The sequence below is a fragment of the Bacillus sp. CDB3 genome, from assembly GCF_002081505.1.
GTDB lineage: Bacteria > Bacillota > Bacilli > Bacillales > Bacillaceae_G > Bacillus_A > Bacillus_A cereus_AT.
Genome location: NZ_ALBR01000094.1, coordinates 1 through 57671 on the forward strand (window position 1 = coordinate 1; position 57671 = coordinate 57671).

Consider the following 57671-nt stretch of genomic DNA (forward strand, 5'->3'; position numbering starts at 1 on the left):
GTCTCGTTATTTTCATAAACGAGTAACACACCGACTAGATCTTCTCCTGCAATCTCTTCTTCCGCTGGATTGAATACTTTACGATTCCAGTTCCATAAATCTTCTACATTATCTAAGTTCTGTCTAATTAAATCTGTTGTATACTCATTAATTCGATAAAGAAAACCAACTTCCATGTTGAAGTTTTTCCCTAAAATTAAAACTTCCTCATGTGGCATTAAACAACCATAAAACTCTTTTTCTCCTAACTTTACTTTGTACTCTGAAGCATATACATCCTCATAAAAATAAAGAGGACGATGATGACTCATATACATCGGATAACTCCATATCGCTTCATCTAGAAATCGCTCTACTGCCCATGAAGCATAAAGTGTATGTGGCTTTATAAGTGCCGTATCATTCAAAAATGACGTATCATGTTCTACAATATAGCATGCTCGTGGCTTTTCATTTGGACGTTCTTTCATAAGCTCAACAACCATCCATTGAACAACACCAGGATTCATACCTGAGCCTATAATCGCTCTTGTATTTGTAAATGTTGCTTTCTCCTTCTCAAACCTCGTATACCTTTCCGTAAGCTGAAAACCAATTAAACTATCGTCCTGATCTACTGCCTCATTTTCCAAAGCTGAATTAATATAACTAATTCCAAGTTCATTACAACAGCTTAAGACTCTGATCGTATCTGCCCCCGAAACATCAATAACAACACCCGTGCTTTTTTCTTGCAAATGTTGTTTGAATTTCACTACATCTTGAAGGTCAATTTCATATAAAAACAATTGATTTTTCAAATTTGGAAACAACTCATCATAATAAGTCCTATCTTTTTGTTTTATATCAACCAAATGAAATTTAACATTCTTTATCGCTTCATAAATCGGGTCTTTTTCATTTACTATCGCTTGATTTAAAATTGCTAAAACTGCTTTTGCTGCTCCACCAGCACTACCAAGTAATGTAATCGATAACGAATTTGGAAACTGCTCCACAAACAAAACCCCTTTAATATATTAGTTGAACAGTTCTCCCTCCAAAAATAAATTGAATATATTAAAAGATGGCTCGTACATATTTTTTATAATTTTGCACAAGATTAGCTCTTCATAGATAAAGCTAACATATTTATATTCAATTCATTTTTCCCCTCACATCCAAATCAAATTAAATAAATAGGCTCGACCTTTTCTTTTGCATATATAAAAGAAAAAGCCAGCCTTTCAACTAGTCTACGGACAATGGACAGATTTTACATGCTGAATGTTTACATACATTTTTGCATCACGTGCTTTTAATATTTCAATATGCCCTTCATCAATCTTCGCCATCTTTCCGATTTTATTAGATTCCTCACCTAAATCGAACACCATGATTTTGCCAGCCATTTTAATAAGCTGTTCTTCAAAGGTTCTAGCTAACGTAATATTTAACGGATTCACGGGGAGCTCATTTTTATTGAGGGCATAAGGGACTTGATTTTCTTTATACGGAATTAACCATTTCAAATGCTTTAAAGATATATATACTGTTTTATAGACTGGACTATAAAAAACAATATAATCGTTCATTACACTTGTAACATAACCATGTATTGGAGCATTTCCTGCTACATAAACTTCTGTAAAAATCCCTTTAGAAGTACTTAATACTTTTCTCAAAGAAATGGAAGGGGATTCCCTCTTAATTACAGAATCAACATCTGGTCTTGATACTTCTTCATCATGTGGTCTTAAAATTTTATAATATTGTACATGGTATAAAGATATATATACGTAGTCTTGTCCATTGTAAAGAACAACGATATCATTTCCTACATCAATTAATACACCTTTAAATCTTTTTTCACCGATTAATTTAACATATATATTTTCTCCAATACTTTTATTCAACTCATTCATCTATATCCTCCTTCCTATGAATTTCAACTTTCCTATCTTCCATTTCAAAAAAATAATCAGGGCAATGTTCTGTCTTAATAGTAAGTAATTCCTTTTCATACTATCGAAATAAGAAATTGTTCTTCTCTTTCCCTCATAATGCCCCTCTTATTTATTAAACATTATTCATCTTCATTCTTTTTATATTTAACTACTTGACTCACACTCTTAATATGATAAATAATCACGTAAATAACTTCATCACCATTTACTAGTGTTATACATTCATCATGTACTTCACTTAATAAGCCTTCCACACACTCTGGTCCACCACGGTTAATTTTTACCCACTTATACTTCAAGTCACGTAATACATCGACAAAATTATCATCATCAGAGTAGAAACGTGAGATATAGCAATCGCCACATTTACTTTCTTTTACTTTCTTAACTAGACTCTTCACATGTTTCAATTGGTAATATACTAATTCTCCATGAGGTAGTTGTAGTGTAAGGTAATCTCCCCCTAACGATGCAAGTATTCCCACTCGACTTTCTGGTCCGCGAAGATTTACTTTTACATTCTCACCAACTAAACTTTTAATTTGCTCACAGTATAATACACTCTCCACATTTGTATCCTCCCTTCTTATTATCATTATCTTCTTGATTGTCTTTGTGCACGAGCTCGACTTGAATTATTGCTACTTTCATCACTTTTCTCATCGCTCTCTTCGCATACTGGTTCGTTATAACTAACACTTTTAATATGAGCTAGTGCTATTAATACAACTTCTTCTTTTATAATTAACGTTACGTAATCGCAAGAAACGTCTTGTAAAATCCCTTCAACTTTCTCTGGGCCACCACGATTAATTTTTACCCAACGGTATTTGAAGCTTAGAAGTAGTTTTTCAAATTCTTCTGCATAATCATATTCCAACCATCCACAATCATCTTCTACACAATCTTTCGTATTTTTTGTAACACTTTTCAGATGACGAAGCTGATAGCAATAGTGCTCTCCTTTTTCATTCTTTAATACGAAGTAGTCCGTATATACTGATACTATTGTCCCTTTTTGAGATTCTGGTCCACCTCTGTTTACTCTTACATACGATCCAATTAAATCTTTCAAAAAATCACAATGAAGTAAACTCACGAGAAAACCCCTTCCATTAATTTATAAGCTTTTGCACTGATAGTATATGTATCTGTACAGGTTATGTTCGCTATGTTTGTCCCCGCTATGAAAAAATATGCTTTTAACTAATAGTACGAATCCCTATAAAATCTTCTTTCCCTTAAATTCACTCTAGGGTTTTTAGGTGATTTTTTCATATCTTCATACAAAAATCCCCCGTATTAAGATACATTTCTGCATATCTTAATACGGGGGATTTTCATAAATTTAATCTTCGTCTTTAACATCCATATCTTCCGGAATTGGCTCATTTAATATTTCTTCCACTAATTGCTTATATTTCTCCATTTGTTCTAAATGTGTATTAAACTGTTCCTTGTTTAATAAATATTGCTCTCCATCAAACAGTGCACGAACTTTCTTTTGCTGAATTAAATCTTCAACATACGATTTGGGTAAATTCAAATATTCCGCAGCCTCTTCTATCGTTATATACAATGTGTTCATTCCTTTATAGTTTTTTCATATATATACTGTATCTTACTTTATTTTTGTAAACAAATAAAAAAGATTTTGTAAATACAAATTAAAAAGCAGGTAGATGCATTCCATATATTGTATAATAATATAGTAAGTATTTTTTAAAACTATAGAATGGTATTACCCATTTACACAAAGGAGAGTTAACATATGGCTACTCGTCACATCATTACAATGTTAGAAAAAACATTACGAGTTGAAACAGAAAACACAATTTCTCATCTATCTAAGTCTTTATCCGATCGTATTCTTTCACAAAGTGCAGCAGTACATGAAAGCAATTGCTATCATACAATTGGCGAATGGTACAAAAATCATTTCTTATTCCAACAAGATGATTTCCTTTGGGCTAAATACGTTTTCTATGATGCATATTGTGAAGCTATAAAAAAACAAGGTCATCTTACAAAACGCGTTCGCCAAATATTAGAATCATTAGCTCGAAAACATGGAAAACAATACATTGCTTCTATACTAAATATGCCATTTCCGAATGAACAGGCAAAAGGGACAGCATAAACCAAACCTAGATTCATTGTTTTCTAGAGAGATTACAAATAAAACGTTCATGTCACATGAACTAATGAAACCGGTGTCATGATAATGATTGCAGATATAATAAACAGGAAAACCCCCATTCACCTCTCTCGTCCATACGAATAGAGAAGTGAATGGGGGTATACTTGTTCCTTTATTATTTCATCATCTGCTTAATCAATTCTCGATTTCTCTTCTTAAATACCTCATTATGAGAAGAAACCATACCATACTCACTTGCATCTGGTTGAATAAATTGTTTCGCTTTATTCACAGCATTTCCAGCATCTTGGAATGCCCCTGCAATTAAATGTAATTTTCCGTCATGCTTTAAAATATCTCCAGCAGCATATAATCCGTCTACCGAGGATTCACTATTTGCATTCCCTGCAATAAAGTAATTATCTACAATTGCGACATCTAGCTCACTATTTTCCAATAATGTAATGTCACGTTCATATCCATGATTAATAATAACTTCATCGATAGATAACTGAGAAACCTCTCCCGTTTCATGATTTGTTAATTCTACATATTCAATCGTTTCATGGTTATCACCAGCAATTAATTTTGTAATCGATGTATTAAAGAAACATTCTGCTGAACTATTCATAAGTTGTTTGACTTGTGCCTCGTGACCAGATAATTCTTCTTTTCTATATGTTAAATAAACTTTTTTCGCGATTGGTTCTAATTCATTCGCCCAATCAATTGCAGAGTTCCCTCCACCTGAAATAATTACCGTTTTATCTTTGAAACGTTTTAACGATTTAACTGTATAATTTAAATTCGAGACTTCAAATCTCTCCGCACCTTCAATTGACAACTTTTGTGGATTCAATATACCACTCCCAGTTGCGACGATCACTGTTTTTGAAAAATGTTCTTCTCCATTGCTTGTTTTCAACGTAAAAATACCATCTTTATTACGAATAATTGATTCTATTTTTGTATTCAATACAACTTCAGGCTGAAATGTTAATCCTTGCTGTACAAGTTGCTCAATTAATTTCTCGCCAGTAACCGGTAATAATCCGCCAATATCCCAAATCATTTTCTCCGGATAAACATGTATTTTACCACCTAACTGTGGTTGAAATTCTATTATTTTCGTTTTCATCTCTCTTAGTCCACTATAAAAAGCTGAATAAAGCCCCGCAGGCCCTCCGCCTATCACGGTTACATCAAACAATTCTTCTTGATTCATTCGTGTTCACTCCTCAGCTATCAGTAATTGATTATCATTCTCAATAAAATATAACCTGTTTCTGCAAAATTTACAATCAAAATTACTATTGACAATACACCTATATAAAATTATATTATTTAAAGAATCAATAGTGATAATCATTATCAATTTGTTAATTATTAGTAACTGTGAGATTACATCTTCTTTCATTAATATGGTCAATACTATATTGTGAAATCTCATATTCAAGACTTTTGTATTACCACTACTCTTTCAAAGAGATTGCAGTTAAACAATTTATTGTATATCACATATCATCTATCCAAAGGAGAAAGACGATGAAAAAATTATTTATTTCACTAACAGTTCTGTTCGTCCTTGTTATGAGTGCTTGTAGCAATGGTTCAACAGACAAGAAGAACGACGCAAAAGGTAAGAAATCAGAAACAATTACATACCAATCTGAAAATGGTAAAGTTGAAGTTCCAGCAAATCCACAACGTGTTGTTGTCCTATCATCATTCGCTGGTAACGTAATGTCATTAGGTGTAAATCTTGTTGGGGTAGATTCATGGTCTAAACAAAACCCACGTTTCGATAGCAAGCTTAAAAATGTTGCTGAAGTATCAGATGAGAATGTTGAAAAGATTGCAGAATTAAATCCAGATTTAATCATTGGTTTATCCAATATTAAAAATGTTGATAAGTTAAAGAAAATCGCTCCTACTGTAACATACACTTACGGAAAAGTTGATTACTTAACACAACACTTAGAAATCGGTAAATTATTAAATAAAGAAAAAGAAGCAAAAACTTGGGTTGATGATTTCAAGAAACGAGCACAAACAGCTGGAAAAGACATTAAAGCGAAGATTGGTGAAGATGCAACAGTTTCTGTTGTTGAAAACTTCAACAAACAGCTTTACGTATACGGCGAAAACTGGGGCCGTGGAACAGAAATTCTTTACCAAGAAATGAAATTAAAAATGCCTGAAAAAGTAAAAGAAAAAGCATTAAAAGAAGGTTACTACGCATTATCTACTGAGGTATTACCTGAGTTTGCTGGTGATTACTTAATCGTAAGTAAAAACAAAGATACTGATAACTCATTCCAAGAGACAGAATCATATAAAAACATTCCAGCAGTAAAAAATAATCGTGTATATGAAGCAAACATGATGGAATTCTATTTCAATGATCCACTTACATTAGATTTCCAACTAGACTTCTTCAAGAAGAGCTTTCTTGGTCAATAATACAAACATGAGGAATTCTTAATTTAAGAATTCCTCTTCCTTTATTCTATGAAAAGAAAAGATGTGAAACGCATGACAAAAGATCACGATAATCCACGTTCTATAGCTTTTACATACAAACTAATTTTGAGTATAATTGCATTCTTTCTTATTTTTATGGTTGCAATGGTATTAGGTGCTGCAGATACTTCTATAAAAGACGTATGGTTAGCACTCACTTCCTCCGCTAAAGGAGACAAAATATCTATTATTCGCGAAATACGTTTGCCACGTGAAGTTGCTGCCATATTTGTCGGAACTGGACTTGCCGTTTCTGGGGCAATTATGCAAGGATTAACTCGAAATCCACTTGCTGATCCTGGATTACTAGGCTTAACTGGTGGCGCAAATGCTGCACTTGCACTAACACTTGCTTTCAACCCTTCCATAAGCTATCTGTACTTAACATTAGCTTGTTTTATCGGGGCTGCGGTAGGAGCAATTATGGTATTTGGAATTGGCATGGTGAAAAAAGGTGGACTTTCCCCTCTTCGAATTGTATTAGCAGGTGCTGCAGTTTCAGCGTTCCTGCTCGCAATTTCAGAAGGTGTTGGCATTTACTTTAAAATTTCACAAGATGTATCACTTTGGACTGCTGGGGGCGTAATTGGAACGACTTGGAGCCAATTAAAAATTATTATTCCTGTTATTTCAATAAGTATATTTATCGCTATTTTACTTGCAAGGAAATTGACAGTCCTTAGTTTCAGTGAAGAAGTTGCTGTTGGACTTGGTCAAAAAATTATCGTCATTAAAACGATTTTATTTATCATTATTATCTTGCTTGCTGGTGCTTCTGTAGCGCTTGTCGGAAATATGGCATTTATCGGCTTAATGGTGCCTCATATGGTTCGTCCTATCGTTGGACCAGACTACCGTTTCGTTATACCGATGTCAGCGATCGCTGGTGCTTCCTTTATGTTACTTGCAGATACAATCGGGCGTACTATTAACGCTCCGTACGAAACACCCATCGCGGCAATTGTCGCTATTGTAGGATTACCATTCTTCCTATTCATTGTACGTAAAGGAGGAAGAACTTTCTCATGATGCAATCTATTATAAAAAAACAACGTCTTATCATACTTGCATTACTTATGCTTACCATCACAACCATTGTAATTGGAATGGGACTTGGCTCTGCTTCCCTTTCCTATGACAGGTTAATCCCAACGCTGATGGGACAAGGTACATTTAAAGAAGAATTCGTTTTATATTCTTTACGACTACCTAGAATTGTTATTACATTATTAGCTGGTATGGCTCTCGCTTTATCAGGGGCTATCCTGCAAGGAATTACCCGAAATGATTTAGCTGAACCTGGTATTCTCGGAATCAATTCTGGAGCTGGTGTTGCAGTTGCCGTTTTCTTTTTATACTTCCCAATTGACGTAGGTTCATTTCTTTACTTACTACCAGTCGTTGGCTTTATCGGGGCTTTTCTTACAGCTGTGTTAATTTACGTATTTTCATATAGCAAATCCACAGGACTTCAGCCAATACGATTAACATTAACCGGCATCGGTTTTTCATTTGCACTATCTGGAATGATGATTGTCCTTATTTCATCCGCAGATCGTATGAAAGTCGACTTTATTTCAAAATGGATTGCCGGAAATATTTGGGGAGATGACTGGGTCTTCGTTTTAGCAATGCTCCCATGGTTAATCGTATTAATTCCGTTTGTCTTCTATAAAGCAAATCGATTAAACATCCTAGCGTTAAACGAACCAGTAGCAATCGGTGTTGGCATTGAAATTGAAAAAGAACGCAGATACTTATTAGTTGCAGCCGTTGCGCTTGCAGCTGCAGCTGTTTCCGTAACAGGAGGAATTAGCTTTATCGGACTAATGGCTCCTCACATCGCAAAATCTTTAGTCGGACCAAGACATCAAATATTCATGCCAATCGCCGTTTTAATAGGCGGATGGCTATTACTACTAGCAGACACAATTGGACGAAACATCGTCGAACCTAGCGGTATTCCAGCAGGTATTGTCGTCGCCTTAATTGGTGCACCTTACTTTATGTATTTGTTGCTTAAGAAAGCGTAAAGAAACACCCTCAAGATTTTTTCTTGAGGGTGTTTTCATTTTACTGCTGCCCATACCCTTCAAACTTCTTCGCTAAATTCTCCATCTCGTCTTCTGGCAGTAGATTCGGTTCGCCGACGCTTTTCGTTTGATAATAAATTTGAGCACAAAACTCAATTTCTTCTGCAATAGTAAACGCCATTTTTATATTATTTGCACCAGCCATTAAACCATGATTCGCAAGTAATACTGCACGACGATCAATCATTCCTTCAAAAGCTGCCTCTGCTAATTGCTTCGTACCAAATGTTTCATACGGTGCACAGCGAACATTCGGACCTGCAAAAGCAATTAAATATGACACAGCAGGAAGTTCCCATCCTAATGATGCAATTGTCTTCGCATAAGGAGAATGTGTGTGCACAAGCGCATTTATATCTTCACGATTTCTATAATAAATAAGGTGCATATCGAGCTCGCTTGATGGTTTTCTCTCTCCTTCTATCACTTCACCATCTAAATTCAATATAACTACATCTTCAGGCTTCGTTTCATAATAATCTAAACCGCTTGGGCTAATTGCAACAAGTCCTTGTTCACGATTAAAAATACTAATATTACCCCCAGTCCCCTTTGTTAAACCACTGGAGATCATTTTCTTTCCATACGCTACAATTTCTTCTCTTTCGTTTTGTAATAACATATACATCCCCCTAAGTATGAAGCTTATGATGACTGACTATATATCTACTTACTAAAATAGCTTTTTTAAGTTCTCCGTAAACGGTGCTTCCACAATCCCTTTTTCCGTAATAATCGCTGTTACATTTTCATATGGCGTAACATCAAATGCCGGATTGTATACTTTACTTTCTTTCGGAGCAGAATATTGTCCGAAACGATTGATCACTTCAGAAGCATCTCTTTCTTCAATTGGAATTTCTTTTCCTGTCGGTGTTTTCAAATCAATTGTCGGCGTTGGTGCTGCTACATAAAACGGAATGTTGTAGTATTTAGCTAAAATAGATACGCCTAATGTTCCAATTTTATTTGCTACATCCCCGTTTGCCGCTACGCGGTCACATCCAACAATTACCGCATCAATTTTCCCTTGTGACATGACCATTGCTGCCATATTATCTGTAATGACCGTTACATCGATTCCCGCTCGCTGTAGTTCTAATGCTGTTAACGTTGAACCTTGTAATCTAGGGCGTGTTTCATCCGAATAGATTTTTAAGTCCCATCCTTTTTCTTTCGCTAAGTACATTGGAGCTGTCGCAGTACCGTACTTCGTCGTTGCTAACGCCCCTGCATTACAATGCGTTAATACTCCCATGCCATCACGGAATAATGTTAATGCGTGTTCTCCAATTTGACGGTTAATTTCTTCATCTTCTCTATGAATCTCTTTTGCTTCTTCTAATAATCTATCTTTCAACTGCGCAATTGATAAGTGAGCATTCTCTTTCGCTACACTTTCCATTCTTTCAAGTGCCCAAAATAAATTTACTGCCGTCGGTCTTGATGTTGCTAAATATGCACATACCTTTTTTACTTTCTCTATGAATTCTTCCGCCGAACTTTCAGCAACTTCCTTTATCCCTAAATACACACCATAGGCTGCTGAAACTCCTATTGCCGGAGCTCCTCGTACTTTCATTACTTGAATCGCATCCCAGACACCCTCAGCCGTTTTAAAAGATTCATAGACTACTTCGTTCGGCAATACCGTTTGATCCAACAACACTAAAGCATCATCTTTCCACTGAATTGGTATTAATTGCTCTGCCATCATCTTCTCCCCTTACTTCGCACTATGCATTTGTTTTTTTAACGTTTCTACAAAGCTGCTACCTGTTTTATATCGATTCGCTTGTAAAATAAACTTCTTCGCTGCCTGAAGACAAATTCGCTCCGCTCTAGCACGCGCTGCATCATTCTCAATACAAGTAATATCCTTTACCTTCGCTAGACCAACAATACGGCGAATTAACTCAAGACCCGTCACTGCAGCTGTATCCTCTAATACAGATTGTAAATAAACTTGGTTAAAGCCTTCTTCCTTCGCCATAACCTCTGTCACATGAATATCCCAGGCATCTAAAAACTTCTTCTTAAATAAATCAATTACATCTATTATGGTAGATTCTAGCCAGTTCATATATGTATCTTTCTCCATACCAGATTGCATCACTGCATCTGCATTCACCCATGCAAACATTAAATTCGCCATTACGTTCCCAACGTCATATCCCATAGGTCCATAAAAAGCAAACTCAGGATCAATAACCTTTGTAGAATCACTTTTTACAAAAACAGAACCAGTATGTAAATCACCGTGAAGTAGCGCCTGTGCATTCGTCATAAACGAAAACTTAAGTTTTGCTACTTCCATACGAAGTTCTTTATCACTATAAATATGCTCTCTAATCCATCCTTCATTTAATTGAAACAATTCATTGCGTTTATTATGGTTTGTAAATGGCTCTGAATATACGAGGTCCTCTGTAATCTCACATAACTCAGGATTTATATAATTCTTCACGAGTTCCTTCTTCTCTTTATGATTCATTACAACATCTGATGTTAATAGCAGAGTATTTACCATAAAAGTAGTTAAATCATCAGCAAGCCTCGAAAAAATTTGATGATTTATGAGTGCTGTGCGCAATATTGTGTGATCTGATAAATCTTCCATCACGCAACAATTCATCACACTATCAAACAAATATACATTTGGCACGAGTTCAGATGCTAACTCTCCCTCTAATCGCAAAACATCCGATTCTATACGAATTCGATTCGTGGATAACTTAAACTCATCTGAAATACGCGCTGTATCCCCAGCTTGCTTTACAATGACAGAAATGTTCTTCTGTTCATCCCAAACGCGGAACACATAATTTAAATTACCATCACCTATTTCTTTACACTTTAGCCCCTTTGCATGTTCGAACTTAGGTAATTTCTCTTGCACATATGCAATCACATCTTTAGCTTCCATTAAAAAATACTTCGTGAACTTAGACATGGTTTCCCCTCCACACTAAATGTAAACGTTTTCTAAAAGCCATAAAAAAATAATAGACTGAAATTTTTTCAATCTATACTATATCTTATTTGTTGCAATACATATCTCGTTTTTATTATATCTTGTTAGAAATGAGCGTCAATGTTTCTATTTCTCATTGCAATATACTTCTTATTATATATATTTATGATGACAATAATTGTTCACAAAGATTCCGATACATTTTGTTTTATTTATCTCACAATTCTTTGTAAAATAGAAGTAAGCAGTTCCTTTTCAAATCTACAACTTCTAAGAGGTATTTCCTTCCTAAGAATTTATACTTACACCATGTCTCTAACATACACACTACTCTTTCAAACACTCATTGAAAATTTATGACTTGAAAATTACCTTTTAATTCCCTAGCAGCCTTAATTGAGAATAAATATTAATTAAATTGGTATAAAGTTGGTTTATTCTCTTGACAAAATAACCACTTCTATATGATAATTAATATCGAATTAGAATTATTATAGTTAATTAAAAAATATATTTTATGAGCAAACTAATTTCCGATGCTCAAAACCAACCTTTAGGAGGAATTTTAATATGTTATTAATCGGCACAGAAGTAAAACCGTTTAAAGCTAATGCTTACCATAATGGAGAGTTTATCCAAGTTACTGACGAAAGTTTAAAAGGAAAATGGAGCGTAGTTTGTTTCTACCCAGCAGACTTCACATTCGTTTGTCCAACTGAACTTGAAGACTTACAAAACCAATACGCAACTCTAAAAGACTTAGGCGTTGAAGTATACTCTGTATCTACAGACACTCACTTCACTCACAAAGCATGGCATGATAGCTCAGAAACTATCGGCAAAATCGAATACATTATGATTGGTGACCCAACTCGCACAATTACTACAAACTTCAACGTTTTAATGGAAGAAGAAGGTCTTGCTGCTCGTGGTACATTCATCATCGATCCAGACGGCGTTATCCAATCTATGGAAATCAATGCTGACGGTATCGGTCGTGACGCAAGCATTCTTGTTAACAAAATTAAAGCAGCTCAATACGTACGTAACAACCCAGGTGAAGTTTGCCCAGCTAAATGGCAAGAGGGTTCTGCAACACTTAAACCAAGCCTTGACCTTGTAGGCAAAATCTAAGGAGTTCGATCAAAATGATACTAGATGCAGATATAAAAACACAACTATCCCAATACCTTCAGTTAATGGAGAACGATATTTTACTTAAAGTTAGCGCAGGAGAAGATAACGTATCTAAAGATATGTTATCTCTAGTAGACGAATTAGCTACTATGTCATCTAAGATTACAGTAGAAAAAGTTGAACTAGAGAGAACACCAAGCTTTAGCGTAAATCGCCCTGGTGAAGACACTGGTGTCGTATTCGCTGGTATTCCATTAGGACACGAATTTACTTCATTAGTGTTAGCTTTACTACAAGTTAGTGGACGTGCTCCAAAAGTTGAACAAAAATTAATCGATCAAATCAAAAACATTCAAGGCGAATATCATTTTGAATCTTATATCAGCCTAAGTTGTCATAACTGTCCTGATGTTGTACAAGCTCTTAACGTAATGAGCGTTCTTAACTCTGGTATTACACATACTATGATTGATGGCGCTGCATTCAAAGAGGAAGTAGAAAGTAAAGACATCATGGCAGTACCAACTGTGTACCTAAACGGCGAATCTTTCGGAAGCGGTCGTATGACGCTTGAAGAAATTTTAGCTAAAATGGGTAACGGTCCAGATGCATCAGAGCTTTCTGATAAAGATCCATACGATGTTCTTGTTGTTGGTGGCGGCCCTGCTGGTGCAAGTGCAGCAATTTATGCAGCACGTAAAGGCATCCGCACTGGTATCGTTGCTGAGCGCTTCGGTGGTCAAGTAATGGATACTATGGGCATTGAGAACTTCATCAGCGTAAAACGCACTGAAGGTCCTAAGCTAGTAGCAAGCCTTGAAGAGCACGTAAAAGAATACGACATCGATGTAATGAATCTACAACGTGCAAAACGTTTAGAGAAAAAAGAACTTATTGAAGTGGAACTTGAAAACGGCGCTATTCTGAAAAGTAAGAGCGTAATCGTTTCAACAGGTGCTCGCTGGCGTAACGTTGGCGTACCAGGTGAAGCTGAGTTCAAAAATAAAGGTGTAGCATACTGCCCACACTGTGACGGTCCATTATTCATTGGAAAAGACGTAGCAGTTATCGGCGGAGGTAACTCTGGTATTGAAGCAGCTATCGACTTAGCAGGTATTGTTAAGCACGTAACTGTTCTTGAATTCATGCCAGAATTAAAAGCTGATGCTGTATTACAAGAGCGTCTTAACAGCTTACCAAACGTAACTGTTTTGAAAAACGTTCAAACGAAAGAAATTACTGGTACTGACAAAGTAAACGGTATTTCTTACATCGATCGTGAAACTGAAGAAGTTCATCACGTTGAATTACAAGGTGTATTCGTACAAATCGGTCTTGTGCCAAACACAGACTGGTTAGGCGAAACAGTTGAACGCGTTCGCGGTGAAATCGTAACAGACAAGCACGGCGCTACAAACGTACCAGGAGTGTTTGGTGCAGGTGACTGTACAAATAATCCGTACAAACAAATCATCATCTCTATGGGTTCAGGTGCAAACGCAGCTTTAGGTGCATTTGATTACTTAATCCGTAACTAATTATATAGACGTGAGTTTTAAAAAAGCAGGTGCCAAGGCACCTGCTTTTTTTATAATCCTAATGTATAAACTAAAAATCTCTCATTCCCATTCTTCTCATAAGCACCCGGCAATCTAACTTCTCTCTTCAATTCAAACGCAGTCTGGTTCTCTAAGAAGAAAATATAATCTTCAGAAGGATAGTATAAAATAATATCCACTTCCCTCTCTATTCCCTCTACCGAAAGCAAAATGTTATTCACTACATTCATAAACACTTGCACAGAAAATGGATTGAAGAAATAAAACCGGTTATCACGTGGATCAATCTCATATTCCTGCGCTAAACAACATTCAAACCGAATTTTATCTTTACTGTTTCTCACTTTTCGCGCATAACGATCACCATTATCCATTGCTTCTTTATAAAACTCTTCATTCATTTCAATCCCAACGGCCGAAGCACCACACTTATGGTGCATGTAAAAGTTTAATCTTCCTTTTCCGCACCCAAAGTCTACAACTCGATCGCTACTTTTTATTTCATATTGATTCAGTAACTCATCTAATCCGCTATATGGTGTCGGTTCATAACGGTGATAATGCATAGACTTATTAAACCCTTTTTGCTCACCGACTGTTTTTATATTTAAAACTGCATCGTAATATTGTTCGTTCATTCGTTTGCTCCTATTAAGAAATATTACTATTATTATACACCACGTACTGAATGCTCATTTTTATCAAATTAATTGATACGTGAAATTATATCGTCGCAAAATCGAATATGTCGACTTAACGACAAATTCCTACAAAAAAAACAGGAGCTTTCTAGCCCCTGTTTTCTAATGCTTTCAATACAGTTTGTTTCAATATTTCTACTCCATCCATTATACAAGAATGGTCAAACTTCATATACGGATGGTGTAATCCAGGTTGTAGGTTTGCCCCTAGTCCAAGCATGACAGCTTTTAAATGTGGTCTCTTCACTGTGTAGTAATGGAAATCATCGCTTCCTGTCGTATAGAGTGGTCCTGTACACCTCTCTTCTCCATATACTTCGATAATACCTTTGCGCATATAACGCTCTGCTTCTTCTGACACTTCTGCTCCTGGAGCAAGATCAATCCATTCGTATGAAGTTTTTGACCCCATCGATGCAGCTGATTCTATTACACACTCTATCTTTTTCTTTAATTCTTGTAATAGTGTATTACTCTCTGCTCTTACATCTAAACTGAAATGACCGTTACCTGGAATGATATTTAGATTATCACCACCAGCTTGGCACCTCGTCATTTTTACCGAATAAGAACTTTGCGGTGGTAACCATATATTTTTCAAACCGATATTAATCATAGAAATGACATCAATCGCATTCACACCTTGGTGAGGTCTTGCACCATGTGCGTCTTCCCCATGAATCGTTCCCTCTAAAAACCCTGCTGCTCCGTGACGAATAGATGGGGCAGCTTGTTTCAAAGGCAGTTCTTCAATCGGCCTTAAATGAACACCAAATAAGAAATCAGCATCATCCACAGCGCCCTTCTCTACCATCTTTAAAGAACCATTTCCTTTTTCCTCTGCCGGCTGAAAAATAAATCTAACTGTTCCACTATCCCACCTCATATTTTTCAATTGTAAAATAAGCCCCATCACAATTGTCATATGAGCATCATGACCACATGAATGATTCGCTTTAAATTCTCCGTCTACTTCTTGCCATAGTGCATCCATATCAGCACGAATCGCAATAACTGGGTTCCCGCTTCCGATTTCAGCGATTACGCCTGGGCAATCATCAAATATTTTATATGAAATTCCTTCTTCTTTTAAAAAGTTAGTAATATACGCTGTCGTTTCATACTCTTTCCAACTCACTTCAGGATTTTCATGTAAATGCTGAAAAATTTCAGTTAAACGCTCTTGTAGTTCTAATGTTTTCAAAGCTACATTCTCCTTCCCAAATTCCAAAACCATTCAGGTTAATTATACTTATGAAAAACAGATGTTTTTATGAACATATTGAATTTTAAGAAAAAAGTCAATTGTTTATTTTTAAATACTTTAAAAGCTGATTCCGTATCTATATTACAAACCAAACAAACAACTAGAACATTCCTTATTTTCTGTTTTTTGTTGACGCTTACATATATTTTTAGTTATCATAACCTAATAAGCGTCTATTTTACGACAATTCTAAAAATACAAACAAACATACGTAACAAGGAGGAACTTTATGAAAAAAGAAATACCTTTTGGAATAGCGATTATCCCTATTATCATTACCGTTGCAGTTATGATGGTTACAATTGTTGTATTAGAGCAAAGTCCTCACGTTCCACTTATTATCGGTACAACCGTCGCTTCTATTGTCGCTTGGCGTTACGGTTATAAATGGAACGATATTGAAGAGGCAATGTATAAAGGGATTCGTCTTGCATTACCTGCTATCGTCATTATTATTCTTGTTGGCTTAACAATCGGTGCTTGGATTGGCGGTGGCATCGTAGCAACAATGATTTATTACGGTTTAAAACTTTTAACTCCATCACTATTTTTAGTTTCAATCACCGTGATTTGTTCTATCGTTGCGTTAGCAATTGGTAGCTCTTGGTCTACAATGGGAACAATTGGTGTTGCTGGAATGGGCATTGGTCTAAGTATGGGAATCCCAGCTCCAATGGTTGCCGGTGCCATTATTTCAGGCTCTTATTTTGGTGATAAAATGTCACCGCTTTCAGACACAACAAACTTAGCCGCAGGATTAACAAATACAGATTTATTCGTACATATTCGTCATATGTTATTTACTACAATTCCAGGTTTAATTATTACTCTTATCGTCTATGCTTTCTTAGGAAGAAGCTTCGGTGATAACAATATTGATGCAAAAAGCATTGATCAAACGTTACAAGTATTGCAACAAAACTTTGTTATCTCACCTTTCCTATTAATCATACCCATAGTCGTTATGGTATTGGTCGCTAAAAAAGTACCAGCTATACCAGCTATTCTCGTAGGTATTATTTTAGGATTTTTATCACAAGTCTTTATTCAAGGTGGTTCTGTCTCAGCCTCTGTAGGTGCACTCCAAGCTGGATTTGTCATAGACACTGGAAACAAGCTAGTAGACGAACTATTTAACCGCGGTGGCTTAGATTCGATGATGAATACAGTTTCTATGACAATTGTCGCTATGACTTTCGGCGGAGTATTAGAACATACTGGTATTCTTCGTGCAATCGTAAATCAAATTTTAAAATTAGCGACATCAGCAAAAGGACTTATCGCTTCTACTATCGCATCTTGCTTTGCAACAAATCTTACTTGCTCTGAACAATATATTTCGATTGTTGTTCCTTCAAGAATGTATGCAAATGCATACACAGAAAAAGGGCTACATTCTAAAAACTTATCCAGAGCATTAGAAGATGGCGGAACATTAACTTCTGTTTTCGTACCTTGGAATACGTGCGGTGTATTTATACTCGCAACACTTGGAGTTGGCGCATTCGAATATGCTCCTTATGCTATATTGAATTTCATCGTACCTATTATCTCAATCATTTACGGTATAACGGGTCTCACAATTACGAAACTATCAGACATTGAAAAAGCAGAACTACTGAAAAAACAGAAAGCTCAACTAGAAGCTTAAAATTTTTGAAACGAATACATCGGTAAATTCAGCTCATATATTGCGCGAGGACGCCCTTGTTGATAGGGCATTTCCTCGCCGCAAATATGAGCATACCCATAATCAACTAGTTTCTTTAATAACCTTTCTGTTGATCGCCGAGTCACTTGTAAGTATTCAGAAAGATCTGCCGCTGTAAACTTCAATGACGGATGTGATTGACTAAATTGAATAATTTTTGACAAGTTTGCAGGACTAAGCTTCGTTTCCTTCGCTATTTTCATTAATTCAGGGTTATCATTTTTCAAACTTTGTACTCTCTGCTCTTTCGGAAACGGACCAAATAATTCCTTATCACTTGTTAGTATATAAAAGCGGCTTTCTATCGGATTATTCTTTGCGAAGCCTTGAGCGATTTTTGCATTTTGCTCCGCTTCTTTCACGGTTTTTCCGTAACCAAATCCAATAGCTATCCTGCCTTCTATACTCGTAAATACGTTATCTATCATATTTGTTTTTATAATCGATTCGATATCACCGCGAGTTGTATACAAAATGAATGTCATGTCATCCACTTGTTTGAATGAACCACGTAATTCTTTTGAAATAACATCTAATTGTTCAATTAAACTTTTACGTATTTCTAAAGAAGAAATCATACAAGCACCAACAGTAGCTGAATGGCTTTTTGCTAACTCAGCTTTTATTTTTGCACCTTTTAACCCTTGTATAATTGATTGTGTCGGATCTATCATACGCTCTGAAGGAACACCTATTTTTTGAAGTTCGTCGTAGACAGCGTGAATACTAGTTAAAGCTAAATGAGCTGCTCCAGATTGATATTTAGCTATATGAAAATCAATGACTCTATTTATTTCATCTTTACTCCATAACATATTTTCATAATCCAACACTTGTGGACTTTCTTTTATACCGATATCATGGAACACATTCGTAATAAACGAGCGGTCTACTAAATCGATTGAAATTTTATGTGGCTGAATACTTTGATGGTACATGACAGAAAGAAGTGAAGATGCGACAGTTGTCTCGTCTTGCTGCAAGTACGTACTTGGAATTCGTAATTGTTCTCTTATTTCTTTTGCCATATAATAAGGTAAAGCACCTGAGAAAAAGATGACATCGCAAGGCTTTAAACGCTTTAATAGTTCAGAAGATTCTGCCGGATGAAGGTAAATATATGGATCAATCTCTATTTCTTCTAGTTTATGAGCAATAGGTAAAAGTGTCTCCATAAACCCTTTTGAACCGACAACTGCAATTTTTATCATCATTTTCTCTAACTCCTTATCATTAATTAACGACTATTTAACGTCACTATATCAAATGTACAAAACTATTGGAAACAGGAAGGGGTCTCTACTCAATGAAAATTACAGCTATTCATCTTTACGCAATTCGTTTACCACTTCGCAATCCGTTTGTTATTAGTTATGGTTCTTATTCTGATATGCCTTCTATTATCGTCAAAATGGAAACAGACGAAGGCATTATCGGTTACGGTGAAGGTGTTGCTGATGATCACGTTACAGGCGAATCATGGGAAAGTACTTTCCATACTTTAAAACATACGCTAGCTCCTACTCTTATCGGACAAAATCCAATGAATATCGAAAAAATACACGATATGATGGACAATACAATTTACGGTATTCCTACTGCGAAAGCTGCGATTGATATCGCTTGTTTTGATATAATGGGCAAAAAATTAAATCAACCTGTATATCAATTAATTGGCGGGCGCTACCATGAAGAGTTCCCTGTCACTCATGTTTTAAGTATCGCCGATCCTGAAGACATGGCTGAAGAAGCTGCCTCTATGATTCAGAAAGGTTACCAATCTTTCAAAATGAAAGTCGGTACAAACGTAAAGGAAGATGTAAAAAGAATTGAAGCTGTACGTGAACGTGTAGGGGATGATATCGCGATTCGCGTCGATGTAAACCAAGGCTGGAAAAATAGCTCAAACACATTAACAGCACTTCGTTCATTAGGACATTTAAACATCGATTGGATTGAACAACCTGTGGTCGCAGACGATATTGACGCAATGGCTCATATTCGTTCTAAAACAGACCTTCCACTTATGATTGATGAAGGATTAAAAGGTTCTCGTGAAATGCGCCAAATTATTAAATTAGACGCAGCTGATAAAGTAAATATAAAACTGATGAAATGCGGTGGCATATATCCAGCAGTAAAACTCGCTCATCAAGCAGAAATGGCAGGAATTGAATGCCAAGTTGGATCAATGGTCGAATCATCCGTTGCCTCTTCCGCTGGTTTCCACGTCGCTTTCTCAAAAAAAATCATTACAAGTGTTGAACTTACAGGTCCGTTAAAATTCACGAAAGATATCGGAAACTTACATTACGACGTACCATTCATTCGCTTAAACGAAAAGCCGGGACTAGGCATTGAAATAAATGAAGATACATTACAAGAACTAACCGTCTTTCAAGACGTTGTACGCTAAAGGAGGACTAACACATGACAGTTCTATACGAAGGAATATTAAAACAAAATAACGATCCATTTCACGTTACATTACTATCTTTAGAACATATGGAACAAATTTTATCATTACAAAACGTTATAGTTGAAGCATTAGAAGATAAAGGTCGTTTACAACCACTTTCACAAGAAGAATTTCAATACATTCTAGAAGGAAACGGCATGATGATCGGTACTTTTATCGAAAACGAACTCATCGCATTTCGTGCCCTACTCGTCCCTCCTATCGACGACGAACATTTAGGACTTGATATTGGCCTATCAGAAAGTGAACTACACCGCGTCATCTATCAAGAAATCTCAAACGTTCATCCGAACTGCCGAGGAAATGGGATGCAAAAAATATTAGCGACAGTCATCATGGGTGAATTACAAAAAGAAGATAGCCAGTACGACTATGTTTGCTGCACCGTTGCACCTTTTAACATTCCTAGTTTAAAGGATAAATTTGCGCAAGGGATGGAAATTGCTGCGCTGAAGGAGAAGTATGGCGGTAGTATGCGGTATGTTTTTGTGAAGGAATTGCGTGAGGATAAAGAAAGAAATTGGACGGATATTAAAGATGTTCCGATGAGTGATGTTAGTGAAAAGCAAGCGTTACTTTCGGAGGGGTATCGTGGATATGAGATAGAGAAAGTGGATGGAGATTTCGTTGTGAAGTTTGGACGATAGTTCCTACGCCCGACAAAAAGGAGATGTCTGCTGTGACATCTCCTTTTACTTTCTCCTCATTGAAAAATTCCTTGGTAAGTGAAATTATATGAACGATTTTTCAAATATATCTACTGTAACTCAAAATATATCAACGGTTCGATAAGAAATATCGCTTTACCGACAAAAATCGATATTCCCTACTAAACCGTCATCTTCCAACTCGATACCGCTAACCAATTTTCCATTTCCTTATAATCAGGCATTATCTTCCCAACAAGGCGCCAAAAAGAGCGATCATGATTTAAATGAACCATATGACACATTTCATGGACAACTACATAGTCAATTACCTGCTGTGGGGCCATTGCTAGCTTCCAATTAAACGTTAACTGCAAGTTCGAATCACAAGTTCCCCACGTACGGCTACTATCTGTAATACGAATAGAACGTGGTTTTGTTTTAAAGTTATTTTGATGTGCTTTAATACTCTTCTCTACTAACGCCTTGCACTGCTTATAGTAAAATCGTTTTAAAGCTTGTTGGATTTTCTCGTCCTTAAGCTCTTTCACATAAATATGTAACTTATCCCCTTCAAAAATCGCATTGTCTTGCATAATACTTGCATCTTGGGAAATCTGTATCGGATACGTGTTTCCTACATACAGAAAGCCCTCCCCTTGATCATAATCCTTTTCTTGTGGTCCAAGCGCTCGCTCCTGCATTTCCTTACGTGTTTTCTGAATCCAATCCCATTTCTCCTCTAGCAACTGGACTAAGTATTCAACAGGTGTTCCCTTTGGAGCCTGCACTTCCACATTCCCGTACGAATCTACAAAAAGACGCACCGACTTTTTCTTTTTATAAGTTATATGAAAATTAATCGTCTCACCTAAATATGTATGTACCATTTCATCACCTAGTGTATTATTTTACAAATAAAAAAGAATAGGACATGAACGCCCTACTCTACCTATTATATCATTTACCGTTTTAACGAACTTATTATCCTCTATACTTTACGCCTAATCCCTTAATGAAATTCCTTGCGTATCTATCGCCGCACTCTTTGTAATTTTTATGGCCTTTTTTTCTTAATAGGGCTCCTAGTTCTCCCTTTGTTACCGTAACGCCTACGCTATCCAATATATCAAGTACATCCTCACTCGTTAAAGATAGTGCAATTTTCATTTTCTTTAAAAGAAGGTTATTCGCACTCTCTTTGCTTTGTACAGGTGCCGGTTGTCCTGGTTTCGGATCTTGCTTTCCTCTTTTTAAAGTAATAAATCCATTGAAAAATGCTTCTAACATCATCATATCGCATGTTTTTACGTACTCATCTTCAGCTACCTCATCATTTTCATCTTCATGCTGAGGCGCTCTCTTTATTTTTGTAAGCATATCAACTACGTCTTCTTTCGTTACTTCCATTCCGCCAAGTTTAAAGATTTCTACCATATCTATATCTCTTATATCTAAAGCGTATCTTACTCTTTTTAATATATCGTTGTTGCTCATTGCCATTGTTTTCCCTCCTGAAATGTTGATTATAGTAATGCTTTTAGCATGTGTAAATGAATGTCGTCAAGTTACTACTTTAACATTTTAAAGGTAGGTTTTGTAGTCTTAGGTGGATTAATGCTTGTTAGGATTAAACCTAAGAAGCGATTTGAATGCTTTTTGAATCACCTTTACCTATATTATTTTTTTATAACAATACACAGATGTTAATTAGTATAATAGAGTAACAACATTTTAAGGGCCTTCAGTTCAGTTGAGAATATCCAGCCTCTATTTTCGGCGGAAGGGCAAGTAATTTGTAAACTCTTTCTATGTTATGGATAAAAAAAGCATACTTTATTTTTAAGATCGGAGTTTGTTGTTCATGTTAAAAAAAGGTTTAGACCGAGTGAAAAAAGTAGAATTGATGGACAAACGTCTTGATTCTTATCAAGGAAAAATAACTAGTACCGAAATTTGTAACATTGTAATGTCTATTTTCAAATTTGATTTAACAACTAAACCTGTCCTATCAAAAGAATGGATAATGACAGGAGCAGGTTCCTCAACTGAGAACATTGCTAAAATGGCCATAGATTCTGCCCTCGCCCATTACAGAGAAAAGGTTACAGGAATAGAAATTCGACAACTTATCAATCAAATTTTTGGTATTAACTTAGATGCGATATCATCTTTAGAGGGAGCAAGAATTTCTTTATTCTCTAAAGACCAGTGGGTTGTTCAAGATAAGCAAGACTTATTTGTTGTTCATACCGGATTAGGAGATGTCGATGTGAAAATTTTACCTACCGACTATTTCACTGAACAAACTGGATTAGAGGCGTTGCCAAAGGACCTACAGCAATCATTAACGAACTTTGGGTTCTCTTACGATGAAAAAGCCGGGTGTTACTATTACTCAAATCCATCTGGAGAAGCAATTCCAGATGCCTGTAAAGGACAGATCATCGGAATGATCCTTAAGGAAATTCACGATTCATATCCATCTTTATAAAAAAAATCATATAGGGAAGCCCTATATGATTTTTTTAGTCGGTGAATACAGCAATTTTATTTTCCAAAAGACGATAAAAATTTAACTCTATCTCCCATAGGAGGAGTATTGTTATCGACTAAAGCAACCTCTAAAACTGCTGGCCCATTTGAATTCATTAAGCCGTTTATAACATCTTGATTGATATTTTCTAATTCATTAATTCTGTAAGTTGGTATATTCATAGCCGCGGCCATTGCACTAATATTAATTGATTCCTGTTCAAAGGATGGGTGAGTCCTACGGAATTGTAACGAATGACCGTGATATACCATTCCTAAACGGGCATTGTTCATCACAACAAATAAAATAGGCAAATTATATTCCTTCGCCGTTAGTATTTCCAATCCGTGCATGAAAAAGCAGCCATCCCCCGTAATACATACAACCGGACGCTCCGGTTCAGCCAGTTTTGAACCAATCGCAGAAGCAATTCCGCTTCCCATTGCGCCAAAATGCACATTAATATTATAGGAGTCAAAATCTATGACCTTCATGTGATGGATGACGTACGACATAAATTCCCCAATATCAATTGTATACCTAGTAGTTGCTGGCAAACATTTTTGAAGAGTCAGGAGCACATTTTTCGTATTATATTCCTCCGTATTCTCCACTACATCTTTCTTCTTTTCAACGGCAAGCTCAGCATTTTCCCTTGGCAAGCCTAAAGCTTTTAATTCTTCTATTAACAATAATAAACTTAAATTTATATCACCTAGTACTGGAATATCCACCTTGTACTTCCGATTAAACACGGATTGATCAAAATCCATTTGAACAGAAAAGCGATTTTTTATCAAGTTGCCATTATAATTATTTGTTGCAGTTTCTCCCAAGCTGGAGCCCACAATCAATAATGCTTTTCCATCACCCTCATTAATTAATTCGGAAGCAGCCTCATGACCGGCAAATCCAAACACTCCGACTAGAAGCGGGTGTCCCTCGGGGATATATCCCTTTGCTTGCGGGGTTGTTATAATCGGCCAATTCAGCAGTTCTGCCAGCTCTATTAATGATTCAACAGAGTTTCTTACTCCCTGCCCTGCAAAAATATAACCTCTATCCCTTTTTATCAGTTCTCTAGCTGTCTCTTTTATTGTGCCTAAGTCAGGAACAACAGGCAATCTTTTAGGCACATTCAGCATTTCAACATTTTCCATATTTTCGTGTTGAACATCAATCGGTATGGCAACATGTACAGGTCCTGGTACTCCAGATATAGCGATTTCAATTGCTAATGCGACTTCTTTAAGTACATCCTTTGCATCATTAACCGTAACGCTATATTTTGTAACAGGCCTGAAGACTGGTTCTACATCTAATTCTTGTGATGCATTCAAGCCTACCGTACTCATAGGTACAGCACCTGTAATGAATAAAACAGGTAAATGCTCCCGCATGGCATTGGCAGCACCTGTTACAAGATTTGTGGCACCTGGTCCGCTACAACCAATACATACACTTAGCTGATTTGTGTATTTAGCGTAAGCGGCAGCCATGTATGATGCTGCACCTTCATGCTTTGTTACGATCGGTGTTAATTCAGGCATATCATACAGCTCATCAAAAAAAGCATTTACAGAACCAGCTGGGATACCAAATATATGTTTAACTTCATTAGCTACTAAATATTTTAATACATTTCGAGCTGCTTTCATGTTTATTCCCCATTTATTTTAAATTTATCTCTCTATTAGAAAAAATTTTTCCACATCTTCGGCCATCACGGGACGGCTGAAAAAATATCCTTGCATCAGATAACAATTTCGTGCAGATAAAAATTCTACCTGTTCCTTTGTCTCAACACCTTCAGCAATAACGTCAAGGTTCAAAGTCTTAGCCAGCGTAATAATGGTATTCGTAATGGCCGCATCATCTTTTGTCATATCTTGCACAAAGGATTTATCAATTTTCAACGTTGAAATAGGCAGTTTTTTTAAATAACCTAAAGATGAATAACCAGTGCCAAAATCATCAATAGCGAGGTTTATTCCCAGACCTTTTAATTTCTTCATTGTTTTTAAAGTTGATTCTGTATTTTTCACAATTAAATTTTCAGTGAGTTCTAGATGTAAATACTCTGGAGATAGTTCTACTTTCTCTAAAACGTTTTTTACGACAGAAAATAAATCACTTTGTTCAAACTGACGTGCAGATAAATTTACGGACATACTAATTAATGGAAACCCTTGATCATTCCATTTCTTTAATTGTCTGCAGGCCTCTTCCAGAACCCATTCACCTATCGGGACTATTAATCCGGTTTCTTCAGCTATTGGGATAAATTTATCAGGTGATATCATCCCATGTTCTCGATGGTTCCATCTGATTAAAGCCTCTACACCCTCAATCTTATTCGTTTTACAGTTTATTTGTGGTTGGTAATAGATTATGAGCTCTTCTTGTTCCAAAGCTTTATACAAATCATTTTCTAACTTAACGCTTTCAAAGGTTCTAGTATCCATCCCTTCACTAAAGAAATGATAGCTATTACCTGATATTTCTTTAGACTTGTACATGGCTGTGTCTGCATTTTTGATTAAGATTTCAGTCGTATCACCGTTCTCAGGAAATATACTAATACCAATACTCGTTTTCATATAGATTTCATTATCTACTAACTTAAAAGGCTCTGAAAAAGAATCTATGACACGGTTTACTACCTTTAATACTTCATTTTCACTTTTGATATTGGGTAAATAGATGGTAAATTCATCTCCGCCCTGTCTCGATACCGTCGCACTTTTTGGCACACAAGCACTTAATCGGTTTGCAACCTCTCGTAGCAACAGATCACCGAAGCTATGCCCGAGCGTATCATTCACAAACTTAAACCTGTCTAAATCCAAATACAAAACTGCTAATTTTTCATTATGTAATTGAGCATATGTCAGCCCTTGAGTTAGCCTGTCCTTTAATAGAACTCTGTTAGGTAAATCTGTTAAACTATCAAAATAAGCATGGTATTTTATTTCTTGCTCCATTTGTTTCCTTTGGGTTATATCTTTAAAGGTAACGACTTCCCCTACAATCTCTTCCCCTTCTTTTATAGCGGAAATGACATACTCCACCGGAAAGCAGGATCGATCTTTTCTAAAAAATTGCTCAGTTTTATCGTAAAGATTCCAATTCCCATCGCAATCGGAGGCATCCTTCTTTTGCCTTCCTGTTTCAATTCCATTGAAAACCATACTGGATGTTTTTCCTATTAACTCATTTTCCATATCATAGCCTAACATGGAGGCACCAGCTGGGTTACAAAAGGTAATATTCCCATCAAGGTCTAAACCAAAAATCCCTTCTCCAGCAGAATTGAGGATTAGCTCCTTCTCACGGCTAAGCTGCTGCAATTCAGTTATTACTCGTTCCAGTTCCTTATTTTTCACAGTAATTTCTGAGGTTCTCTCTTCGATAATGACCTCCTGCTTTTCCATATATAAAAGGTTTGATAGCGTGGAGGCAGTTGCATCGACAATAGATTGTGACAGTTGTATTTGTGCTTCACAATAATTGAAATCACTATCACTTAGATTGACTACAGATATTTGCCCTAATACCTTTCCCATTGAAACCAATGGCAGCATCAAGAGTCCCTTCATGCCAAAATTACGGCAAACATCATGGTTTGGTCGCGAATCTGCATAAACATCTGGAATCAAGATTGGCTTTTTTGTTTTAATGACCTCTTGCGTGACCCTATCATTGCTTTGATCAAATTTTATCTTGTCATGTGTCTTGATCCAATCTTCTTCTGTCCATTCGGAATCCTTACTTAACTTTGCCGGTCTAATTTTTTTCTCAGCTAAAGGTTCTAGTAAATGAACTCCGATATTATAATTGTCTAAAACCTTTCCTAAATAGGAAAAACAGGTATCAAGACTTTCCTGCATTGAGGAACACATAGATAGATCCCGTGTCACATCAAGCAAGAGCTGTTTTTCAGCAATAAGGTTCACCTTATGAGTTAAGTTGTTCGCATTTTGAATGGCAACAGCCGCCATATTCACATATGCCTCAACTGTTTGAATTTCTGACTCTGTTAAATTCATGGGAATTCCATAGTCAAATAAAAAAACTAGACCAAATAATTCTTCTTCAAAAGAGATGGGAAGAACGAATAAAGATTTAATTCGAAACCCTTCAACAGCTCTCGGATCCGGCCGACTATCCTTTGATGTATCAGGGATGTAGATGGCTTTTTTTGTTTCAATCACTTCTTTTGCCAGCAGGTCGATTTCTGTATCAATGACATGCATATCCAGTGTCCATCCATTAATAATCTCTGGTTTTCCTACATATCCCCTAAAAGTCCCATCTTCCTGCGGCAAATAAATCCCAACAGAATCGCATTGAACGATTTCTTCAGAAATTGCTATTGTGACTTGCTCTAAAACTTCACGTAAATCCAACTTTGTATTGATCATTTTAGTTATATTCGCAAGTCGAGAATACCTCGTTTGTTCCTTTAACATAAAGATGAACTCCATTCCATTGACATTATCCAATTTAAAATCTTGATTTAAAGCCAATCAATACTATCATTTTACTAATTCGACAAAATTTTGCATATTTCTCATTATTATAATGTTTTTTATAGATTTAACATAGGAATTATTTGCATAATAATTTAATATTTTTATTACTCAGTTGCGAGATAAATACTTTGTTATTACTAAAGGTCATACAACATTACTTATTATTAAACATATTAAAATAAAAACAGATGAAAACCCCTCCCCATCAGAGTCCGGATTCCCATCTGCCTATTCAAACTACCTCTACACCCCAGCCACAAACTCCACATGTACAATGTATACGTGGCAACATAAAGGTGCTGGTTGGTCCATTACATTCTTAAAACTTTTTCTTTCAGTTGCGATCTACAAAGGAATTCAAAACTAAACAAATGCCCATAAATTAATGCAACCCATCCCCCTCTAACTTCAGAGAGTTACACCGTCTCACTATCCCGGGCCACATCAACACTCGCCTCAAACTTATCAAGCAATGCACGCACTTCATCTGTTGATTTCGTGCTCATCAATTGATTTCTTAGTTCAGCAGCTCCAGGGAAGCCTTTTACATAAATTTTGAAAAAGCGATGAAGCCCTGTGATTGAACGTGGCAGTACTTCTGCATATTGATCTTGAAGATCAAGCTGCAGTCTTAAAAGATCAAGGTGTTCTTTACTGCTATGCTCTCTTGGCTCTTTTTCAAAAGCAAACGGATTTTTGAAGATACCTCGTCCGATCATAACTCCATCAATACCGTATTTTTCAGCAAGTTCCATTCCGGTTTGACGATCAGGAATGTCTCCGTTGATTGTTATTAGCGTATTTGGTGCAATGCGGTCACGTAATTTTTTAATTTCCGGAATTAGTTCCCAGTGCGCGTCTACTTGGCTCATTTCTTCTCTTGTACGTAAGTGAATAGAAAGGTTCGCAATATCTTGTTTGAAAATGTGCGTTAACCAATCTTCCCACTCACTTAACTCTTTAAAGCCAAGTCGTGTTTTTACGCTGACAGGTAGCCCGCCCGCTTTTGCTGCTTGGATCAGTTCTGCCGCAACGTCTGGACGTAGAATAAGGCCACTACCTTTTCCTCTTGATGCTACATTCGGTACAGGGCAGCCCATATTAATATCGATACCTTTAAATCCTAGCTCTGCCATACCAATACTCATTTGGCGGAAATATTCAGGATTATCTCCCCAAATATGTGCCACTATTGGCTGTTCATCTTCTGTAAAAATTAAACGGCCACGTACACTTTTCATACCTTCTGGATGGCAATAGCTATCCGAGTTTGTAAACTCTGTGAAGAATACGTCTGGACGACCAGCTTCACTTACTACATGACGGAAAACAACGTCTGTCACATCTTCCATTGGTGCAAGTACGAAAAATGGTCGTGGTAAATCACGCCAAAAATTATCTATCATTTCAAATTCAAATCCTCTCACTATGAATGCAATTTCAAACTCTCAATTTATAATTTGTAAAAATCAGCAATATTTATTTTAACTAAAATCATTGCTGAATGGTATTTTTATAAACCAAAAAGCAGGTGGTATAGATTTTTTCTATATCAACTGCTTTTCTATTATACCAACTTAAGCCAAGCCACACACTCCACATGAGTAGTATGCGGGAACATATCAACAGGTTGTACCTCCTGCGTTTTATATCCGCCTTCTTCTAGTACTTTCAAGTCACGTGCTAATGTTGCTGGGTTGCATGATACGTATACAACGCGCTTTGGCTTCATGTCGATGATTGTGTTTAGTAGTGCTTCGTCACAACCTTTACGCGGTGGATCTACGACCATTGTGTCAGCGATTACGCCCTCTTTGTACCATTTTGGAATAACTACTTCTGCTTCTCCTACGCCAAATTCAGCGTTTGTCATGTTGTTTAGTGCTGCGTTTCGGTTTGCGTCTTCGATTGCTTCTGGAACAATTTCAACGCCGTACACTTTTTTCGCTTTTTGCGCTAGGAATAAGGAGATTGATCCGATTCCGCAGTATGCGTCGATTACAGTTTCGTTACCATCTAATTGTGCGTATTCTAACGTTTTATCGTATAGCACTTTCGTTTGTTCTGGGTTTACTTGATAGAATGAACGTGCTGAAATCGCAAATTTAATGTCACCGATAAAGTCATAAATATATTCTGATCCGTACAGTACTGTCGTTGTGTCTCCGAAAATAACGTTTGTACGCTTCGTATTTACGTTTTGAACGATTGATTTTACTTCTGGGAATTTCGCAGCAATTTCTTCAATGATTGCTTTTTTGTTTGGCAATTCTGCTGTACGTGTAATGAAGACAAGCATAATTTCCCCTGTTACTTGTCCGTAGCGGGCCATTACGTGGCGAAGTGTTCCTTTGTTACGCTCTTCGTTATACGCCGAAATACCGTGTTTTTCACAAATACGTTTTACTTCTTGAATTAAAGCATCGTTTTCTTCCGCCTGAATTAAGCATGATTCCATATTAATGATGTCATGCGTTCCTTGACGATAGAAACCTGCTACAAGTCCACCTTCACGTTCTCCAATTGGTACTTGTGCTTTATTGCGGTATATCCACGGATTTTTCATGCCAAGTACAGGATGAACAGGAACATCGCTTAGTCCGCCGATGCGCTGCATAACGTCGCGTACTTGTTTTTCTTTCGCTTGTAATTGTCCTTCATACGTTAAGTGCTGAAGCTGGCAACCGCCGCACTCGTTATACACAGGGCATTCTGCATCTTTACGATATGGACTTTCTTGATGAAGCTTCATTAAACGACCAAACGCGAAGTTTTTCTTCACTTTAATAATTTTAATTTGCGCTTCTTCACCTGGTAATCCGTTTTTAACGAAAATAGGATAGCCCTTTACTTTCGCAACACCGGCACCATCATGCGTTAAATCTTCAAATACTACATCTATAAACTCGTTTTTTTCAACTGGTGGCGTCATTTTTGTACTCATTTTCCGACCTCTCTTTTTCATAACACTGCGTTACATTTTATCATACTTATATGGTCTATTTCTATTGGAAGAAAAAAAGCTATTGACGATAGTTCTCTAGTAATGTTACGCTACTACTAATTTAATACGGACGATGTTACCTCATATATACTTGATAATATGGATCGAGAGTTTCTACCCGGCAACCTTAAATTGCTGGACTATGGGGAAAACTAATGAATATTAGCCTATGCGCAAAAAAGGACTCATATTGATTAGCTTTCTCTCATAGATGAAAGTGAATCCATATGGGTCTTTTTTTATTTTTATTTTTCTAAAAGGTCAGACATCTTACGTATGACATAAAACCTCTTCATTTTATTTTTAGTAATATAACGAGCGTTTTATGTACAAACTTTATACGAACTTCTGAAAGGGGCAACTACATGCAATACGTAATGAGCATTATCGGCATTCTTGTCGTTTTAGGTTTATGTTTTGCTTTGTCAAACAACAAAAGTAAAATCAACTTCCGTGCAATTGCTATTATGATTGGTTTTCAAATTTTAATCGGTTGGTTTATGTTTGGCACAAAGATTGGTCAACAAATCATTGTTTTCATTGGTAAAGTTTTCAACAAACTAATTAAACTTGGTACGACAGGTGTCGACTTTCTCTTTAATGGAATTCAAAGAGATTTTGTCTTTTTCTTAAATGTATTATTAATTATCGTATTTTTCTCAGCACTACTTTCTATCTTTAGTTATCTAGGTGTTTTACCACTTATCGTTCGCGTTGTCGGCGGTGCAATTTCAAAAATTACTGGTTTACCACGCGTTGAATCATTCCACGCAGTAAACTCTGTATTCTTCGGTTCAAGTGAAGCGTTAATCGTTATTAAAAATGATTTACAACATTTCAATAAAAACCGTATGTTTATCATTTGTTGTTCTGCGATGAGCTCAGTTTCTGCTTCTGTTACAGCATCGTACGTAATGATGTTAGATGCGAAATATGTACTAGCAGCTCTTCCACTAAACTTATTCTCAAGCTTAATCGTTTGTTCGTTATTAACACCAGTTGATACGAAAAAGGAAGATGAAGTGATTCAAAAATTTGATAGAACTCTATTCGGAGACAGCTTTATCGGTGCAATGATTAACGGTGCGCTTGATGGTTTAAAAGTAGCTGGTATCGTTGCCGCATTAATGATCGCCTTTATCGGTGTTATGGAAGTTGTAAACTACGTAATCAGCGCAGCTTCAGGTGCAATGGGATATGCTGTTACTTTACAACAAATCTTCGGTTATATACTTGCTCCATTCGCATTCTTAATGGGTATCCCAGTTCATGATATTATCCCAGCTGGTGGTATTATGGGTACAAAGATTGTCTTAAATGAATTCGTAGCAATCCTTGATTTAAAAGGCGCTGCTGCAACATTAGATCCACGTACAGTTGGAATCGTTACTGTATTCTTAATTAGCTTTGCTAGTATTAGCCAAATTGGTGCAATCGTTGGTACAATCCGTGCCCTTTCTGAAAAGCAAGGAAGCATCGTATCAAAATTCGGTTGGAAAATGCTATTTGCATCAACACTTGCTTCTATTTTATCTGCAACAATCGCTGGATTGTTTATTTAATAAAAAATCACCTTACTTGTTTAAGTAAGGTGATTTTTTGATTCTTTATGAAACCGAACGAAATTCAACTACTTCCTCTTTACTAATAAGTTTTCCTTCGTGTATGCCTTTTACTGAAATATCAATAATAGATTTATTCTCTCCTTCAAGCTTACCCAAAGAAAATAAGTAAATTAAATTTTGTTCTTTTAGCACCCATTGCTTGCCATGCCAAGGCCCCGTTATCTTTTGTTCCAAAGGTGTTTTTTCTTCTCCGACGTACTGACATTCTCCAAACGAAGTTTTTACTATATTTTTCTCCGTATCAATTACTATTTTTTGAAATAGCTCTAGATTTTTACTTGAAACAATTTCTATCTCATGGTTACTTTTTTGTTTAAATTGCAGCTTTCCATCACTTGTATTAGATAAACTACTATTCTCAACAGCGTTCCTAAAAAAATTATATTCTTCTTCCGTAACACCAAAATTCGGATGATAAGGCTTCACCTGCTTATCTATATGCCCCGATATGTAGTTTACATACCACTCTTTATCATTTTTTACATGATCACTCATTTTTTTAGTAATAACCTCTACTTTTTTACGGGTATCACGATCCATCTCAATCGTCATAATATCCGCCGTAACTTCCGCGTTCATCAGATGCTTTGGAATATACTCTTCCACACTATTCTCCTTACTCACTTCACTTTGGCAACCGACTATGAATAACGATATGAGCAGAATATATACTATTTTTTTATATTTCATTTCTGTTCTCCACTCCGTACATCAGTATTACTTTCATTTATAGCGTTTCTTATTATAGTTTAAAATCCTGATATTTTAATAGAAACTACTCTAAATATGCAAAATTGCATATTAATAAACCTTCCTCTTACTTTAAAATTAGCTTAAATCATTTACCAAAATATACAAATCACAAATGCACAATGTTATAATTTGTAAAAAAAACACATTGGAGGATACTATGAAAGCCCACGCTCTTTTCGACTTCTTACATTTACTAGTTTTAAGCATGAAAAGTTATTATGTATGGGGAATGCCGATCTATGTCTTCATTATTCCTCTTATTTTTGTAGTCGGTTATATTATTATCAATTCTAATAAGAAACGAAAGAATACCTCTATTCAAAGTCACTAATCTTTCGCTCTAATAGCTCCTCCTAAAAATCATATTCCCCTCATTTTCTTCAAATGATATGATGAACAAGGGTATATCCCCACCACTCTTATAGCGGTGGGGATTTTAATGTAAGCATGCACCATAATACACAATAGAAGGTGATTTCATGAAAAAATACGCAGCAATTGCTTTATGTACATCTGCCCTTCTAGCAGGATGTAGTACTAGCAATGTAAGTCCAGAACCTAAAAAAGAGAAAAAGGTTCAAGAAGTTAAGAAACAAGAAGAGGCCGTGCAAGAACAAGGTAAAATTTCTTATAATCCAATTACGCACGAATCTACAAACACAAATATTCATATTACAGATATAAAAGATTCTTTAACCGAAGTACAATATAAAATTTGGCGTACTGCTGATGGAAAAGAAAATACTAAATCTTTTTCTTCTAAAGAAAAGGAGAAACAATTCACTATTCCTTTTGATATAAAAGAATTTGAAGGAAAACGCGGGGAATATCAAATTGAAGCATTAGGGATAAAAGAGGATGGGAAAACTATTCCGCTCACAAAATCTACTATTACTTTCGAGCAAAAAGTTCCTGTTCTTATGTATCACGCAATTGATGATTATCACGGACAAGGTATTAAAGATTTATTCGTATCGCCCGCTAACTTTGAAGCACAAATGAAGCATTTAAAAGACAATGGCTATACATTATTAACATTTGAACGCTGGGGCGATATAAATAAAGTAAACAAGCCGATTTTCGTTACATTTGACGACGGTATGAAAAATAATATGAATGCATTTCGCATTTTACAAAAGCTAAAAGATGATACTTTTAAACCAGCAGCAACGGAATATATGATTGTTGATAACGTTGATGTAGAAGGCGCTCTTTCAACTGCTGAAATAAAAGAAATGGTTGATTCCGGCATTTTTTCTGTACAGTCTCACACAGCTACACATGCAGACTTACCGAAAATTACAAACTATGAAGAAGAGTTAAAAGGATCGAAAGAGAAGCTAGAAAAAATAACAGGTAAGCCTGTTATCGCAATCGCTTATCCATTTGGTCATGTAGATGATAAAGTTGTCGCGGAAACGAAGAAATACTATCAATTTGCAACGACAACGAAGCCTGGACAGTTCATTACAAAGGGTGAACCAGATGAGTTGTTAAAAATGAAGCGCGTTCGCATACACCATACAACTACAGTTGAACAGTTTGCTTCTTCCATTAAATAACTGTGAGAGCTCAATACATTTTGAGCTCTCTTTTTACTTTATATTTATATATATTTTTAGAATTTTCTTGTATTATATATAGTAAGAAATCTTTCAAACTAAAGGAGATTATACATATGTCATTTGAACAAACGTTAGAGAAGTATGCTGCCCTTGCAGTCAATGTTGGTGTTAATATTCAACCTGGACAAACTTTATCAATTAGTGCACCTCTTGAAGCTGTACAATTTGTACGCCTCGTTACAGAAAAAGCATATAAATCTGGTGCAAAACACGTATATGTTGATTGGAATGATGAGACGTTAACACGCTTAAAGTTCGATCTAGCTCCTGAAGAAGCTTTCGCTGAGTTCCCATCTTGGAAAGCACATGCTCGTGAAGAATTAGCAAAAGAAGGCGCTGCATTTATGTCTATTTATGCAGAAAACCCTGATTTATTAAAAGGCGTAGAACCAACGCGTATCGCAACTGCTCATAAAGTAGCTGGAGAAGCGATGAAAGTATACCGTGATTATGTACAAGCAGATAAAGTAAGCTGGTGTGTAATTTCTGTTCCAACAAAAGAATGGGCTGCGAAAGTATTCCCTGATGTAGCGCCAGAGGAACAAGAAGCTAAACTATGGGACGCTATCTTCAAAGCTACTCGTGCTGATTTAGAAAATCCTGTGGAAGCATGGAAAGAACATGATGAAACGCTACATACAAAAGTAGATTACTTAAACGAAAAGCATTATAAAGCTCTTCACTATACAGCTCCTGGAACAGACTTAACGATTGAACTTCCAGAAAAACATGTATGGGCTGGTGCTGGTAGCTTAAATGAAAAGAACGTACCATTTATGGCTAACATTCCAACTGAAGAAGTATTTACAATGCCACTTAAAACAGGTGTAAACGGCCAAGTATCTAGCACAAAACCGTTAGCATTTGCAGGCAACATTATCGATAACTTCACGTTAACATTTGAAAACGGACGTATCGTAGACTACAAAGCAGAAGATGGAGAAGAAGCTTTAAAACATTTAGTAGAAACAGATGAAGGCTCTCACTTCTTAGGCGAGGTTGCTTTAGTACCTCATGATTCACCAATTTCAAACACAAATATTTTATTCTACAATACGCTATTTGATGAAAACGCATCTTGCCACCTTGCAATCGGAAATGCCTATGCATTTAACTTAGATGGCGGGAAAACAATGACGAAAGAAGAACTTGCTGAAAATGGTGCGAACGCTAGTATTACACACAACGACTTCATGATCGGATCAGCTGAGCTTGATATCGATGGTATTACAGCTGATGGAAGACATGAGCCGATTTTCCGTAAAGGTAACTGGGCGTTTTAAGTTAACCATTATAAAAACACATTGGATTAACCAATGTGTTTTTATTTGTTTGGCTTCAATTCAAATTTTATCGTTCTATTCTCATGTGTAAACTCAGGCCTATACGTAGCGATATACGTATTTTCTTTATCTACATCAAATAGCATAACATCTTGAATTTTCTCATCCGGTGCTACCTTTTTACTAATGAAACTATCATACTTATATTCTTTAAACTTTGTACCTTTCTTATCGGTAACCTCAAATTCGTAAAATGCAAAAGGTATTTCTTTCTTACTATTATTTTTCACCGTAAAAACAATTCCTAAAATATCCTCTTTCTTTTTATCAATAGTGTAATCTGGATATCCTAATTGAACTGAATCGAGAGTTACTTGCAAACCATCTACATCTACTGTTTCCCCTATTTTATAAACTTTATCTTGAACGTCCTCTTGTTTACTTTCATCGCTATTTTTAGTTTCTGCGCAAGCACTTAAACTAAAAGCTATGCCACAAATTAAAATAATTCGACTCATTTTTTTGAACATACTCTTCCATCCTTATGAGACAAGGTTTTTATATTTATCCCGCTATTTGCGGGCAGTAAGACTCCTACCTCGAAATTCAGCTGGAGTAAGGAAGTTAGGTGGGAGATTAACTGCCCGTAAACGCCCGATTGGCGCGGGCTGATAATCAGTGGGGAATGAACAAAATCCCCACTGATTAAAGTTTTACTTTATCATAGCAAAACTCTTTACGCTTTCTTGTCATATTTTGTCATAGTAATTGCTAACTACACAAATAGAAAAAAAGCTATCTTCTACAAAAGATAGCTTTCATGATACTGATGAAACTTTAAGTCCAATTACTCCTAAAACAATAAAAAGAATACAACACGCTTGGAATAAGTTAATATGCTCTTTAAAGAAATACACACTAATAATCGTAATAAGTAGTGTTCCCACACCAGACCAAATTGCATAGGCAATGCTTAAATGAATCTTTTTAACAACGATAGCAAACACGCTGAAACAAATTCCATAGAATACAAAAATAAGTACACTTGGAACGGGCTTTGTTAAACCGTTCGATAATTTCATCGCAATCGTTCCAGCTACTTCAAAAATAATTGTTACGAGTAATAATAGCCAATATACCATACTAGAATCTCCTTCTCTATTACCTTATAGAGATTCTAGTATACTACTTATAGCCCTAACGAAATATATTTAATTTCTAAATATTCCTCGATACCGAAATGGCCTCCTTCACGGCCGATACCACTTTCTTTAAAGCCACCAAATGGTGCTTGTGCAACTGATGGAAGTCCATCATTTAAGCCGATAATTCCGTACTCTAATGCTTCGCTAATTTGGAATGCCTGACTAATATCTTTTGTGAAAATATAAGCAGCCAAGCCATATGGTGTATTATTTGCACGTTCGATTACTTCTTCAACCGTTTTAAATTTCGCAACTGGTGCAACCGGTCCAAATGTTTCTTCATTCATACAAAGCATCGTGTCATTTGCCAACCCGATTACTGTCGGCTGAATGAAATATCCATCTAACTCTGTAAATTTATGGCCACCGTATAAAACTTCTCCACCCTTTTGAATTGCATCTTCAATATGTTCTTGTACTTTCGAAATTGCATTCGCATCAATAAGTGGCCCTACAGTTGTTCCTTCGCCGAATCCGTCTCCAACTTTAAGCTGCTCTACAGCTTTTGTGAACTTTCCTGCAAATTCTTCGTACACTTCTTCTTGAACGAAGACGCGGTTTGTACATATACACGTTTGTCCTGCGTTACGGAATTTCGAACCGATTACCGCTTCTACCGCCTTATCTAAATCAGCATCATTCATAACAATAAATGGAGCATGACCACCTAACTCAAGTGAAACCTTTTTCATCGTTTGTGCAGCGCTAGCCATTAATTCTTTCCCAATTTCAGTTGATCCTGTAAAGGAAACTTTTCGGACACGCTCATCTTCCATCCACGTATCAGCAATTGCTTTTGCACTACCTGTTACAATATTTATTACACCTTTTGGAATGTCTGCTTCATGTGCTAATTCAACTAACTTCAATGCCGTTAATGGTGTTTGACTCGCTGGTTTCACAACCGCTGTACAGCCCGCTGCAAGCGCTGGAGCTACCTTTCTCGTAATCATAGCAGCTGGGAAGTTCCATGGTGTAATAGCTGCCATAACCCCAACTGGTTGCTTCATAACTAAAATACGTTTATTCGGATGAGAAGCAGGAATCATTTCACCGTATATTCTCTTTCCTTCTTCTGCGTACCATTCAACAAAACTATTTGCATAATTTACTTCACCAAGTGCTTCTGCGAACGGCTTTCCTTGTTCTCTCGTCATGATTGCTGCAATTTCTTCTTTATTTTCATCAATGAGTGTGAACCATTTTTTTAACTTTACTGCACGATCTGCTGCAGTTAATTTTGACCATGATTTAAAAGCTTCGTGTGCAGCATCAACTGCCTGCTTTGCCTCTATAATCCCGCCCTTTGGTACAGTTGCAAATACTTCCTTTGTTGCTGGATTATTCACTTCGATTTGTTCTTGCAGTGTAATCCACTCACCATTTATATACATCGCCTTTTTCTCTAAGTTTACGAACGTCGCTTTTTTATCCAATGTTTTCTTCCTCCTCTATAAACTTCTTAATTTTCCTAGTAGCAGCAGATTGACTTATTTGCAAAAACTCAGCTACCTTATAACTTGATCCATACGTTTTATACGCTTTAAGAATAATATTTCTCTCTACCTCTTCCAGCATTCTATAAAGACTTTGTCCGGATTGTTCAACTGTTGCCTCTTGCATAGATAGTGGCAAATCTTCTACCGTTACAAAATCATCAGCAGTGATAACAATTCGTTCAATTACATTTTCAATCTCTCTATTATTTCCCTCCCATGAATACCCTACAAACATTTGTAACGTACTAGGAGCTAGCTTCACATCACGTCCATACTTTTTATTGAAATGCTGTAAATAATGATAGACTAACGGTAATATATCTTCTGTTCTTTCACGAAGCGGAGGAATTGAAATTGGGATTACATTTAGGCGGTAATACAAATCTTTCCTAAATGTCCCCTCTTTTACCATTTTACTTAGATCTCTATTCGTAGCGGCGACTATACGAACGTCTACTTTTTTTAAGTCTCTTCCTCCTACCGGCCGAAATGTTTTCTCCTGTAATACTTGCAAAAGTTTCGCCTGAATTTCAAGCGGCATTTCACCGATTTCATCTAAGAAAAGAGTTCCTTTATGCGCTGATTCTAACAGTCCCTTCTTCCCTTCACGATTTGCCCCTGTAAAAGACCCACCTGAATATCCAAAAAGCTCAGATTCAATTAAATTCGTCGGCAATGCCGCACAATTAATCTCATAAAAACTTTCATTTTTCCGATGACTTACTTCATGTAAATGGCGTACTAGTCGGCTTTTCCCTACTCCTGTCTCACCTAATACGAGAACAGTGCTATCCACCACAGAAACTTTTTTGATTGTTTCAACTATTTTTTGCATAGCAATGCTTTTAAAAATAAGCCCTTCATGCTCATACGTTTCTCTTAATTCTTTCTTATATGTCTTTAACTGATTATCCATCTCCTCTACCTTCTTACGTAATTGGTAGAGTTCTGTAAGATCTCGTGAATAACTAATAACTCGTCTTAAATTACCTTGTTCAGCAAATACTGGACGCGTGCGAACGTGTAAATATTCTCCTGATTTTGTTGTTTGAACAAGTTCAACTGGCCTTTTCTTTTCAATTACTTCTAATGTTGCAGACGGATAAAAAATTCCTTCTTTCTGTAGTTCTTGTACATGCTTTCCTACTAATTCCTTAGCAGAGAGTTGGTAATGTCTTTCACACGTACTATTTACACGCACAACGATTCCTTTATCATCTGTAACAAAAATTTCGTCAAATGCATATTCAAATACATCTTGTAAATCCATCAACACTCGTTCCTTTTCTGCAACCATCCTAGCCACTCCCTACTTCATATCCATCGATTCACTTTACTACCTTTATTATAAAGTGAATTTTCTGCATTTTATATAGAGTAAGCTAGAATGTTTGCGATTTATAATTCAGTTTTTAAACACGAGCGATGTTTGCTTGCTCATAACAAGCTTGCAATGATTCTTCAATTATTGTTAAACCTTCCTCTAGCTGCTCATCTGTAATAACTAATGGCATTAACACGCGAATAACATTTCCATATGTTCCTGCTGATAGTAGAAGTAATCCGCGTTTATTTGCTTCCGCACATAAATTAGCTGCCAATGTTTTGTCAGGCGCTTTAGTCTTACGATCTTGAACGAGCTCAAATGCACACATTGCCCCTAAGCCGCGCACATCACCAATGCAATTATATTTATTTTTCATCTCTTCAAATCGGTTCATTACGACTTTTCCTAATTCTATCGCTCTATCATTTAATTTCTCTTTTTCAATTACATCAAGCACAGCTAATGCAGCCGCACATCCTAGTGGGCTTCCTGCATACGTTCCGCCCAGTTCTCCCGGTGCAGACTCATTCATAATTTCTTTACGCCCAATAACACCACTAATCGGTACACCAGCACCTAATGATTTAGATACCGTAATTAAATCTGGAACGACATCATAATGATCAATTGCAAAGTATTTTCCGGTACGACTAAAGCCTGTTTGAATTTCATCCGCTACAAATAAAATACCGTGCTCTGAACAAATGCTGCGTACTTCTTGAACAAATTTCTTACTTGGAACGATAAATCCACCTTCCCCTTGAACAGGTTCCATTACAACGGCTGCAATTGTTTCTGGTGCTACTTCTGATATGAAGAAGTTCTTAAACTCTTCAATGATAAAATCATCATACTGCTCTTCTGTTAATCCTTCTGGACGACGGTATTCATATGGGAATGGCGCTTTATATACTTCTGGAGCAAATGGGCCAAATCCAAACTTATATGGTTTTACTTTACTTGTCATCGTCATTGTCATTAATGTACGCCCATGAAACCCTTTAGAAAATGCGATAATCCCAGGTCTCTTCGTATATTTACGAGCGATTTTCACCGCATTCTCAACTGCTTCTGCACCACTGTTTAAAAACAGGACTTGTTTATCAAAACTTCCTGGCGCTAATGCAGCAAGCTTTTCCGCTAATTCAATATATGGCTCATACATCATGACATTAAATCCCGTATGAATATATTGATCTACTTGTTTATGAAGTGCTTCTTTAACAGCTGGATGACAATGTCCTACGTTAATTGTTCCTATTGCTCCTGCAAAATCAATGTACTGATTACCATCAACATCTATTACAAGAGCTCCATCTGCAGACTGTACGAATGTTGGAATACCATTACTTACTCCTTTTGGTACTATATTTTGGCGGCGTTCTAATAAAGACGCTGCTTTCGGTCCTGGAATTTGTTCATTTACTTTAGCAAATTTTTTTGTGCTCATTGTGTACCCCATCCTTTTCTATACAATGTTTTCTCTTTATATTGCAAGATGTATGCCAACTTTCCCTTTCTAGTATTCATCCCATTCTCTTAATATCTCGGCATAAAAAATAAGTCTATAAAGACTCATAAAGAGTCTTTATAGACTTATCCGTTTATACATTAGACTTTCCTTGTTTCCAAATAAACTCACCTGAATGAGAAATTAAATCTTCAACAGATTGTAACACTAAATCTGCAAGTGGTTCTAACGTTTGACGATTACCCGTACCAGATAGTACACCAATTGCATAGCAGTCGCCACCATTTTTCGCTAAATATAAATCCGTCGGTGTATCCCCGACGACCGCTACTTCACATGTTTCTAAATTAAATCTCTCACAAAACGATTCTACAATTCTTTTATCTGGTTTCTGTGCTGGAAACGTATCTGAGGCTATGACACAATCAAAAAAGTGCTCTAATTGATACTGCTTTAAAAATAATTCTGTCGGTGCAAAATCATCAGCTGTGACGACACCTAAAATAAACCCTCTATCCTTTAATGCTTGTAAAATTTTTGGTAAATCTGCCGTCATTCTCATATGTTCTCGATGCTCATACATAAGAGAAAATAACTTTTCACTTACCCATTCGTGCATCTCCTCTTCCTTAGATGACGTAATATACTTACAAAGCCCCTTTGCTACATCGAGGCTTGTTCCAGCAGCTATTGCACTACGAGGATGAACAAATGCCCCATCCACACCGATTTCTTTTAACAAAGCCTGCTGCATTGACTGTGGGAGTTGATATAATTTTATACATTCAGCGACAAGCTCTTCAGCTACTTTTATCCAAATTGAATGAAAATCCATTAATGTCCCGTCTTTATCAAATAATATTGCTTTTACCTTCTCCATAGCACACTACCTCTCGTTTCTTATCTCCTCCAGTGTATCAATAAAGTATGGATATAAAATAAACGAATTGTAAAAATACCATAAAAATCAAACTAACTTCCAATTTACAATTCCTATATAAAAACAAAAAGGATGCCTTTAAAGGGCATCCTCTTGATGTTCAGGAACAAATAGTTCTAGACAATGATATATATTTTCGAATTCCATCGGCGCATCTCCACCATATTCACCATCTAAATTAATCATTAGTTTATCTGGTGAATGCACTTTAATTCGATTCGCTTGTGTATATAGCACTTTTGGATTGTTAATATGTTCCCCACGCTGCGCTTGTGTTGCTGCTTTAATTAAATCAGCGATAGAACCTTTTTTCAGCACTAATAAATCAAATAACCCATCGTTAATAGACGCATATGGTGCTACCTTTTCGAATCCACCAACTGAACGAGTATTTGTAATTAAAAACATCGTAATTTCTTCTTGTAGTAACTTCCCATCATACTCAATTTCAACATATGTTGGATGTAATGATGGTAACATTTCGATTCCTTTTAAATAATAAGCAAGTTGACCTAATACTGTCTTTAGCTTGCTTGGTACTTCATATGTTAATTCTGTAATGCGGCCGCCACCAGCAATATTAATGAAATATGTATCATTCGCTCTCCCAAGATCTAAAGGAACCGTTTTCCCTTCACAAATAATATCCGCTGCCTCTTCAATAGCACGTGGCACACCGATTGCACGTGCAAAGTCATTTGTCGTTCCAACTGGAATAATTCCAAACTTCGGACGATGCTCATGTCCCACTAAACCATTTACCACTTCATTTAACGTACCGTCACCACCTGCAGCAATAACAACATCAAACTTACGATCCGCAGCTTGCCTCGCCGCCACAGTTGCATCTCCAGGACCAGTTGTCGCATGACAAGATGCTTCATATCCAGCTTGTTCTAATTTTTGTAATACTTCTGGTAAGCTCTTCTTAAATAGCTCACGTCCAGAAGTAGGGTTATAAATAATCCTTGCTCGCTTCATCATTTATTAGCACAGGAAATTTCTTTATGTATCGAAAAAGAACATACCGAACTTCTATTCAGTATTCCCATGCCTACCTCCTCTCATCTTCCTATCCTTCTTTTATCCCGCTCAAACAGGCAGTAAGAACCCGATTCGTGTAGCCCATCAAAAGTAAATATTCATTTTCAATGGTTTTGTTTTATTTGACAAAAAAATTTATGTCCATCTATTTCCTCACAACAATTTACATATAACGAATAATAATTATCTATTATTTCATGAGATGAAAAAAACCTCTATGTCTAGATTTATCATTATTCCCACCTTTTTGCAACTATCATACCATAGTTGCTATACAAACATTTTTTCACTTTTGACAGTTAATCAAACGTTTATTTAAATTATTTTTCACCATTTAAACAAACGTTTGATTAACTCAGAAAAAACACCCAAATACGGGTGTTTTTTCTGTTTAATCTTTAAGAATCTATACTATTTTAGCGCTCAAAAATAAGAATTCCTCTTTTATTTTTATCGCTTATTAATCTCTTCAAGTAAGATTTTGTTAACAAGCGGTGGATTGGCTTGTCCTTTTGTCGCTTTCATAATTTGACCAACTAAGAAGCCAATTGCACGGTCTTTACCGTTTTTAAAGTCTTCGATAGATTGCTCATTATTATCAAGAATTTCTGTTACAACCTTACGAAGTGTACCTTCGTCAGAAATTTGAACAAGACCTTTCGCTTTAACGATTTCTTCTGGGTCTCCACCTTTTTCAATTAATTCATTAAATACTTTCTTCGCGATTTTAGAAGAAATTGTACCTTTTTCAATTAATTGAACCATTTTAGATAAACCAGCAGGCGTTAACGCAACGTCTTTTAATTCTTTTTGCTGTTTGTTTAAGTATGCAAGCACTTCACCCATTAACCAGTTTGATGTTAATTTCGCATCTGCTCCATCTTCAATTGCTGCTTCAAAGAAATCAGACATCTCTTTCGTTAATGTTAATACGTGTGCATCATAAGCTGGCAAGCCAATTTCTGCAACATAGCGAGCTTTACGTGCATCTGGAAGTTCTGGAATCGAAGCACGAATTTCTTCTTTCCACTCATCATCGATGTAAAGTTCAACTAAGTCTGGCTCTGGGAAGTAACGGTAATCGTCAGATCCTTCTTTTATACGCATTAAGATTGTTTTCTTCGTTGCTTCATCATAACGACGTGTTTCTTGTTGGATGATACCACCAGATAATAATTCTTTTTCTTGGCGCACTTGCTCATGCTCAAGACCTTTTTGCACGTAAGTGAATGAGTTTAAGTTTTTCAGTTCTGCTTTTGTACCGAATTTCTCTTGTCCAACAGGACGAAGTGAAATATTCGCATCACAACGAAGAGAACCTTCTTCCATCTTACAATCAGATACGCCTGTATATTGAATGATTGATTTTAACTTCTCTAAGTATGCATATGCTTCTTCTGGAGTACGCATATCTGGCTCAGATACGATCTCGATTAAAGGCATACCTTGACGGTTGTAATCTACTAATGAACCGTCAGCTGTATGCGTTGATTTACCAGCATCTTCTTCTAAATGAAGACGTGTAATACCGATACGTTTCTTTTTACCGTCTACTTCGATTTCAATCCAACCATTTTCACCAATTGGCTTATCAAATTGAGAGATTTGGTAAGCTTTCGGATTATCTGGGTAGAAATAGTTTTTACGGTCGAACTTCGTTTCCGTTGCAATTTCACAGTTTAATGCCATTGCAGCTTTCATTGCAAAGTTAACTGCTTCTTTATTTAAAGTAGGAAGTACCCCTGGGTATCCTAAGTCAATTACACTTGTTTGTGTATTTGGCTCCGCTCCGAATTCTGTTGGACTCGCAGAGAAAATTTTCGAATTTGTTTTTAACTCAACGTGAACCTCTAAACCAATAATTGTTTCTAAATTCATCTATGCTCGCCTCCTTACAGACTTGCTTTTTTTGTATGATAGTCTGTTGCTTGCTCAAACGCATGTGCAACGCGGTAAATTGTCGCTTCATCGAAGTGTTTACCAATGATTTGTAGACCAAGTGGCATGTTGTTAGCACCGAATCCACATGGGACAGAAATCGCTGGAACACCCGCTAAGTTTACTGGGATTGTTAAAATGTCATTTGCATACATTGTCATTGGATCGTCCACTTTTTCGCCCACTTTAAATGCCGGAGTTGGCGTTGTTGGTCCGATAATAACATCATAGTTAGCAAATACATTTTCAAAGTCGTTTTTAATTAATGTACGTACTTGTTGTGCTTTTTTGTAATATGCATCATAGTAACCAGAGCTAAGAGCAAATGTACCAAGCATAATACGACGTTTTACTTCATCTCCGAAACCTTCGCTACGTGTGTTTTTGTAAAGATCTAATAAGTTATTTACATTATCAGAACGAACACCGTAACGTACGCCATCAAAGCGTGAAAGGTTAGCAGATGCTTCAGAAGAAGATAATAAGTAATACGTTGCTAGAGCGTATTTAGAGTGTGGAAGAGATACTTCCTCCCAAGTTGCACCCATACCTTCTAATACTTTTAACGCAGCTAGTACTGACTCACGAGCTTCTTCGCCAACACCTTCGCCTAAGTATTCTTTCGGTACAGCAATGCGTAAACCTTTAACGTCGCCTGTTAAACCAGCTAAGTAGTTTCCTACTTCAACGTTTGCAGAAGTTGCATCCATACGGTCAATACCTGAAATAGCTTGTAATAAGTATGCATTGTCTTCTACTGTACGTGTAATCGGTCCGATTTGGTCAAGTGAAGATGCGAATGCTACTAATCCGTAACGAGATACGCGTCCGTAAGTTGGTTTTAAACCTACAACGCCGCAATATGCAGCTGGCTGACGGATAGAACCACCCGTATCAGAACCTAGAGAGAATAATACTTCTCCTGCTGCTACAGCTGCTGCAGAACCACCACTAGATCCGCCTGGAACGTAATCTAAGTTCCATGGGTTTTTCGTAGCGTAGAAACCTGAGTTTTCATTTGAAGAACCCATTGCGAACTCGTCCATATTTAATTTACCGATTGTAACTGTGTCAGCAGCTTTTAGCTTTTGTACAACTGTCGCATCGTAAATTGGATCGAAGTTTGCTAACATTTTGCTCGCACAAGTTGTACGAAGGCCGTTAGTTACAATGTTATCTTTTACACCGATTGGCATACCGAATAATAAACCATTATCCTCAGCACCAATTTTCGCGTCTAATTCTTTCGCTTTCGCACGGGCATTTTCTTCATCTAATGTAAGAAAAGCTTTTACGTTATCTTCAACATCCGCAATACGTTTGTAAGATTCTTCTACTAAATCCGTAACGGAAATTTCTTTGTTGTTTAACTTCTTATGTAACTCTGATACCGAATGATCAAATAATGACATCGAAATTCCCTCCTCTATTCTAATACTGCTGGAACACGGATTTGATTATCTTTGTGATCCGGTGCATTTTTTAATACTTCTTCTACTGGTAAACCTTTTTCTGGTACATCTTCACGCATAACATTTTTCATAGTTAATACGTGAGTTGTTGGTTTTACATCAGTTGTATCTAATTCATTTAACTGTTCTGCAAATGTAACAATTGCATCTAGTTGTTTTTGGAATTTTTCTGCTTCTTGATCAGTAATTGCAAGACGTGCTAAATGTGCTACGTGCTTTACATTCTCAACGGAAATTCTTGACACGGCTAGGCCACCTCCATAATATATCGTTCAATCTACAATACTATTGATGATACCAAATTTTCAGTACTTCAAGCAAGTCAACACACGGTACTTACGGTATTTTTACATAAAAAAAGAAAGGCAAATGCCTTTCTTTACGATTTACTCTTTATCTAACGGTTTATTTTTCGGAAATCTCTCGTTATCCTCTTCATTATCACGAATTGTTTTTTGTAATACAAAACAAGACATTGTTAAAAATAATGTTCCAATTAAATAGTATCCTTTTACACTAAGCGTTTCATCTAACGTATAAATCCCAATTAGCATACCTGAAAGCGCGCAAACAAATGAAGTCCATGCTAAAAACGTGAACGCTTGCGTATTTCGTCTTCTCATCGTTCTCCCCCTCGTTGGCTGTACACCCATTATAGATAAATATATTTATCATGATGGATTTTTATGTAAATTCTATTTTGCTATTTATAAATCTATCATAAAAAAATATTATTTTAAAGGTAGTTTTCTGTCTAATCTGAAAAAAACAATTAAAACGATTGACATTTATTTCAATTCTACATAAAATAAAAATAAATATTACGAACCTCGAAATATACGGGAGTGGAAATAATTGTTGCAATATGAACATTTTTTAGACTTACTGCTAGATAATGCCAAGAAACTTTTCTATCCTGAAGAATGGGTAAGCCTAGATTTAACACTTTCTAAAACAGAAGTATTTTGTTTACTTTGGATGGAGCGAAATACAGATATTACAATGACAAAAATCGCTGAACTTCTTGATATACCGATGAGTACAACGACAGGCGTTGTAAATCGTCTTGTAAAAAAGGGGTATATTGAACGATACCGTGATGAAAACGATCGACGTATTGTATTAATTCGTTTAACAGAAAACGGCGTAATGCTCGTTCAAGAAGTGAAACAAAATGCGGCCCATTACTTTAACCTAGTGACAGAAGCTTTGTCAGAAGAAGAAACAGCTTTCTTACTACAAATATTCCAAAAGATCATGAATCACATCGCTACGTCACAGCAAAAAACAGAAGAAAAGGTTTCTACACCTAAAATGAAAAACATTCCGATTGAATAAAACCCTAGCTGGGTTTTTATTCAATTAAATACTTCGACACTCGTAATATTCGAAACTCGAAACAAAGGGGATAGAATGATGAGAATTATTTTGTATACAGGTAAAGGCGGCGTAGGAAAAACTAGCATTTCAGCAGCAACAGCAATCCAAAGTGCAAAACAAGGATTAAAAACATTAGTAATGAGCACAGATCCTGCTCATAGTTTAGGAGATTCATTTGGCATAAAACTATCTTCTGAGCCACTAGAAATTCGCGAAAACTTGTGGGCACAAGAAATTAACACCATTTATGAAATGGAAAAAGGCTGGGGGAAATTGCAGAAATATATTACACTACTCTTCACTTCCAAAGCAGCTGATGATATTACAACAGAAGAATTAACGATGTTCCCTGGTATGGAAGATTTAATTAGCTTACTTCGAGTACTCGATTACTATAAAAACAACACTTACGAAGTCATCATTATTGATTGCGCACCGACTGGAGAAACTTTAGCAATGCTTAGCTTTCCAGACATGCTCGGCTGGTGGATGGAAAAACTCTTTCCTATTAAAAGGAAGATTTTAAAAGTTGTTCGTCCTGTAGCTCAACCACTTCTTGGTGTCCCCCTTCCAACCGATGATATTATGGACGAATTAACAAATACACTTGAACAGCTTGGAGAAATGAGAGATATTTTATCAAACCGAGAAGTAACAAGTATCCGCATCGTTGTAAATCCTGAAAAAATGGTCATTAAAGAAGCTCAGCGTAGTTTTACTTATTTAAACTTATACGATTATAACGTGGATGCCATTATGATTAACCGCGTCATCCCTAACACTGTTACCGACCCTTACTTTCAGGCATGGAAAGATACACAAAAGAAATATAAGGCGTTAATTAAAGATAGTTTTCAGCCACTTCCTATTTACGAAGCTCCCATGTTTGAACAAGAAGTTGTTGGTTTACCTATGTTAGAGCGTGTAGGAAATGCTTTATTTAAATCAGACCCTTCTCCTACTGAAGTGAAATTTAATGGCCGCACACAATATGTAAAAAAAGATGGCGATGAGTATATTTTCGTTCTGTCCATTCCCTTCTCAAACAAAAGTGAACTTTCATTAAATCAAAAAGGTGATGAACTTATTATTCGAGCCGGCTCTATGAAGCGGAATATCACCTTGCCAAAAACATTAACACACCTTTCTATTCAAGGAGCTAAGTTTGAAGATGATGTACTAAACATTCGGTTTGGAGGTGTAGTACATGCATGATGAATTACTAAGAAAGGTAATTCGTACAAAAATAAAAATCGGTATGCGTATATTAGAAGAGCTACCGAATCCGATTCAGCAATCAGCTAAGCAAGCACTAAACATTTTACAGGAAGAGCTATCTTCTTATATAGAAGCACAACCACATCCCGAGGATCATTTAAAAAGTATCATAATTGAATAACTATATCTGTATAGAAGGCCTGTTTTTTTATAGGCTTTCTATATCTTTATTGGAGCTGATGTAAGTTGATAAAAACATCTTCAACAAGACGTTTCACCACTAATACAATTTGGCTAATCCCCTTTTTATTTTTCATTCACAACCTTGAAGAGGCCTTTCAAATGCCACAATACCTTGCTAATCAATTTTCGATTCACTTTATAACTAACACACAATTTTTCATTGCAATTACTATATTAACAATCTTTGTCTTACTCATAATTATTCTATATCAGTTAAACATCATATCTTCTATTTACTGGATTATTTTTATTCAAGGAGCTATCTTCTTCAACTCTGTTCAACATCTTATTTTGTTTTTCATTTATCGTTCCTATAACCCTGGCGCAATATCAGCAGTTTTCATTGTCATCTTTTCTATTTTCTTTTTGTTATCCGAAAAACACTTCATTCATAAAAAGCAATTCGTAATTACACTCCTTTTCAGCTTATTTTCTTATCCAGTTATAATTTGGATTACCTTACTATTTGCTAGCTATTTTCATTAATAAAAAAAGACCAGGAATGGTCTTATCCCTGTCAAGTAGACAATGTTAAAAAGACTAAGCAGCCATCGAGATTCGATATTCTATCGGCGCTCGATGGTTGAGTCGTTTTTGGAACCGTTTATAGTTATAAAAGTAAATATATTCTTCAATTGCTTGTATTAAATCTTCTTCTGTTTTAAAATGATTCAAATACAACATCTCCGATTTAAAATGGGAGAAAAATGACTCGATACAAGCGTTATCATGGCAGTTTCCTTTGCGAGAGTGGCTACCAATGATACCTAAATCGGAAAGTCGTTTATTGTAGGCATGAGATGTGTACTGGAATCCCTGATCTGAATGGAGAATGGTTCCACGCACATCTCTTTTTTGTGCCACCATTTCAATTGTATCTAATACAAGTTCATTATCATTCCGCTTGGATATTTTCCAAGAAACAACTTCGTTATTATAAATATCTTGGACAACAGAAAGATACCGAAATCCCTCTTGGAATCGTAGGTAAGTAATATCTGTAACAAGTGCCTCATTTTGTTGGCGATCTTTAAATTCACGGTTTAAAACATTCGGAAAAACATTGGAATAGTTCCCTTTAAAGAAGCGACGCTTCTTTCGAATAATAGATTGAATATTGAGCTCACTCATTAAGCGATATACTTTTTTGTGATTTATAAAATATCCCTCTTCCTGTAAAGCGATTTTCATACGTGGATAACCATATTCTTTGTGCTTTACGTGAATAGATCGCATTACCTTTTTTAGTCGTTTCTCGGATTTTAGTCGTATGTTTTCCATACCTTTGGTATGAATCCACTTATAGTAACTGGAACGATGTACACCCGCAAATTTCGTAAGCCATATAACTGGATACTTTGTCTTTAATGATTCAATGATATGATATCTCTCTTTATGTTTTAGTACGCCTCCATTTATAGATTTGGATACTGCTTTTTTAAATATTCAACCTGCGCTTTATAGTAGTCACGTTCCTCTTCAATCGTCTTAAAATAAACACGTTTTCCTTTTAGAGGGTTTGGTATACCTTTCATTCCCCCATTTTTCCCGCGAGTATCTGTAATCTCACCACATTCTTTATATTTTTTGACCCAATTTTTAAGCTGGGTAGAACTTCTAATCTGATATCTTTCCTTTATCATATTGTAACTTCCTTCACCGTTTAAATAACTTTGAACAGCTGATAACTTTAATTCTTCTGAATAGGTATTAAATGTTGAACCTTTTTTAGTCATGAAAAATCCCCTCCAAGTAATAGTGTAACATCCATGTATGTTCATGGTCTTTTTACACTGTCTACCTAAAGGGGATAATATCAGAAAACTCCTGGTCCATTACTCTACTTAACAAACATTGGATTCTACGTTATACAGAATTGGAAGGTACAAAATTAGGGTTTTGTTTGTTAAATAGATTATATGTTGAACGAGCTAACAGCGGAGGGGTTCCTACTGTTAATCGTTAAACCCGATAATTATTTTACGATTTTTTCAAGCTCCTCAAGTGAAAGATCTACTGAAATTGCACCATCATTCGTTTCTTTCTTAATTGCATCTGTTACTTCTTTTGAATGATACAATTCAATTACTTTTTTCAGCGTTGGATCATCTTTGTCTTTCGTACGAGCTGCGAAAATATTAATATAAGGTTTCGCATTTTCATTCTTTGGATCTTCTAAGAAAATAGGATCCTTCGCTGGATCTAATCCAGCTTGACCAGCAACACCGTTATTAATAACTGAAGCTGCTACATCTTTTAATACACGAGGTGTTTGCTGTGCGATAACCGGTGTAATTTTTAACTTCTTCGGATTTTCAGCGATACCACTTGGATCCCCAAATAGGCCGAAATCTTTCTTAAGCTTTAATAATCCCGCTGCATCAAGAAGTTTTAATGCACGCGCCTGGTTCGTTGGATCATTTGGAATAGCAATTTCTGAACCATCTGGGATTTCATTTGCTTTCTTATATTTTTCAGAGTATAAACCCATTGGTGCAATTTGCGTTGTACCGACAGCTGTAATATCTAACTTATGCTCCTTTTTAAATTGCTCTAAGAAAGCGATATGCTGGAATGAGTTTAGTTCAATATCTCCATCAGCTAACGCTTTATTTGGCGTTGTGTAATCAGAGAACTCAACTAGTTTAATTTTAATCCCTTCTTTTTCAGCTTTTTTCTTCAAAATTTCCCAAGCGTCTCCATCTGTTCCAGTTACACCGACGCGAACTACTTTCTCTTTCGCTCCTGCACCTGTATCTCCACCTGAGCAGCCGCTTAAAGCTGTAACTCCTACGATCGCTGATAATGCAAATGCTAAAATTTTCTTCATTTTCTTTTCCCCTCTTCCTTTTTATGATCTACGTAAAAAGACTTTTGCAAAGTAGTTTCCTAAATTTTGAGCTATTTGTACGAGAATAATAAGTAAAACAACCGTTACGAACATAACTGACGTATCAAAACGTTGATAACCATATGTCATTGCTAAGTCACCAAGACCGCCACCACCGACAAGCCCAGCAACTGCTGAAAATTCAATTAAACCAACTGTCATAAACGTAACACCTAAGATTAATGGCGCTAACGCTTCTGGCACAAGAATTTCAAAAACAATTCTAATTGGTGAAGCTCCCATTGCTTGCGCTGCTTCAATTACCCCTTTCGGAACAGAAACAAGATTTGTTTCAACCATTCTAGCAATACCGATTGATGCAACTAACGTCATTGGAAAGATTGCTGCTGCTGTTCCAATCGTCGTTCCGATAACACTTCTTGTTAGTGGGCTTAAAGCTACTAAGAAGATGATGAATGGAACCGGACGAATTGTATTAATAATGATATTAAGAATAGAAAAGACCCATTTATTTTCTAAAAAGTTTCCTTTTCTCGTTACATACAACAGTAAACCTAGAGGTATACCAAGAATTGTAGCAAATATAAGGGTTACAATTACCATTAAGAGGGTATCCCCCGTCGCATCTAATATGCGGGGCCAAAATATACTCCAATCAACCCGCATGAGCTTCTACCTCCTTCAGCTGCACTTGCAGTCTTAGATGTTGTAATGCTTTTTGAATTTCTTTCTGCTCACCTTGCAATTCTACAAGTAGATTTCCAAATAACACATTTTGAAGTTCAATAATATTTCCGTACAGTACGTTTACATCGACGTTATAATTTTTCGCGATATATGATAGTACTGGCTGTCCTGTCTCTTCACCAGTAAATGTTAAGCGATAAATCTGTCCACCATTTTGAATTTTCCCTAGAACACTTTCCGGTAAATGATCATTAATAACAGAACGTACAAAGTTTTGAGTTGTCTTTGTTTTTGGTTGTGTGAAAACGTCAAACAGTTTCCCTTCTTCAATAACCTTTCCCTTCTCCATTACAGCTACACGGTGACAAATTTCTTTCACTACGTGCATTTCATGTGTAATGAGTAGGATTGTTACATTATATTCTCGATTTACTTTCTTTAATAAGTTCAGAATTTCTGTCGTTGTTTCTGGATCTAAAGCTGATGTTGCCTCATCACATATGAGAATATCCGGTGATGTCGCCAGTGCTCTTGCAATCCCAACGCGCTGCTTTTGTCCACCTGATAACTGCTCTGGATAATAGTTTGCTTTATCTTCTAGACCAACAAATTTTAGTAATTCAGTTACTCTTTCTTTTATTTCATTCTTTGGCAATTTCGCTAACTTTAATGGATACGCAATATTTCCAAACACTGTTCTTGAATTAAATAAATTAAAGCTTTGAAAAATCATCCCGATTCTTTGTCTTAATTTCCGTAATTCTTTCGTCGATAATGATGTAATATCTTTATCATCTATTGAAATCGTTCCTGCAGTTGGTCTCTCTAGCATGTTTACTAGACGTAATAACGTACTCTTTCCAGCACCACTAAATCCGATAATGCCAAAAATTTCGCCCTTTTCAACTGATAGCGTTACATCCTCCACTGCATGAACAGATTGCCCACCTGATTCATATACTTTACTTACATTGTTAAAAGAAATCATTTTCTTCCCTCCTATATGCTGTAAAACTTGAAGTAGAGATTTCGAGGTAAAATAAAAAGTGCTCTCCTTCTTATCACCTATAAAAGATAAGAAGGAGAGCACTTATATGTACTCGTTCACATCTTCTCATCTTCCAAGCTTATTTTAAAGCTTGCTGGAATTAGCACGGTATTTAAAAACCCGTTGCTGAGGTATCGTAGGGCCAGTCCCTCCACCTCTCTGGATAAGAGTGTATCGATTTAATTGTCATTTAATTAATTCTCATTATAGAACTCAGAATAATAAGAGTCAATACATTTTTCAGAAAAACATTAATTATTTCTCTATTAAAATTTTCAAATAAAAATCACAATACAATGTTATGTTAAATTCTCCTCCCTCATACTTTTTAAAAGGAGAATCCTCTCTATGAATTGAATAACATTATTTGAATATGAAACTCGGAGGAAGATGAATATATGAAAACAGCCCTTTTGCTCGTCGATATTCAAAATGATTATTTTCCAAATGGAAAGATGGAATTACGTAATCCAGTAGAAGCAAGTGAATATGCTGAACAGCTACTGCAACATTTTAGAATAAGAAACGAACCTATTTTTCATATCCAGCATGTAGCTATAAAAGATAACGCTACTTTTTTCCTACCCAATACAGAAGGTGTCCATATTCACGAAAATGTCCGTCCACTTAGAGAGGAAACCGTTATCCTTAAACATTATCCAAATAGCTTCCGAGAAACTGATCTTCTAGAACGATTACAACGTTCAGGAATTGAGCACGTCGTAATATGCGGGATGATGACCCATATGTGTATTGATGCTACGGTAAGGGCTGCTTTTGATTTTGGCCTTCACTGTACCCTAATACACGATGCTTGTGCTACAAAAGATCTTTCATTTAAGAATGCTACTATACCAGCTGTTTATATTCATAATACAATTTTGGCGAGTTTAAATGGAGTATACGCAAATGTAAGGAGTACAACAGAGTTTTTAGCGATCTAAAAAAACACTCCTTTCAGTGAGCAAAACCGAAAGGAGTGTTCTCTTGTCTAACCATAGATTTTCTTTCAAATTGTATTATACAGGAAATTCTCAAAATGAATACTAAAAAATATGACTAATAAGTCAATTTTTCTCGCTATTTTGTTTCTATTTACATGTTTATCCCCCTATTAATAGGGTTTAACTAATTTCAAAGAACAAATAGTAATATTTAGTAATCTCTTCTTAATTGAAATTAACTAGCTTCTATTATAGAGAATTTCTCAAAAAGAAAAGATCTTCACAGTCTGTGAAGATCTTTTCTACTATTTCTTATAAAGTTTCAGAAGTAGTTTTTGCTTGCATGTGAAGCGCTAAGTAATCAGGGCCACCAGCTTTAGAGTCTGTACCAGACATGTTAAAGCCACCGAATGGTTGATAACCTACGATTGCACCAGTACATCCACGGTTGAAGTATAAGTTACCAACGTGGAAGTCTTCACGTGCTTTTTCAATATGGTCACGGTTGTTAGTAACAACTGCTCCTGTTAAACCGTATTCTGTATTGTTTGCAATTGCAAGTGCATGATCAAAGTCTTTTGCTTTACAGAATGCTACTACTGGTCCGAAGATTTCTTCTTTCATTAAGCGAGCATCTTCTGCAACGTCAGCAACGATTGTTGGTTGGATGAACCAGCCTTTAGAATCGTCTCCTTCGCCACCAGCTAGGATTCTACCTTCTTCTTTACCAATTGCAACATAGCTCATTACTTTATCGAATGCAGCTTGGTCATTAACAGGACCCATGTTTGTACCTAATACAGCTGGGTTAGCAACTGTTAATTCTTTTGTTAATTCAACTGCACGATTTAATACGTGATCGTATACATCTTCGTGGATTACTGCACGAGAACATGCAGAACATTTTTGTCCTGAGAATCCGAATGCTGATGCAACGATAGATTTAGCAGCTAATTCAAGATCTGCTTCTTTATCAACAACGATTGTATCTTTACCGCCCATTTCAGCGATAACACGTTTTAACCAAATTTGTCCTGGATTTACTTTTGCTGCCCGCTCATAAATACGAATACCTACATCGCGTGATCCAGTGAAGCTAACGAAGCGTGTACGAGGGTGATCTACTAAGTAATCACCAACTTCAGAACCGTTACCTGGAACGAAGTTAACTACGCCAGCTGGTAAGCCAGCTTCTTCTAATACTTCCATAAATTTCGCTGCTACTACAGGAGTTGTACTAGCTGGTTTTAGTAATACTGTGTTACCAGAAACTAAAGCAGCTGTTGTCATACCTGCCATAATTGCGAATGGGAAGTTCCAAGGAGAAATGATAACACCTACTCCTAATGGAATGTAAGAGAAACGATTATATTCAATTGGACGGCTTTCTACTGGAATACCATCTTTTAATTTCAACATTTGACGAGCATAATATTCCATAAAGTCGATTGCTTCTGCTGTATCAGCATCTGCCTCATTCCATGGTTTACCTGCTTCTTTTACAAGAATAGCAGAGAACTCATGTTTTCTACGACGAACGATTGCTGCAGCACGGAATAAAATGTCTGCACGCATTTCTGGTTTTGACTTTCTCCAAGTTTGGAATGTTGCATCCGCTACTTGCATTGCTTTTTCAGCTAATTCACGGCTTGCTTTTGAAACGCGACCAACAAGTTCCTCTTTATTTGCAGGGTTTACAGAAACAATTTTGTCTTCTGTAGTGATCTTTTCTCCCCCGATAATTAATGGATAGTCTTGTCCAAGATAAGATTCTACTTTCTTTAAACCTTCTTCAAACGCTAATTTGTTAGCCTCTACTGAAAAATCTGTAAATGGCTCATGTTTGTATGCTACTACCATTTTTTT

At 36.2% G+C, this 57671-nt stretch carries 53 protein-coding genes and 2 riboswitches; of the genes, 18 read left to right on the top strand and 35 right to left on the bottom strand.

Annotation, left to right across the window (positions count from 1 at the left end):
- From CDB3_RS22875 to CDB3_RS22895, 5 genes are all read right to left on the bottom strand, one after another.
- On the bottom strand, positions 1-998 hold a 998-nt coding region (locus tag CDB3_RS22875; RefSeq protein ID WP_128856070.1), incomplete at its 3' end, for an S-adenosylmethionine decarboxylase related protein.
- A gap of 237 nt (positions 999-1235) precedes the next feature.
- The gene (locus CDB3_RS22880; protein WP_128856071.1) at positions 1236-1904 is read right to left on the bottom strand and encodes an LSm family protein; all 669 of its coding nucleotides are present in this window, start codon (positions 1902-1904) and stop codon (positions 1236-1238) included.
- Between the two features lie 161 nt (positions 1905-2065).
- Positions 2066-2515, bottom strand: a complete 450-nt coding sequence (locus tag CDB3_RS22885; RefSeq protein ID WP_128856072.1) for a spore coat protein — start codon at positions 2513-2515, stop codon at positions 2066-2068.
- Between the two features lie 26 nt (positions 2516-2541).
- On the bottom strand, positions 2542-3045 hold the full coding sequence (locus CDB3_RS22890) for a spore coat protein (RefSeq protein ID WP_128856073.1): 504 nt from the start codon (positions 3043-3045) through the stop codon (positions 2542-2544).
- Positions 3046-3294: 249 nt separating this feature from the next.
- Positions 3295-3534, bottom strand: coding sequence for a helix-turn-helix domain-containing protein (locus CDB3_RS22895; RefSeq protein ID WP_080018159.1), 240 nt, complete (start codon positions 3532-3534; stop codon positions 3295-3297).
- 183 nt (positions 3535-3717) lie between these two features.
- Between CDB3_RS22895 and CDB3_RS22900 the strand changes: the two genes are divergently transcribed.
- Positions 3718-4086: a hypothetical protein gene (locus tag CDB3_RS22900; protein WP_071747242.1), complete on the top strand. Its 369-nt coding sequence runs from the start codon at positions 3718-3720 to the stop codon at positions 4084-4086.
- Positions 4087-4261: 175 nt separating this feature from the next.
- Here CDB3_RS22900 and CDB3_RS22910 read toward each other — a convergent pair whose 3' ends face one another.
- On the bottom strand, positions 4262-5311 hold the full coding sequence (locus CDB3_RS22910; protein WP_128856074.1) for an NAD(P)/FAD-dependent oxidoreductase: 1050 nt from the start codon (positions 5309-5311) through the stop codon (positions 4262-4264).
- A 320-nt stretch (positions 5312-5631) separates the two neighbouring features.
- On the opposite strand from CDB3_RS22910, the gene CDB3_RS22920 reads away from it, so the two are divergent.
- From CDB3_RS22920 to CDB3_RS22930, 3 genes are read left to right on the top strand one after another with little or no spacing between them, the layout of a single operon-like run.
- A complete protein-coding gene (locus CDB3_RS22920) occupies positions 5632-6549 on the top strand; it encodes an iron-hydroxamate ABC transporter substrate-binding protein (protein WP_000732562.1) in 918 nt (305 codons plus the stop codon).
- Between the two features lie 48 nt (positions 6550-6597).
- On the top strand, positions 6598-7638 hold the full coding sequence (locus tag CDB3_RS22925) for a FecCD family ABC transporter permease (protein ID WP_128856076.1): 1041 nt from the start codon (positions 6598-6600) through the stop codon (positions 7636-7638).
- On the top strand, positions 7635-8642 hold the full coding sequence (locus CDB3_RS22930) for a FecCD family ABC transporter permease (RefSeq protein ID WP_128856077.1): 1008 nt from the start codon (positions 7635-7637) through the stop codon (positions 8640-8642). The genes CDB3_RS22925 and CDB3_RS22930 overlap by 4 nt, the downstream gene beginning before the upstream one ends.
- Positions 8643-8682: 40 nt before the next feature.
- Here CDB3_RS22930 and CDB3_RS22935 read toward each other — a convergent pair whose 3' ends face one another.
- From CDB3_RS22935 to mtnK, 3 genes are read right to left on the bottom strand one after another with little or no spacing between them, the layout of a single operon-like run.
- Positions 8683-9324 (bottom strand): L-fuculose-phosphate aldolase, encoded by a 642-nt coding sequence (locus CDB3_RS22935; protein WP_128856078.1) that lies wholly within the window; start codon positions 9322-9324, stop codon positions 8683-8685.
- Between the two features lie 51 nt (positions 9325-9375).
- Positions 9376-10416, bottom strand: a complete 1041-nt coding sequence (gene mtnA / locus CDB3_RS22940) for an S-methyl-5-thioribose-1-phosphate isomerase (protein WP_128856079.1) — start codon at positions 10414-10416, stop codon at positions 9376-9378.
- A gap of 12 nt (positions 10417-10428) precedes the next feature.
- On the bottom strand, positions 10429-11655 hold the full coding sequence (mtnK, locus tag CDB3_RS22945; protein WP_128856080.1) for an S-methyl-5-thioribose kinase: 1227 nt from the start codon (positions 11653-11655) through the stop codon (positions 10429-10431).
- Positions 11656-12246: 591 nt separating this feature from the next.
- Here mtnK and ahpC point away from each other — a divergent pair.
- Together ahpC and ahpF are read left to right on the top strand one after the other, a co-directional pair.
- Complete coding sequence (gene ahpC / locus CDB3_RS22950; protein ID WP_000924420.1) at positions 12247-12810, top strand: alkyl hydroperoxide reductase subunit C; 564 nt, start codon at positions 12247-12249, stop codon at positions 12808-12810.
- Positions 12811-12824: 14 nt separating this feature from the next.
- On the top strand, positions 12825-14351 hold the full coding sequence (gene ahpF, locus CDB3_RS22955) for an alkyl hydroperoxide reductase subunit F (RefSeq protein ID WP_128856081.1): 1527 nt from the start codon (positions 12825-12827) through the stop codon (positions 14349-14351).
- Positions 14352-14401: 50 nt separating this feature from the next.
- On the opposite strand, the gene CDB3_RS22960 is transcribed toward ahpF, so the two are convergent.
- Positions 14402-15010: an SAM-dependent methyltransferase gene (locus CDB3_RS22960; protein ID WP_128856082.1), complete on the bottom strand. Its 609-nt coding sequence runs from the start codon at positions 15008-15010 to the stop codon at positions 14402-14404.
- Between the two features lie 151 nt (positions 15011-15161).
- On the bottom strand, positions 15162-16277 hold the full coding sequence (locus CDB3_RS22965) for a M20 peptidase aminoacylase family protein (protein ID WP_128856083.1): 1116 nt from the start codon (positions 16275-16277) through the stop codon (positions 15162-15164).
- 292 nt (positions 16278-16569) lie between these two features.
- On the opposite strand from CDB3_RS22965, the gene nhaC reads away from it, so the two are divergent.
- Entirely contained in the window at positions 16570-17991 is a 1422-nt protein-coding gene (gene nhaC / locus CDB3_RS22970; RefSeq protein ID WP_128856084.1) for a Na+/H+ antiporter NhaC, read from the top strand.
- Here the strand turns inward: nhaC and CDB3_RS22975 are convergent.
- Positions 17988-19265, bottom strand: coding sequence for a transcriptional regulator (locus CDB3_RS22975; RefSeq protein ID WP_128856085.1), 1278 nt, complete (start codon positions 19263-19265; stop codon positions 17988-17990). The two genes, nhaC and CDB3_RS22975, sit on opposite strands and share 4 nt — an antisense overlap.
- 92 nt (positions 19266-19357) lie before the next feature.
- Here CDB3_RS22975 and CDB3_RS22980 point away from each other — a divergent pair, with 92 nt between their 5' ends.
- Positions 19358-20467: a mandelate racemase/muconate lactonizing enzyme family protein gene (locus CDB3_RS22980; RefSeq protein ID WP_128856086.1), complete on the top strand. Its 1110-nt coding sequence runs from the start codon at positions 19358-19360 to the stop codon at positions 20465-20467.
- Positions 20468-20481: 14 nt separating this feature from the next.
- Positions 20482-21177, top strand: a complete 696-nt coding sequence (locus CDB3_RS22985) for a GNAT family N-acetyltransferase (RefSeq protein ID WP_128856087.1) — start codon at positions 20482-20484, stop codon at positions 21175-21177.
- Between the two features lie 182 nt (positions 21178-21359).
- Here the strand turns inward: CDB3_RS22985 and CDB3_RS22990 are convergent, their stop codons facing one another.
- Positions 21360-22067 carry a M48 family metallopeptidase gene (locus CDB3_RS22990; protein WP_128856088.1) on the bottom strand — a complete coding sequence of 236 codons (708 nt, stop codon included), beginning with the start codon at positions 22065-22067 and terminating at the stop codon, positions 21360-21362.
- A 94-nt stretch (positions 22068-22161) separates the two neighbouring features.
- Entirely contained in the window at positions 22162-22680 is a 519-nt protein-coding gene (locus CDB3_RS22995) for a YehS family protein (protein ID WP_128856089.1), read from the bottom strand.
- Between the two features lie 361 nt (positions 22681-23041).
- On the opposite strand from CDB3_RS22995, the gene CDB3_RS23000 reads away from it, so the two are divergent.
- Positions 23042-23671 (top strand): hypothetical protein, encoded by a 630-nt coding sequence (locus CDB3_RS23000; RefSeq protein ID WP_128856090.1) that lies wholly within the window; start codon positions 23042-23044, stop codon positions 23669-23671.
- Positions 23672-23727: 56 nt separating this feature from the next.
- Here CDB3_RS23000 and CDB3_RS23005 read toward each other — a convergent pair whose 3' ends face one another.
- The 4 genes from CDB3_RS23005 to rlmD all read right to left on the bottom strand — a co-directional run bounded on the left by CDB3_RS23005 (position 23728) and on the right by rlmD (position 31192).
- Complete coding sequence (locus tag CDB3_RS23005; RefSeq protein WP_128856091.1) at positions 23728-25371, bottom strand: thiamine pyrophosphate-binding protein; 1644 nt, start codon at positions 25369-25371, stop codon at positions 23728-23730.
- Positions 25372-25395: 24 nt separating this feature from the next.
- A complete protein-coding gene (locus CDB3_RS23010) occupies positions 25396-28185 on the bottom strand; it encodes an EAL domain-containing protein (protein WP_128856092.1) in 2790 nt (929 codons plus the stop codon).
- Positions 28186-28664: 479 nt separating this feature from the next.
- Entirely contained in the window at positions 28665-29654 is a 990-nt protein-coding gene (locus CDB3_RS23015) for a tRNA dihydrouridine synthase (RefSeq protein ID WP_128856093.1), read from the bottom strand.
- Between the two features lie 161 nt (positions 29655-29815).
- Complete coding sequence (rlmD, locus tag CDB3_RS23020) at positions 29816-31192, bottom strand: 23S rRNA (uracil(1939)-C(5))-methyltransferase RlmD (RefSeq protein WP_128856094.1); 1377 nt, start codon at positions 31190-31192, stop codon at positions 29816-29818.
- A gap of 121 nt (positions 31193-31313) precedes the next feature.
- A riboswitch (purine riboswitch) is annotated at positions 31314-31415 on the top strand.
- Positions 31416-31617: 202 nt separating this feature from the next.
- Here rlmD and CDB3_RS23025 point away from each other — a divergent pair.
- Positions 31618-32814 (top strand): NupC/NupG family nucleoside CNT transporter, encoded by a 1197-nt coding sequence (locus CDB3_RS23025; protein WP_128856095.1) that lies wholly within the window; start codon positions 31618-31620, stop codon positions 32812-32814.
- Between the two features lie 45 nt (positions 32815-32859).
- On the opposite strand, the gene CDB3_RS23030 is transcribed toward CDB3_RS23025, so the two are convergent.
- On the bottom strand, positions 32860-33567 hold the full coding sequence (locus CDB3_RS23030; protein WP_128856096.1) for a hypothetical protein: 708 nt from the start codon (positions 33565-33567) through the stop codon (positions 32860-32862).
- 542 nt (positions 33568-34109) lie between these two features.
- Between CDB3_RS23030 and CDB3_RS23035 the strand changes: the two genes are divergently transcribed.
- Entirely contained in the window at positions 34110-35192 is a 1083-nt protein-coding gene (locus tag CDB3_RS23035) for a polysaccharide deacetylase family protein (protein WP_128856097.1), read from the top strand.
- A gap of 116 nt (positions 35193-35308) precedes the next feature.
- Positions 35309-36538: an aminopeptidase gene (locus tag CDB3_RS23040; RefSeq protein ID WP_128856098.1), complete on the top strand. Its 1230-nt coding sequence runs from the start codon at positions 35309-35311 to the stop codon at positions 36536-36538.
- 41 nt (positions 36539-36579) lie between these two features.
- Here CDB3_RS23040 and CDB3_RS23045 read toward each other — a convergent pair whose 3' ends face one another.
- From CDB3_RS23045 to CDB3_RS23100, 11 genes are all read right to left on the bottom strand, one after another.
- Positions 36580-37068, bottom strand: coding sequence for a DUF4352 domain-containing protein (locus CDB3_RS23045; protein ID WP_128856099.1), 489 nt, complete (start codon positions 37066-37068; stop codon positions 36580-36582).
- 288 nt (positions 37069-37356) lie between these two features.
- Positions 37357-37680 (bottom strand): DMT family transporter, encoded by a 324-nt coding sequence (locus CDB3_RS23055; RefSeq protein WP_128856100.1) that lies wholly within the window; start codon positions 37678-37680, stop codon positions 37357-37359.
- 47 nt (positions 37681-37727) lie between these two features.
- The gene (gene gabD, locus CDB3_RS23060) at positions 37728-39179 is read right to left on the bottom strand and encodes an NADP-dependent succinate-semialdehyde dehydrogenase (RefSeq protein ID WP_097828989.1); all 1452 of its coding nucleotides are present in this window, start codon (positions 39177-39179) and stop codon (positions 37728-37730) included.
- Entirely contained in the window at positions 39172-40539 is a 1368-nt protein-coding gene (locus CDB3_RS23065) for a sigma-54 interaction domain-containing protein (protein WP_128856101.1), read from the bottom strand. Before CDB3_RS23065 ends, gabD begins: the two co-directional genes overlap by 8 nt.
- Positions 40540-40654: 115 nt before the next feature.
- Positions 40655-42019, bottom strand: a complete 1365-nt coding sequence (gene gabT / locus CDB3_RS23070; RefSeq protein ID WP_179139748.1) for a 4-aminobutyrate--2-oxoglutarate transaminase — start codon at positions 42017-42019, stop codon at positions 40655-40657.
- A gap of 154 nt (positions 42020-42173) precedes the next feature.
- Positions 42174-42920: an HAD family hydrolase gene (locus CDB3_RS23075; RefSeq protein WP_128856103.1), complete on the bottom strand. Its 747-nt coding sequence runs from the start codon at positions 42918-42920 to the stop codon at positions 42174-42176.
- Between the two features lie 138 nt (positions 42921-43058).
- Positions 43059-43964: a diacylglycerol kinase gene (locus CDB3_RS23080; protein ID WP_000977668.1), complete on the bottom strand. Its 906-nt coding sequence runs from the start codon at positions 43962-43964 to the stop codon at positions 43059-43061.
- Between the two features lie 510 nt (positions 43965-44474).
- Positions 44475-45902: an Asp-tRNA(Asn)/Glu-tRNA(Gln) amidotransferase subunit GatB gene (gene gatB, locus CDB3_RS23085; RefSeq protein ID WP_128856104.1), complete on the bottom strand. Its 1428-nt coding sequence runs from the start codon at positions 45900-45902 to the stop codon at positions 44475-44477.
- Positions 45903-45916: 14 nt separating this feature from the next.
- A complete protein-coding gene (gene gatA / locus CDB3_RS23090; protein ID WP_000051449.1) occupies positions 45917-47374 on the bottom strand; it encodes an Asp-tRNA(Asn)/Glu-tRNA(Gln) amidotransferase subunit GatA in 1458 nt (485 codons plus the stop codon).
- A gap of 14 nt (positions 47375-47388) precedes the next feature.
- Positions 47389-47679, bottom strand: coding sequence for an Asp-tRNA(Asn)/Glu-tRNA(Gln) amidotransferase subunit GatC (gatC, locus tag CDB3_RS23095; RefSeq protein WP_000086999.1), 291 nt, complete (start codon positions 47677-47679; stop codon positions 47389-47391).
- Between the two features lie 141 nt (positions 47680-47820).
- Positions 47821-48057: a YiaA/YiaB family inner membrane protein gene (locus tag CDB3_RS23100; RefSeq protein WP_001254393.1), complete on the bottom strand. Its 237-nt coding sequence runs from the start codon at positions 48055-48057 to the stop codon at positions 47821-47823.
- A gap of 232 nt (positions 48058-48289) precedes the next feature.
- Between CDB3_RS23100 and CDB3_RS23105 the strand changes: the two genes are divergently transcribed.
- The 4 genes from CDB3_RS23105 (at position 48290) to CDB3_RS23120 (ending at position 50761) form a co-directional block, all read left to right on the top strand.
- Positions 48290-48772, top strand: coding sequence for a MarR family winged helix-turn-helix transcriptional regulator (locus CDB3_RS23105; RefSeq protein WP_097828996.1), 483 nt, complete (start codon positions 48290-48292; stop codon positions 48770-48772).
- 75 nt (positions 48773-48847) lie between these two features.
- A complete protein-coding gene (locus CDB3_RS23110; protein WP_179139749.1) occupies positions 48848-50029 on the top strand; it encodes an ArsA family ATPase in 1182 nt (393 codons plus the stop codon).
- Entirely contained in the window at positions 50022-50213 is a 192-nt protein-coding gene (locus CDB3_RS23115; protein ID WP_128856105.1) for a DUF3926 domain-containing protein, read from the top strand. Before CDB3_RS23110 ends, CDB3_RS23115 begins: the two co-directional genes overlap by 8 nt.
- Before the next feature lie 65 nt (positions 50214-50278).
- Positions 50279-50761 carry an HXXEE domain-containing protein gene (locus CDB3_RS23120; protein ID WP_128856106.1) on the top strand — a complete coding sequence of 161 codons (483 nt, stop codon included), beginning with the start codon at positions 50279-50281 and terminating at the stop codon, positions 50759-50761.
- Positions 50762-50815: 54 nt separating this feature from the next.
- On the opposite strand, the gene CDB3_RS23125 is transcribed toward CDB3_RS23120, so the two are convergent.
- The 4 genes from CDB3_RS23125 to CDB3_RS23140 all read right to left on the bottom strand — a co-directional run bounded on the left by CDB3_RS23125 (position 50816) and on the right by CDB3_RS23140 (position 54801).
- Positions 50816-52011 (bottom strand): IS3 family transposase gene (locus CDB3_RS23125; protein ID WP_372708537.1). Its coding sequence is split into 2 segments (ribosomal slippage): positions 50816-51717 and positions 51717-52011, totalling 1197 coding nucleotides; the frame shifts between segments, so codons are not numbered across the junction.
- A 239-nt stretch (positions 52012-52250) separates the two neighbouring features.
- The gene (locus tag CDB3_RS23130; protein WP_128856107.1) at positions 52251-53105 is read right to left on the bottom strand and encodes a MetQ/NlpA family ABC transporter substrate-binding protein; all 855 of its coding nucleotides are present in this window, start codon (positions 53103-53105) and stop codon (positions 52251-52253) included.
- Positions 53106-53126: 21 nt separating this feature from the next.
- The gene (locus tag CDB3_RS23135) at positions 53127-53792 is read right to left on the bottom strand and encodes a methionine ABC transporter permease (protein ID WP_001261864.1); all 666 of its coding nucleotides are present in this window, start codon (positions 53790-53792) and stop codon (positions 53127-53129) included.
- Positions 53782-54801: a methionine ABC transporter ATP-binding protein gene (locus CDB3_RS23140; RefSeq protein WP_128856108.1), complete on the bottom strand. Its 1020-nt coding sequence runs from the start codon at positions 54799-54801 to the stop codon at positions 53782-53784. Before CDB3_RS23140 ends, CDB3_RS23135 begins: the two co-directional genes overlap by 11 nt.
- Before the next feature lie 123 nt (positions 54802-54924).
- A riboswitch (SAM riboswitch) is annotated at positions 54925-55031 on the bottom strand.
- Between the two features lie 228 nt (positions 55032-55259).
- Between CDB3_RS23140 and CDB3_RS23150 the strand changes: the two genes are divergently transcribed.
- Positions 55260-55805: a cysteine hydrolase family protein gene (locus tag CDB3_RS23150; protein WP_128856109.1), complete on the top strand. Its 546-nt coding sequence runs from the start codon at positions 55260-55262 to the stop codon at positions 55803-55805.
- A gap of 312 nt (positions 55806-56117) precedes the next feature.
- Here the strand turns inward: CDB3_RS23150 and pruA are convergent, their stop codons facing one another.
- Positions 56118-57665 carry an L-glutamate gamma-semialdehyde dehydrogenase gene (gene pruA, locus CDB3_RS23155; protein ID WP_071747202.1) on the bottom strand — a complete coding sequence of 516 codons (1548 nt, stop codon included), beginning with the start codon at positions 57663-57665 and terminating at the stop codon, positions 56118-56120.
- Positions 57666-57671 lie beyond the last annotated feature (6 nt).

What these genes read in the sequence shown, in the direction of transcription:
- CDB3_RS23140 (WP_128856108.1), bottom strand. Translation starts at nt 54,801, where the DNA reads ATGATTTCTTTTAACAATGTAAGTAAAGTATATGAATCAGGTGGGCAA.
- CDB3_RS23080 (WP_000977668.1), bottom strand. Translation starts at nt 43,964, where the DNA reads ATGATGAAGCGAGCAAGGATTATTTATAACCCTACTTCTGGACGTGAG.
- CDB3_RS22920 (WP_000732562.1), top strand. Translation starts at nt 5,632, where the DNA reads ATGAAAAAATTATTTATTTCACTAACAGTTCTGTTCGTCCTTGTTATG.
- gatA (WP_000051449.1), bottom strand. Translation starts at nt 47,374, where the DNA reads ATGTCATTATTTGATCATTCGGTATCAGAGTTACATAAGAAGTTAAAC.
- CDB3_RS22975 (WP_128856085.1), bottom strand. Translation starts at nt 19,265, where the DNA reads ATGATGATAAAAATTGCAGTTGTCGGTTCAAAAGGGTTTATGGAGACA.
- CDB3_RS22925 (WP_128856076.1), top strand. Translation starts at nt 6,598, where the DNA reads ATGAAAAGAAAAGATGTGAAACGCATGACAAAAGATCACGATAATCCA.
- nhaC (WP_128856084.1), top strand. Translation starts at nt 16,570, where the DNA reads ATGAAAAAAGAAATACCTTTTGGAATAGCGATTATCCCTATTATCATT.
- CDB3_RS22900 (WP_071747242.1), top strand. Translation starts at nt 3,718, where the DNA reads ATGGCTACTCGTCACATCATTACAATGTTAGAAAAAACATTACGAGTT.
- CDB3_RS23150 (WP_128856109.1), top strand. Translation starts at nt 55,260, where the DNA reads ATGAAAACAGCCCTTTTGCTCGTCGATATTCAAAATGATTATTTTCCA.
- CDB3_RS22880 (WP_128856071.1), bottom strand. Translation starts at nt 1,904, where the DNA reads ATGAATGAGTTGAATAAAAGTATTGGAGAAAATATATATGTTAAATTA.
- CDB3_RS22930 (WP_128856077.1), top strand. Translation starts at nt 7,635, where the DNA reads ATGATGCAATCTATTATAAAAAAACAACGTCTTATCATACTTGCATTA.
- CDB3_RS23025 (WP_128856095.1), top strand. Translation starts at nt 31,618, where the DNA reads ATGCAATACGTAATGAGCATTATCGGCATTCTTGTCGTTTTAGGTTTA.
- CDB3_RS23130 (WP_128856107.1), bottom strand. Translation starts at nt 53,105, where the DNA reads ATGAAGAAAATTTTAGCATTTGCATTATCAGCGATCGTAGGAGTTACA.
- CDB3_RS22895 (WP_080018159.1), bottom strand. Translation starts at nt 3,534, where the DNA reads ATGAACACATTGTATATAACGATAGAAGAGGCTGCGGAATATTTGAAT.
- CDB3_RS22985 (WP_128856087.1), top strand. Translation starts at nt 20,482, where the DNA reads ATGACAGTTCTATACGAAGGAATATTAAAACAAAATAACGATCCATTT.
- CDB3_RS23015 (WP_128856093.1), bottom strand. Translation starts at nt 29,654, where the DNA reads ATGATAGATAATTTTTGGCGTGATTTACCACGACCATTTTTCGTACTT.
- CDB3_RS23045 (WP_128856099.1), bottom strand. Translation starts at nt 37,068, where the DNA reads ATGTTCAAAAAAATGAGTCGAATTATTTTAATTTGTGGCATAGCTTTT.
- rlmD (WP_128856094.1), bottom strand. Translation starts at nt 31,192, where the DNA reads ATGAGTACAAAAATGACGCCACCAGTTGAAAAAAACGAGTTTATAGAT.
- CDB3_RS23065 (WP_128856101.1), bottom strand. Translation starts at nt 40,539, where the DNA reads ATGGTTGCAGAAAAGGAACGAGTGTTGATGGATTTACAAGATGTATTT.
- CDB3_RS22980 (WP_128856086.1), top strand. Translation starts at nt 19,358, where the DNA reads ATGAAAATTACAGCTATTCATCTTTACGCAATTCGTTTACCACTTCGC.
- CDB3_RS22910 (WP_128856074.1), bottom strand. Translation starts at nt 5,311, where the DNA reads ATGAATCAAGAAGAATTGTTTGATGTAACCGTGATAGGCGGAGGGCCT.
- CDB3_RS23115 (WP_128856105.1), top strand. Translation starts at nt 50,022, where the DNA reads ATGCATGATGAATTACTAAGAAAGGTAATTCGTACAAAAATAAAAATC.
- CDB3_RS23005 (WP_128856091.1), bottom strand. Translation starts at nt 25,371, where the DNA reads ATGAAAGCAGCTCGAAATGTATTAAAATATTTAGTAGCTAATGAAGTT.
- CDB3_RS23110 (WP_179139749.1), top strand. Translation starts at nt 48,848, where the DNA reads ATGATGAGAATTATTTTGTATACAGGTAAAGGCGGCGTAGGAAAAACT.
- CDB3_RS23075 (WP_128856103.1), bottom strand. Translation starts at nt 42,920, where the DNA reads ATGGAGAAGGTAAAAGCAATATTATTTGATAAAGACGGGACATTAATG.
- CDB3_RS22960 (WP_128856082.1), bottom strand. Translation starts at nt 15,010, where the DNA reads ATGAACGAACAATATTACGATGCAGTTTTAAATATAAAAACAGTCGGT.
- gabT (WP_179139748.1), bottom strand. Translation starts at nt 42,019, where the DNA reads ATGAGCACAAAAAAATTTGCTAAAGTAAATGAACAAATTCCAGGACCG.
- CDB3_RS23035 (WP_128856097.1), top strand. Translation starts at nt 34,110, where the DNA reads ATGAAAAAATACGCAGCAATTGCTTTATGTACATCTGCCCTTCTAGCA.
- CDB3_RS22935 (WP_128856078.1), bottom strand. Translation starts at nt 9,324, where the DNA reads ATGTTATTACAAAACGAAAGAGAAGAAATTGTAGCGTATGGAAAGAAA.
- CDB3_RS23100 (WP_001254393.1), bottom strand. Translation starts at nt 48,057, where the DNA reads ATGAGAAGACGAAATACGCAAGCGTTCACGTTTTTAGCATGGACTTCA.
- gatB (WP_128856104.1), bottom strand. Translation starts at nt 45,902, where the DNA reads ATGAATTTAGAAACAATTATTGGTTTAGAGGTTCACGTTGAGTTAAAA.
- CDB3_RS23010 (WP_128856092.1), bottom strand. Translation starts at nt 28,185, where the DNA reads ATGTTAAAGGAACAAACGAGGTATTCTCGACTTGCGAATATAACTAAA.
- CDB3_RS22990 (WP_128856088.1), bottom strand. Translation starts at nt 22,067, where the DNA reads ATGGTACATACATATTTAGGTGAGACGATTAATTTTCATATAACTTAT.
- CDB3_RS22995 (WP_128856089.1), bottom strand. Translation starts at nt 22,680, where the DNA reads ATGGCAATGAGCAACAACGATATATTAAAAAGAGTAAGATACGCTTTA.
- pruA (WP_071747202.1), bottom strand. Translation starts at nt 57,665, where the DNA reads ATGGTAGTAGCATACAAACATGAGCCATTTACAGATTTTTCAGTAGAG.
- CDB3_RS23135 (WP_001261864.1), bottom strand. Translation starts at nt 53,792, where the DNA reads ATGCGGGTTGATTGGAGTATATTTTGGCCCCGCATATTAGATGCGACG.
- CDB3_RS23000 (WP_128856090.1), top strand. Translation starts at nt 23,042, where the DNA reads ATGTTAAAAAAAGGTTTAGACCGAGTGAAAAAAGTAGAATTGATGGAC.
- CDB3_RS23055 (WP_128856100.1), bottom strand. Translation starts at nt 37,680, where the DNA reads ATGGTATATTGGCTATTATTACTCGTAACAATTATTTTTGAAGTAGCT.
- ahpF (WP_128856081.1), top strand. Translation starts at nt 12,825, where the DNA reads ATGATACTAGATGCAGATATAAAAACACAACTATCCCAATACCTTCAG.
- CDB3_RS23030 (WP_128856096.1), bottom strand. Translation starts at nt 33,567, where the DNA reads ATGAAATATAAAAAAATAGTATATATTCTGCTCATATCGTTATTCATA.
- mtnA (WP_128856079.1), bottom strand. Translation starts at nt 10,416, where the DNA reads ATGGCAGAGCAATTAATACCAATTCAGTGGAAAGATGATGCTTTAGTG.
- ahpC (WP_000924420.1), top strand. Translation starts at nt 12,247, where the DNA reads ATGTTATTAATCGGCACAGAAGTAAAACCGTTTAAAGCTAATGCTTAC.
- mtnK (WP_128856080.1), bottom strand. Translation starts at nt 11,655, where the DNA reads ATGTCTAAGTTCACGAAGTATTTTTTAATGGAAGCTAAAGATGTGATT.
- CDB3_RS23040 (WP_128856098.1), top strand. Translation starts at nt 35,309, where the DNA reads ATGTCATTTGAACAAACGTTAGAGAAGTATGCTGCCCTTGCAGTCAAT.